General features: G+C 30.5%; 48 protein-coding genes (1 of these 48 running past the window's edge). 7 read left to right on the top strand and 41 right to left on the bottom strand.

Going from position 1 to position 57,671, the window contains the following annotated elements:
• Positions 1–218 precede the first annotated feature (218 nt).
• The 12 genes from ACQ3F0_RS20060 to codY all read right to left on the bottom strand — a co-directional run bounded on the left by ACQ3F0_RS20060 (position 219) and on the right by codY (position 17,031).
• The gene (locus tag ACQ3F0_RS20060; RefSeq protein ID WP_428867500.1) at positions 219–1,397 is read right to left on the bottom strand and encodes a thiolase family protein; all 1,179 of its coding nucleotides are present in this window, start codon (positions 1,395–1,397) and stop codon (positions 219–221) included.
• Positions 1,398–1,417: 20 nt separating this feature from the next.
• Positions 1,418–3,754 (bottom strand): 3-hydroxyacyl-CoA dehydrogenase/enoyl-CoA hydratase family protein, encoded by a 2,337-nt coding sequence (locus ACQ3F0_RS20065; RefSeq protein ID WP_428867502.1) that lies wholly within the window; start codon positions 3,752–3,754, stop codon positions 1,418–1,420.
• A 76-nt stretch (positions 3,755–3,830) separates the two neighbouring features.
• Positions 3,831–5,138, bottom strand: coding sequence for an acetyl-CoA hydrolase/transferase family protein (locus tag ACQ3F0_RS20070; RefSeq protein WP_428867504.1), 1,308 nt, complete (start codon positions 5,136–5,138; stop codon positions 3,831–3,833).
• Positions 5,139–5,153: 15 nt separating this feature from the next.
• Positions 5,154–5,942 (bottom strand): enoyl-CoA hydratase/isomerase family protein, encoded by a 789-nt coding sequence (locus ACQ3F0_RS20075; protein WP_428867506.1) that lies wholly within the window; start codon positions 5,940–5,942, stop codon positions 5,154–5,156.
• 315 nt (positions 5,943–6,257) lie between these two features.
• Positions 6,258–6,353 carry a hypothetical protein gene (locus ACQ3F0_RS20080; protein ID WP_428867601.1) on the bottom strand — a complete coding sequence of 32 codons (96 nt, stop codon included), beginning with the start codon at positions 6,351–6,353 and terminating at the stop codon, positions 6,258–6,260.
• A gap of 1,029 nt (positions 6,354–7,382) precedes the next feature.
• On the bottom strand, positions 7,383–8,165 hold the full coding sequence (locus ACQ3F0_RS20085) for an enoyl-CoA hydratase/isomerase family protein (protein WP_428867507.1): 783 nt from the start codon (positions 8,163–8,165) through the stop codon (positions 7,383–7,385).
• Positions 8,166–8,464: 299 nt separating this feature from the next.
• Positions 8,465–10,456: an oxidoreductase gene (locus ACQ3F0_RS20090; protein WP_428867509.1), complete on the bottom strand. Its 1,992-nt coding sequence runs from the start codon at positions 10,454–10,456 to the stop codon at positions 8,465–8,467.
• Positions 10,457–11,368: 912 nt separating this feature from the next.
• Positions 11,369–12,715 carry a sigma-54-dependent transcriptional regulator gene (locus ACQ3F0_RS20095; RefSeq protein ID WP_428867511.1) on the bottom strand — a complete coding sequence of 449 codons (1,347 nt, stop codon included), beginning with the start codon at positions 12,713–12,715 and terminating at the stop codon, positions 11,369–11,371.
• Positions 12,716–12,719: 4 nt separating this feature from the next.
• A complete protein-coding gene (locus ACQ3F0_RS20100; protein ID WP_428867513.1) occupies positions 12,720–14,186 on the bottom strand; it encodes a two-component system sensor histidine kinase NtrB in 1,467 nt (488 codons plus the stop codon).
• Positions 14,187–14,526: 340 nt separating this feature from the next.
• Positions 14,527–14,709 (bottom strand): aspartyl-phosphate phosphatase Spo0E family protein, encoded by a 183-nt coding sequence (locus tag ACQ3F0_RS20105; protein ID WP_428867515.1) that lies wholly within the window; start codon positions 14,707–14,709, stop codon positions 14,527–14,529.
• Between the two features lie 639 nt (positions 14,710–15,348).
• A complete protein-coding gene (locus tag ACQ3F0_RS20110) occupies positions 15,349–16,245 on the bottom strand; it encodes an MBL fold metallo-hydrolase (protein WP_428867517.1) in 897 nt (298 codons plus the stop codon).
• A 3-nt stretch (positions 16,246–16,248) separates the two neighbouring features.
• A complete protein-coding gene (gene codY, locus ACQ3F0_RS20115; protein WP_428867602.1) occupies positions 16,249–17,031 on the bottom strand; it encodes a GTP-sensing pleiotropic transcriptional regulator CodY in 783 nt (260 codons plus the stop codon).
• Between the two features lie 952 nt (positions 17,032–17,983).
• Here codY and ACQ3F0_RS20120 point away from each other — a divergent pair.
• Positions 17,984–18,169 carry a hypothetical protein gene (locus tag ACQ3F0_RS20120; protein WP_428867518.1) on the top strand — a complete coding sequence of 62 codons (186 nt, stop codon included), beginning with the start codon at positions 17,984–17,986 and terminating at the stop codon, positions 18,167–18,169.
• A 390-nt stretch (positions 18,170–18,559) separates the two neighbouring features.
• Here the strand turns inward: ACQ3F0_RS20120 and ACQ3F0_RS20125 are convergent, their stop codons facing one another.
• The 10 genes from ACQ3F0_RS20125 to ACQ3F0_RS20170 form a co-directional block, all read right to left on the bottom strand.
• Positions 18,560–19,603, bottom strand: a complete 1,044-nt coding sequence (locus ACQ3F0_RS20125) for a uroporphyrinogen decarboxylase family protein (RefSeq protein WP_428867519.1) — start codon at positions 19,601–19,603, stop codon at positions 18,560–18,562.
• Positions 19,604–19,766: 163 nt separating this feature from the next.
• The gene (locus ACQ3F0_RS20130) at positions 19,767–21,056 is read right to left on the bottom strand and encodes a TRAP transporter large permease (RefSeq protein WP_428867520.1); all 1,290 of its coding nucleotides are present in this window, start codon (positions 21,054–21,056) and stop codon (positions 19,767–19,769) included.
• Between the two features lie 3 nt (positions 21,057–21,059).
• A complete protein-coding gene (locus ACQ3F0_RS20135; protein WP_428867521.1) occupies positions 21,060–21,632 on the bottom strand; it encodes a TRAP transporter small permease in 573 nt (190 codons plus the stop codon).
• A gap of 101 nt (positions 21,633–21,733) precedes the next feature.
• The gene (locus ACQ3F0_RS20140; RefSeq protein ID WP_428867522.1) at positions 21,734–22,792 is read right to left on the bottom strand and encodes a TRAP transporter substrate-binding protein; all 1,059 of its coding nucleotides are present in this window, start codon (positions 22,790–22,792) and stop codon (positions 21,734–21,736) included.
• Between the two features lie 234 nt (positions 22,793–23,026).
• Positions 23,027–24,442 (bottom strand): four-carbon acid sugar kinase family protein, encoded by a 1,416-nt coding sequence (locus tag ACQ3F0_RS20145; RefSeq protein WP_428867523.1) that lies wholly within the window; start codon positions 24,440–24,442, stop codon positions 23,027–23,029.
• Positions 24,443–24,490: 48 nt separating this feature from the next.
• Positions 24,491–25,972: a rhamnulokinase gene (locus tag ACQ3F0_RS20150; protein ID WP_428867524.1), complete on the bottom strand. Its 1,482-nt coding sequence runs from the start codon at positions 25,970–25,972 to the stop codon at positions 24,491–24,493.
• Positions 25,973–26,185: 213 nt separating this feature from the next.
• Positions 26,186–26,788, bottom strand: a complete 603-nt coding sequence (locus ACQ3F0_RS20155) for a class II aldolase/adducin family protein (RefSeq protein WP_428867525.1) — start codon at positions 26,786–26,788, stop codon at positions 26,186–26,188.
• A gap of 127 nt (positions 26,789–26,915) precedes the next feature.
• Positions 26,916–27,758 (bottom strand): creatininase family protein, encoded by an 843-nt coding sequence (locus ACQ3F0_RS20160; protein WP_428867526.1) that lies wholly within the window; start codon positions 27,756–27,758, stop codon positions 26,916–26,918.
• Positions 27,759–28,468: 710 nt separating this feature from the next.
• Positions 28,469–29,524, bottom strand: a complete 1,056-nt coding sequence (locus tag ACQ3F0_RS20165) for a LacI family DNA-binding transcriptional regulator (protein WP_428867527.1) — start codon at positions 29,522–29,524, stop codon at positions 28,469–28,471.
• Between the two features lie 124 nt (positions 29,525–29,648).
• Positions 29,649–30,758 (bottom strand): YibE/F family protein, encoded by a 1,110-nt coding sequence (locus ACQ3F0_RS20170; RefSeq protein ID WP_428867528.1) that lies wholly within the window; start codon positions 30,756–30,758, stop codon positions 29,649–29,651.
• A 475-nt stretch (positions 30,759–31,233) separates the two neighbouring features.
• Between ACQ3F0_RS20170 and ACQ3F0_RS20175 the strand changes: the two genes are divergently transcribed.
• From ACQ3F0_RS20175 to ACQ3F0_RS20190, 4 genes are read left to right on the top strand one after another with little or no spacing between them, the layout of a single operon-like run.
• Positions 31,234–32,118 carry a CPBP family intramembrane glutamic endopeptidase gene (locus ACQ3F0_RS20175; RefSeq protein ID WP_428867529.1) on the top strand — a complete coding sequence of 295 codons (885 nt, stop codon included), beginning with the start codon at positions 31,234–31,236 and terminating at the stop codon, positions 32,116–32,118.
• A gap of 53 nt (positions 32,119–32,171) precedes the next feature.
• The gene (locus ACQ3F0_RS20180) at positions 32,172–32,720 is read left to right on the top strand and encodes a TlpA family protein disulfide reductase (protein WP_428867530.1); all 549 of its coding nucleotides are present in this window, start codon (positions 32,172–32,174) and stop codon (positions 32,718–32,720) included.
• Positions 32,710–32,868 carry a CD1871A family CXXC motif-containing protein gene (locus ACQ3F0_RS20185; protein ID WP_428867531.1) on the top strand — a complete coding sequence of 53 codons (159 nt, stop codon included), beginning with the start codon at positions 32,710–32,712 and terminating at the stop codon, positions 32,866–32,868. The genes ACQ3F0_RS20180 and ACQ3F0_RS20185 overlap by 11 nt, the downstream gene beginning before the upstream one ends.
• Complete coding sequence (locus tag ACQ3F0_RS20190; RefSeq protein WP_428867532.1) at positions 32,861–33,691, top strand: 4Fe-4S binding protein; 831 nt, start codon at positions 32,861–32,863, stop codon at positions 33,689–33,691. The genes ACQ3F0_RS20185 and ACQ3F0_RS20190 overlap by 8 nt, the downstream gene beginning before the upstream one ends.
• 37 nt (positions 33,692–33,728) lie before the next feature.
• Here the strand turns inward: ACQ3F0_RS20190 and ACQ3F0_RS20195 are convergent, their stop codons facing one another.
• The 5 genes from ACQ3F0_RS20195 to nhaC form a co-directional block, all read right to left on the bottom strand.
• On the bottom strand, positions 33,729–35,099 hold the full coding sequence (locus ACQ3F0_RS20195; protein WP_428867533.1) for a sensor histidine kinase: 1,371 nt from the start codon (positions 35,097–35,099) through the stop codon (positions 33,729–33,731).
• On the bottom strand, positions 35,096–35,797 hold the full coding sequence (locus ACQ3F0_RS20200) for a response regulator transcription factor (protein WP_428867534.1): 702 nt from the start codon (positions 35,795–35,797) through the stop codon (positions 35,096–35,098). The genes ACQ3F0_RS20195 and ACQ3F0_RS20200 overlap by 4 nt, the downstream gene beginning before the upstream one ends.
• Before the next feature lie 176 nt (positions 35,798–35,973).
• A complete protein-coding gene (locus ACQ3F0_RS20205; protein ID WP_428867535.1) occupies positions 35,974–37,392 on the bottom strand; it encodes a sodium:solute symporter family protein in 1,419 nt (472 codons plus the stop codon).
• Between the two features lie 383 nt (positions 37,393–37,775).
• Positions 37,776–38,876: an NAD/NADP octopine/nopaline dehydrogenase family protein gene (locus ACQ3F0_RS20210; RefSeq protein ID WP_428867536.1), complete on the bottom strand. Its 1,101-nt coding sequence runs from the start codon at positions 38,874–38,876 to the stop codon at positions 37,776–37,778.
• Between the two features lie 82 nt (positions 38,877–38,958).
• Positions 38,959–40,359: a Na+/H+ antiporter NhaC gene (gene nhaC, locus ACQ3F0_RS20215; RefSeq protein ID WP_428867537.1), complete on the bottom strand. Its 1,401-nt coding sequence runs from the start codon at positions 40,357–40,359 to the stop codon at positions 38,959–38,961.
• Between the two features lie 190 nt (positions 40,360–40,549).
• Here nhaC and ACQ3F0_RS20220 point away from each other — a divergent pair, with 190 nt between their 5' ends.
• The gene (locus tag ACQ3F0_RS20220; protein WP_428867538.1) at positions 40,550–41,209 is read left to right on the top strand and encodes a GntR family transcriptional regulator; all 660 of its coding nucleotides are present in this window, start codon (positions 40,550–40,552) and stop codon (positions 41,207–41,209) included.
• Between the two features lie 108 nt (positions 41,210–41,317).
• On the opposite strand, the gene ACQ3F0_RS20225 is transcribed toward ACQ3F0_RS20220, so the two are convergent.
• The 10 genes from ACQ3F0_RS20225 to ACQ3F0_RS20270 all read right to left on the bottom strand — a co-directional run bounded on the left by ACQ3F0_RS20225 (position 41,318) and on the right by ACQ3F0_RS20270 (position 53,241).
• A complete protein-coding gene (locus ACQ3F0_RS20225) occupies positions 41,318–42,334 on the bottom strand; it encodes a uroporphyrinogen decarboxylase family protein (RefSeq protein WP_428867539.1) in 1,017 nt (338 codons plus the stop codon).
• Positions 42,335–42,408: 74 nt separating this feature from the next.
• Positions 42,409–43,494 (bottom strand): uroporphyrinogen decarboxylase family protein, encoded by a 1,086-nt coding sequence (locus ACQ3F0_RS20230; protein ID WP_428867540.1) that lies wholly within the window; start codon positions 43,492–43,494, stop codon positions 42,409–42,411.
• Between the two features lie 25 nt (positions 43,495–43,519).
• Positions 43,520–44,500 (bottom strand): ABC transporter permease, encoded by a 981-nt coding sequence (locus ACQ3F0_RS20235; RefSeq protein ID WP_428867541.1) that lies wholly within the window; start codon positions 44,498–44,500, stop codon positions 43,520–43,522.
• A 2-nt stretch (positions 44,501–44,502) separates the two neighbouring features.
• Positions 44,503–45,984, bottom strand: coding sequence for a sugar ABC transporter ATP-binding protein (locus tag ACQ3F0_RS20240; RefSeq protein ID WP_428867542.1), 1,482 nt, complete (start codon positions 45,982–45,984; stop codon positions 44,503–44,505).
• A 131-nt stretch (positions 45,985–46,115) separates the two neighbouring features.
• Entirely contained in the window at positions 46,116–47,162 is a 1,047-nt protein-coding gene (locus ACQ3F0_RS20245; RefSeq protein WP_428867543.1) for a substrate-binding domain-containing protein, read from the bottom strand.
• Positions 47,163–47,509: 347 nt separating this feature from the next.
• The gene (locus tag ACQ3F0_RS20250) at positions 47,510–48,523 is read right to left on the bottom strand and encodes a LacI family DNA-binding transcriptional regulator (RefSeq protein ID WP_428867544.1); all 1,014 of its coding nucleotides are present in this window, start codon (positions 48,521–48,523) and stop codon (positions 47,510–47,512) included.
• An 81-nt stretch (positions 48,524–48,604) separates the two neighbouring features.
• Positions 48,605–49,843: a uroporphyrinogen decarboxylase family protein gene (locus ACQ3F0_RS20255; protein WP_428867545.1), complete on the bottom strand. Its 1,239-nt coding sequence runs from the start codon at positions 49,841–49,843 to the stop codon at positions 48,605–48,607.
• Between the two features lie 83 nt (positions 49,844–49,926).
• Positions 49,927–51,147 (bottom strand): ROK family transcriptional regulator, encoded by a 1,221-nt coding sequence (locus tag ACQ3F0_RS20260; RefSeq protein ID WP_428867546.1) that lies wholly within the window; start codon positions 51,145–51,147, stop codon positions 49,927–49,929.
• 102 nt (positions 51,148–51,249) lie between these two features.
• A complete protein-coding gene (locus tag ACQ3F0_RS20265; protein ID WP_428867547.1) occupies positions 51,250–52,296 on the bottom strand; it encodes a uroporphyrinogen decarboxylase family protein in 1,047 nt (348 codons plus the stop codon).
• A gap of 72 nt (positions 52,297–52,368) precedes the next feature.
• The gene (locus ACQ3F0_RS20270) at positions 52,369–53,241 is read right to left on the bottom strand and encodes an AraC family transcriptional regulator (protein ID WP_428867548.1); all 873 of its coding nucleotides are present in this window, start codon (positions 53,239–53,241) and stop codon (positions 52,369–52,371) included.
• A gap of 204 nt (positions 53,242–53,445) precedes the next feature.
• On the opposite strand from ACQ3F0_RS20270, the gene ACQ3F0_RS20275 reads away from it, so the two are divergent.
• Positions 53,446–54,414 (top strand): response regulator, encoded by a 969-nt coding sequence (locus ACQ3F0_RS20275; RefSeq protein ID WP_428867549.1) that lies wholly within the window; start codon positions 53,446–53,448, stop codon positions 54,412–54,414.
• 66 nt (positions 54,415–54,480) lie between these two features.
• Here ACQ3F0_RS20275 and deoD read toward each other — a convergent pair whose 3' ends face one another.
• The 4 genes from deoD to ACQ3F0_RS20295 form a co-directional block, all read right to left on the bottom strand.
• On the bottom strand, positions 54,481–55,194 hold the full coding sequence (gene deoD / locus ACQ3F0_RS20280) for a purine-nucleoside phosphorylase (protein ID WP_487250447.1): 714 nt from the start codon (positions 55,192–55,194) through the stop codon (positions 54,481–54,483).
• A gap of 21 nt (positions 55,195–55,215) precedes the next feature.
• Entirely contained in the window at positions 55,216–56,394 is a 1,179-nt protein-coding gene (locus tag ACQ3F0_RS20285; RefSeq protein ID WP_428867550.1) for a phosphopentomutase, read from the bottom strand.
• Positions 56,395–56,425: 31 nt separating this feature from the next.
• Complete coding sequence (locus tag ACQ3F0_RS20290; protein ID WP_428867551.1) at positions 56,426–57,115, bottom strand: Crp/Fnr family transcriptional regulator; 690 nt, start codon at positions 57,113–57,115, stop codon at positions 56,426–56,428.
• Between the two features lie 114 nt (positions 57,116–57,229).
• On the bottom strand, positions 57,230–57,671 hold the 3' portion of the coding sequence (locus ACQ3F0_RS20295) for a flavodoxin domain-containing protein (RefSeq protein ID WP_428867552.1). Its footprint extends 62 nt past the window's final position; the window shows 442 of its 504 coding nt (coding positions 63–504); its start codon lies off the right edge, out of view; its stop codon occupies positions 57,230–57,232.

The following is a 57,671-nucleotide window of genomic DNA, read 5'->3' on the forward strand; positions in this document are numbered from 1 at the left end:
GGTCTATAACTCTAAATTTTACTTAATCATAGTTATCTACATTTAATCCTTTTGAAACTTAAATGTAGAATAGATCCCGTGCATCTCTATAGATGTCTCAGGTCTATAACTCTAAATTTTACTTAATCATAGTTATCTACATTTAATCCTTTTGAAACTTAAATGTAGAATAGATCCCGTGCATCTCTATAGATGTCTCAGGTCTATAACTCTAAATTTTACTTAATAAGTTCAAATACTCCTGCAGCACCCATACCTCCACCGATACACATGCTGACAATACCGTACTTACTATTTCTACGTCTCATTTCTGAAAGAAGTTTACATGTTAAGTATGCCCCTGTGCATCCTAATGGGTGTCCTGAAGAGATAGCACCACCATTGACATTTACTTTTTCCATATCAAGTTCTAATTCATTGACGCAAGCTATAGCTTGTGATGCAAATGCTTCATTTAATTCATATAAGTCAATATCATCTTTATTTAAACCTACCCTTTTCAATACCTTAGGAATAGCCTTCATAGGTCCAATCCCCATCACTTCAGGACCTACACCCGCAACAGCAAAGGTTTTAAATATTGCTAAAGGTTTGATTCCTAATTCTTCTGCTTTTTCTCTTGACATAAGAAGTACTACCGCTGCACCATCACTCATTTGAGATGCATTTCCTGCTGTTACAGTACCATTCTTCTTAAAAACTGTTCTTAGCTTACCTAAAGCTTCCACAGTTACAGTTGGTCTAACACCCTCATCTTTATTAAATACAAATGTTTCATTTTTCATCATACCTGTTTCATCAACAACAGTTCTAACTGCTTCTACAGGAATAATTTCATCATCAAATTTACCCTCTGCTTGAGCTTTCGTTGCTCTTTTATGACTTTCTACTGCCATTTCATCCTGCTTCTCACGTGTTACATTATACATCTCGGCAACATTTTCTGCTGTTACTCCCATATTTACTGCTGTTTCTGGATAATTTTCCATAAGATATGGATTTGGTGTTAGAATATTCCCAAACATTGGAACCATAGTCATAGACTCTACTCCACCTGCCAATATAACATCCCCTTGACCAGCTATAATACTATTTGCTGCTATAGAAATTGCTTGAAGCCCCGATGAACAATATCTATTTACAGTTTGTCCACACACACTAACTGGCAATCCTGCCCTTAAACCTACACATCTGGCCACATTCAATCCTTGCTCTCCCTCTGGAAACGCACATCCTAAAATTAAATCTTCTATTTCCTCAGGATTTAATTGTGGTACTTTAGCTAGAACTCCCTTAACAACTTGCGCTGCTAAATCATCTGGTCGAGTATATTTTAAGGCACCTCTTGCCTTTCCTATTCCAGAACGTCCATATGCTACTATTACTACTTCTTTCATATGACTACCTCCACTAATAATTAATTTCTTAAAGCTCTTCCTGTTTTAAGCATATTCTCTATTCTTTGAAGAGTCTTTTCCTCTCCGCATAAACTTACAAATGCTTCCTTCTCTAATTCAAGTATTTGTTGTTCAGTAACTTTCACTCCAACTGGTACATCTCCACCTGAAAGAACCCAAGCAATTTTATTAGCAATATGTGCATCATATTCAGACATAAATCCACCTTCAACCATAGAAATTGCTGCATATTGCAACAACGCTTTACCATTTGTTCCAAGTACTGGAATAAGTTTTTTCTGTAGAGGTCTGAAACCAGCATCAGCAAGCGCTAAAACTTCCTTTTTAGCTTCAGATATAAGATAATCTTTGTTCATCACGACTCTATCAGATTTTCTTATATATCCTTTCTTAATTGCATCATGAGCACTGCTTGATACTTTACCACCCATTACAATAGTTTCCCAAGCTTTTTTAACATGAGAAATCATTTCTCCATTAGATACTTTGCCTAAATCTTCAATGCTTCGCATTAGTAATTCCTTTGTACCCCCACCTGCTGGAATTAACCCAACGCCAACTTCCACAAGTCCCATATATGTTTCAGCATGAGCTGTTACTCTATGGGCATGCATAGCTACCTCGGCTCCTCCACCTAATGTCATTCCATAAGGAGCAGCAACTACTGGTTTTTTACAATATTTAAGCAGCATATTTGCCTTTTGTAATTTATCAGCAAATGTCATTATCTCATTCCACTTTTTATCACCAGCTAATCCAGCTACCTTCATTAAGTTAGCACCTACTGAGAAGTTTTTACTTTGGTTACCAATAACCAATCCTTTGTAGTTTCTTTCCACTTCTTCTACAGCTGCATACATCATATCTATAAGTTCATCTGTTATGGCATTGCTCTTAGATTTAAATTGAAGACAAAGAACTCCATCTCCTATATCAACTAATGCTCCACCTTCATTTTCTTTTATAACATTATTTTTAGGTGCTGAAATAGTTATATAAGGAGTTTCCAAACTTGATTCATTGTAGAATTTAGTTTGACCATTAGCAAGTCTTTCTTCTATCCATGCCGGAATAGTCTCTCCTTCTTGCTTCATTTTTTTAACTGATTCTTCAAAACCTATTTCATCCCAAACTGCAAAAGGACCCTTTGTCCAATTATATCCCCACATCATAGCATTATCGACATCTTTGTAATCATCTGCTATTTCAGGAATATTTCTTGCACTATATAATAAAATATTTTTAATAACATTCCAAACAAATTTGTTTTCTTCTGCTTCTCCGAAAACTAATGCCTTAAGCTTATTGGCTTCCTTCTTAACATTATCTATAGCTTCAATCTTTTCTTTAACTAATGGTACATATTCTTCCTTGTTATAATCCCAAACAAGTGTTTGATTTCCCTTCTCCGTCTTAACTTTCTTATAGAATCCTTGTCTTGTTTTATCTCCAAAATGACCCATGTCGACTAATTTAACAAAGAATTCAGGATATGTGTATTCTTCCTTTTCATTTTTAACTTTTTCTATAAAGTTACGAGCAGCCATACTCATAAGATCTAATCCAACCAAATCAATAAGTCTAAATGTACCAGTCTTAGGTCTATGAATTATTGTTCCTGTTAATTGATCTACTTTACCTACGCTATATCCATATTTTTCTGCAAGCTGTACTACATTAATCATTGCAAATATTCCAATACGGTTAGCAATAAAGCTAGGTGTATCCTTTGCCATTACAATACCTTTACCTAATCTCTTTGTTCCAAAGTCGTCTATGAATTCAACTAGCTCAGGCAAAGTATCGTTTCCTTCTATAAGCTCAAGTAGCTTCATATAACGAGGTGGATTGAAGAAATGTGTTCCCATAAAACGTTGTCTGAATTCTAATGGTAAATCTTTTATGATTTCATTGATAGGTACACCAGAAGTATTAGAGCTCACAATAGCATCAGGTTTGATATATTCACTAATTTGTTTCATAAAATTCTTTTTAATTTCTAGGTTTTCAACAATTACCTCAATAACCCAGTCACAATCCTTCAGCATATCCATGTTATCAGTAAAATTACCTACTTGAATCATATCTCCCATATCCTTGTCATAAATTGCTTTATTTTTAGGATTGGTCACTCTATCTTTACCTGCTTGTACTATACGATTTCTAACCTTTGGACTTTCTAAAGTTAATCCTTTAGCTTTTTCTTTTTCAGTTAATTCTCTTGGCGCAATATCTAAAAGACATACTGGAATTCCAGCTCCTGCTATGTGAGCTGCAATACCTGCACCCATAACACCAGAACCAAGTACTGCTACTTTATTTATATTAAAGTTCATTAAATGTCCCTCTCCTTCTTTGAAAATCTTAGATAAAGATAAGAATATATTCTTATCTTTATCTAAACATTTTAACTTACTCTTTAATTAAACCTGCTTCAATAGCTTGCTGAGTCAATTCTTCTCTAAAATCAGGATGAGCTATATTTATTATTGCTTTTGCACGTTCTGAAATACTTTTACAATATACATAAGCTACTCCATATTCAGTAACTAGGTATTGTGTATCTGATCTAGGTGTTGTAATTGGTGTTCCTTGTGGTAATGCAAGATTAATTCTAGATTTTATTCCATCCTTAGTTTTAACTGTTGAATGTAAACAAAGGAATGATTTTCCACCTTTAGACATAGCCGCTCCTCTAACAAAGTCTAATTGTCCACCTGTAGCACTATATTGATTATATCCAATTCCTTCAGATCCAACTTGACCCGTTAAATCTACCATTAAACCACTATTAATTGATATAAAATTATCGTTTTTAGCAATTTCATTAGCATCATTTATAGTTTTTATATAATCCATGTGTATTAATGGGTTATCATCCATAAAGTCATATAATTCTTGACTACCTACACCAAAACTAATTACCATTTTCCCTGGCATATAGTTCTTTTTACTATTATTAATTACTCCTTTTTTAGCTAAATAAACCATTGAATCAGTAAGCATCTCAGTATGAACACCTAAATCTTTTTTATCTTCTAATCCATAAGCAACTGCATTTGCAGTACCTCCAATGCCTATTTGAATTGTTGCTCCATCTGGTATAAGAGGTAGTATATAGGAAGCAATTTTCTCATCTGTTTCTGTTGTAGGAGCATTAGGTAATATTGACAATGGATGGTCTTTTTCACAAATATAATCCACTTTACTAACATGTATTTTATTATTCACTCCATGAACATATGGAGTGTTTTTATTAACTTGAACTATAATTTTTTCTGCTTTTTTAGCAACTCCATCATTACCCATAGCTCCTAGTGGACCGTAGCTCATGTATCCGTCTTCATCCGGCTGGGAAACTTCAGCCATTAATACATTGCAATTTTTATTTTCAGCATATATATGTAGCTTAGAAAGATTTACTGATGCAGCATCAAGATTTCCTGACTTAAGACCTTTCCTTTCATATCCCCCTACAAACCATGTGTGACCATTAATATGGCCTTTAAGTTCATCAGTTAAGTACCTAAATGGATTTGTTACAAGCCCACTAATAAGGTCGACATTTTCTAATTCTTTGTAACGGTTTTCTAATGCATTGGCAAGATCTACAGGAGCACTACTTGCTGAAGGCATCCATATTGTATCTCCCGATTCAATTTTAGATGCAGCTTCTTCCACTGACACAAGTTTACTTTCATACATTTTTTTCCATTTCATGATATATCCTCCTTTTTATTTTCCTTGAAAATTTGGTTTTCTTTTTTCAGTAAATGCTCTGATACCTTCTTTAAAGTCTTCAGTATTTGTACATTGAATCTGATATTCTGTTTCATTATCGAGATCGTTTTCAAATCCAAAGAATGCAGCTCTATTTACAAGAGCTTTCATTTTTCCTAATGCTATACTTGGTAAATTACTAAGTTTTTGGGCAAATTTCAAAGTAGTCTCTTCTAAATTTTCTAAAGGTACTACTTGATTAACCAATCCTAATGATAGTGCTTCTTCTGCACTTACAGGTCTTCCTGTCATGATTAATTCAGTAGCTCTAGCCGCTCCTAACATACGAGTAAGTAAGAAAGTCCCCCCCATATCAGGAACTAACCCAATATTTACAAAAGCTTGTATGAATTTTGAATTTTCTGCAGCAATACGGAAATCACAAAGTAAAGCAAAATTAAATCCTGCCCCAGCTACTGGTCCATGTACAGAAGCGATAACAGGTTTTCTTAGATTACGGATTTTCAAAGCAGCGATACCAACTTTACGTACACTCGCGCCAAGCTTTTGTTCCCCACTTTCTAAACCCTTTAACATCATTCCAATATCTCCACCTGCACTAAAACTTTTTCCTTCACCAGAAATAACTACCACTTTTACAGCTTCATCCTCTGCACACATATCTAATGCAACCATTAAATCATCTAATATTGGTTCATCTAGTGCATTTAAGTTTTTGGGACTATTCAATTTAATAGATGCAATCCCATTGCTTTGAGAATATTTAATTTTTTGAAATTCCATGAACATGCCTCCTTTTTTTCTTATTAGTTAAATCGAATAATCATATTGCTTTATAACACTCACACTATTATAAAGCAAAAGTTATGCCAACTATAATCCCGCTAAAAAACTAGCATTTCGATAAATTCCACGTGCAAATATTTCACATAATGTGCAATACTTGTGCATATTAATTGCACATTATTTTACTAAGAACCCTCACTAGGTTCTGGTATAGCTTAAAAACAAAGAAAAAACAGGAGAATTTAATTCATTCCTGCTTTTTCTTTATTGACTTCATCATCTGCTACTAGTATTCTCTTCTTGCCTATATACTCATTCCTTCCTAATAGGTAAATAGACTTCAAATGTAGTTCCTTCATTCAATTTAGAATTGACTTTAATCTCCCCTCCATGCTTATCTATTGCCATTTTAGCAATAGATAAGCCAAATCCAATCCCTTTTTCCTTTAAATAATAACTATCAATACTAATATTTCCTTTATTTTCTATGACTTGAATTGTATTGATTAAAATATTAATAAATGCTTGCTGTAATTGTACATTGTTTCCCGTGATAAGAGGCCGCTCTTTAGATAGATTTTTTTCTATATTAATATATTTTGATTCCTTATGTAAACGAACCACTTTAATGCATTTATCTAAAACTTCATTTAATCATTATTTTATTTCTATTGGATATAGTTACAATTCCCATCCAGTCAACAGATAAAAACTTCTTATTTTAACCCTTCAATTTTCGTGAGTGTATTCTCTACATTACAACTTACATCTGAATAATAAATTTTAATCCTTCTTTATAAATACAAGTATTGATGATGGAAACCTTATATTTTTACTTAAGCAGAAATTAATTCTATAATTTTACTATATATATTATCTTTTAAGTTATGTTTATATATACAAAAGTACTTAAAATTCTTTTCGCAAAAAATATAAGAGGCTGTTGATAGAATAGTTTGTCAACAGCCTAGTTTTTGTAGAAATATATATACATCTTCCTATATAATGTTTACTCTCCTTTTATTATAAATTTGCTTTTAATCTATAAATAATTGGATAATAAATATAAAATAAATAATAAAAATAAATACTTATATTTAGCCCAAAGCAAAGATATATATAATAGTTATTCCACAGAAAGTAATTTAGTTGAACTTCGACCACAATATGAATTATCAGAATTTTTTAATCTGCAATATATAGCGTCAGAAGGCATCAATCTTCGGTAGATATTGTGGTCGATTTTAGTTAAACTTACCTTTTGCGGTTTAACCATATAATAAGCTATTCGCAGTAAATAAAAGCGAATAGCTTATTAGTGTTACAAAAAATATAAGTATTTAGCTATATATTTTAATTTAAGAGGTGAACTAACATGAAAATAAACAGATTCCACTCTTTTCTTAATACCTTTACGATTCTCTTGTATGCTTAAATTTACTTTCCTATAAAATTTGGTTTTCTTTTTTCTATAAATGCAGCAGTAGATTCTTTAATATCTTGGGTATCACAGCAATAAATAGATTGTGCTTGTTCAAATAGGAGACTTGCTGCCACACTGCTTTCTTGCGCAACATTAATGCCTTTCTTTGCGAAACGCATACCCGAAGAAGGATAAGATGCCATTTTTTTAGCAAAGCCAATTGTATATTCTCTTAATTCGTCTACTGAAACAACTTTTTCTACCAACCCAATATTCAATGCTTCTTGTGCTGCTACCTCCTCACAAGACAGTATAATTCTTTTAGCTTGTCCTATGCCTACTAATTTTGTTAGTCTTGTTGTTCCACCCATATCAGGAGACAAACCAAATTTTACTTCAGGCAAACATAATTTTGCATTATCAGCAGCAATCCTTATATCACAGCCAAGTATCAGTTCTACTCCTGAACCATAACAAACACCTTGTATTCCAGCAACTATAGGTATAGCCAATTCTTGCCAAAAACTATATAAGTTTTGTAATCTTGTTAATCCTTTTTTCATAAATTCCGCACTTACTGAATTTAAAAATTTCATGTCAATTCCTGCTGAGAAATTTTTTCCATTGGCAACCATAGCTAATGCCCCTAACTCATTATCAACAGATATTTCATTTTGAATTTCTTCAAGTTCATCAAAAAACTCATCCCCGGTTATATTTAACCTTTTAGCGTTGTCAAGTATGATAACTCCCACTTTTCCTTGTTTTTCAAATTTAATTAATTTTCCATAACTCATAGTAATTAATTCCTCCTCGTATAATGTAGCTATAACATTTGATAGAAAATATCTTCAATATCTAACGAACATTAACAACTCATAGTTTAAAATTATTTTTAATTCTTAAATAAGCCTATCAAGTAAAAATCACTTTTTTATATTTTCTATCATTTTACTTAACAGGAAACTTAACATTATAATCAAATCATTATATAATATCTCCTGAATAGATGTTTGATGCAACAATACTTATAATAAACTAATTAAAGTAGCTTTTAATGCTAGTATTATTGGTATACCGTTTCGTAGATTAGCTTCTAAATATGCATAACTGCTTCATAAGCTTCTCTCAAATCTTCCATTACATCTTTAGGTTTCTTAGCATCCCCAACAACTGTATAAGGGTAACAATTAGTGTCAAGATAATTAATAAGTTCTTCTCCAATAGGCTTATAACCGATTGCAAGCACTATATTATCAGCTGGAATGTTTTTTTCACCATCATCGTCAGCAATACTCATCATCTTTTGCTTAATAGCAAAAACCTTTGTATTTGTCATTATTTTTACTCCTAGTTGCTTTAATTCATTAAGAAGTATCCATTTTGCACTACCAAGAGTTTTACCTACTTTCTTTTCCATTTCAATAATTGTTATATCAAGAGGAGTGAACAAATTTTTCTTAATTCCTTTTGGAACAAATCTATTCAAAAAATCCAAACTTTCAGTGGTTAAAAATGCTTGTTCTGCTAGAAAGTGTGCAGTTTCTAACCCCACAGAACCACCTCCAATGATAACTGTTTTGCCTTTTCTCAACTTAACAAGCAAGTCTTTATTTCCTCTCAAAACATCTTCTGCAAAACAAACATTATTCACATCTAGCCCTTCAATATGTGGGATAATCGGAGTACTACCCACAGCTAAAATTACGTGTTCAGGCTTTAATGAATTAATTAATTCAATGTCCACTTTTGTGTTATATCTAATGTCTATGTTTAACTTTTCAAACTCCTTATTCATATACTCAACATATTCCGATATATCCTGTTTGTGTGGAGGTTTTGTGGCTACAGCTAAAAGCCCGCCAAGCTTGTCTTCTTTGGTAAAAAGGATTACATCATAGCCTTTTATAGCAGCACTTCTTGCTGCTTCCATACCAGTAGGACCACCACCAACAACAATTATTTTTTTCTTCTTATCAGATTTTTCATCTTTAATATATTCTAATCCTACTCTACAATTATATGCACATCTAACATCTTTACCTCTGAGTACTCTTTCAATACAACCTTTATTACATGCTTGGCACTTATTAATAGACTTACCTTCCCTAATTTTATTTACAAACTCTGCATCAGCCAAGAAAGATCTACCACAAGAAACAAAGTCAGCCAAACCTTTTTGTAATATTTGTTCAGCTACTTCCCCATTATTTATTCTGTTACATGCGATAACAGGTATATTAACAACCCTCTTTATTGCTTCCGCCAAAAATGCATATCCACCTTCAGGTAAATGAGCCGTAATCTGTGGAACAGGTGCTTCATGCCACCCCCCAGTAACACTTATTGCATCAATAAGACCAGAATCTAGCCTTGCACAAAATTTTTTCATGAAATCTATTCCATACCCCCCTGGTATCATATCGCTACCTGAAATCCTTAAAATCATAGGATAATCTGATCCTACATATTCTCTTACTCTTTTGATGACTTCACGAGGAAATCTCATTCTATTTTCTAGTGAACCACCATATTCATCTGTTCTCTTATTTACCAAAGGTGACAAAAACTGTGTCAATAAATATCCAGCACTACAACTTATTTCAACTGCATCAACACCGGCTTTTTTACATCTTTCTGCAGCTTTACCAAAATCTTCTACAGTAGATTTAATTTCTTCTAACGTCATTGCTTTGGGAACTGTCTTATAAATCGGAGAAGGTACTTCCGATGGAGAAATAGGCTCTTTTCCTCCCAGCATAGCAGGATACGCATTTCTTCCGCAATGAAAAAGCTGAACAATTAACTTACTGCTATATTCGTGCATAACATCCGATAAGCCTCTCAAATTTTCAACATACTTATCATCACCAACACTATGCATATCTAGCGGACCAGACACATCATTAACCCCTGCTACTAAAACAATTGCAGCAGCTCCTCCTTTTGCTCTAGCTTTGTAAAATTCAACATCTCTTTTCGATACATCTTTGTTTTGTGCATAACCTAAATGCATTGCTGACATTATTATTCTATTTTTTAATTCCATTTTGTTAATTTTTGATGAAGTAAATAAAATATTACTCAAAATCAACTTGCCCCCGTATTTTCAGATTCAGATTGTTGTAAATTATTCACAACTATTTAATACTTTAGCAATAACTATGCCAAAACATTAGTTCTAAATACTAAACTCTAAATCAACTTCAAAATATCAATAAATAAAACATTAATATCCATGTGTCTTTAGCATATAGTAGCATTCCTACACAAAATCACAACAAAAATGTTTATCACAAATATATTTAATTTATTTATAAGTTAATTTAATATTTATTCCTATCATTGTGCAAATACTGATCACTTTGTGCACTATTAGTGCACTTATTGCACAACACTTTAACTGCTTGATGTAGGAACAAAAACTTATATAGCTCGAAAGTCACTCCTCTTCATCTCAATATATTGATATAACTACGATTGCTAAGTATGGAATTTTAAAGAATATTTCCGTAAAGAATTCTATTTACCTAAAAAAGACTAAAAATAAAGTGGTTAATAACTGTCAATTTGACTTGTTATTAACCACTTACACTTCTTCAACCAATGAACATAATGTATTAAAATAATGCCTTCAATATCTTTTTTAAATAAATTTTCTACTTTCATTCTATAATATAATCTGCATAAAACATTCTGTTCCAACATGCTATATAGTTTCCTACTTAACAGTTTTAAAAATACCATCTAAATTATTTATTATACTAAGGATTTATTTACTCATCATAAGATATTTGATAAAACTTTTCACTATAAAAACGCTTTTACTACAGATTTTCTAGTATACGTTTTTCAATATTTATGGCTTATATACAATTTAGAAGTTCTATATGGTATATTTTTCACATTCTAGTTCCTATAGCTTTATAAAGTTTGGCTTTATTACTTTCATTACTATTAAAATTCCTTATACTATTGTTATTATTTTATCTTTAAAAACTTATTTATTTATTAATCCAAATTTTTTCAACTTATATTGAAGTGTTCGCCTTGATATTCCTAATTCTTTAGCAGTTTTTTCACGGTGTCCACCATGTTTTTCTAAAGCTTTTTTTATCATCTTACTTTCCTGAACTTTAAAAACATTCATTTCATCATTAGTATCCAAATCTTTATGCCGCTCTACCTTCTGGATAATCCTTAAAGGTAAATCGTCTTCATATAATGTTGTATTATTTGCTAAAGCAACAGCACTTTCAAGGGCATTTTCCAATTCTCTTACATTTCCTGGCCAATCATAATTTTTAAGTATATGCCATACTTCTGAGGATATTTCCATTACATTTTTATTAAACTTTCTATTAATATTATTTAAGAAATACAACGTTAATACTTCTATATCTTTTCTCCTATGACGCAAAGGTGCACATTCAATAGTAATTACATTTAGTCTATAAAAAAGATCTTCTCTAAATTCTTTTCGTCTAACAGCTTCTTCTAAATTTTCATTTGTAGCAGCAATAATTCTTGCTTCAACAAGTATTGTTTTGGCACCACCTATCTTCTCCATTCTTTTTTCTTGCAATACAGTTAAAAGCTTTGCTTGGAGATTAGGCGACAGTGTATTTATTTCATCAAGAAAAATAGTTCCTTTACCAGCTAACTCAAATTTTCCTTTTTTACTTTCAAAAGCTCCTGTAAAAGCTCCTTTTTCATGACCAAAAAGTTCACTTTCAATTAGATTTTCAGGAAGTACTGCGCAGTTAACATGAATAAATGGTAAATTATTTCGGTTACTTGCAAAATGTATTGCTTGGGCCACCACACCCTTACCAGTACCACTTTCTCCTGTTAAAAGTATAGTAGTTTGTAAATCTTTTATCTTCTCAATTTTCGATTTTATACGTTCAATTTCTTTGCTTTTCCCTATAAGCACTACTTTCTTCTCTTCAGAAGTGTCAACATTGTAAGATCTTTTCTCCTTAATTTTTAATGCCTGTTGAATTTTATTTATTAATTCATTACTATCAAATGGTTTTGTTAAATAATCGTAGGCACCTATTTTTATAGCTTCTACTGCATTTTCAATGGTGCCAAAAGCTGTCATGATAATCACTATGGTCTCTGGTGAAATACTCCTCATCTCTTTTAAAACTTGTATACCATCTTTTTTAGGCATTCTAATATCCAAGATAGCTACATCATATTTATTTTTTCTAATTTTTTTATTGGCATCCTCCCCATCATAAGCTAAATCTACCTCATATCCCTCACTTTTCAGTTCCTCACGAATAACTTTTAATATATTGACTTCATCATCTGCTACTAATATCTTCTTCTTGTGCATATACTCATTCCTCCCTAATAGGTAAATAGACTTCAAATGTAGTTCCTTTATTCAATTCAGAATTGACTTTAATTTCTCCTCCCTGCTTATCTATTGCCCTTTTAGCAATAGATAATCCAAATCCAATCCCTTTTTCCTTTGTAGAATAAAATGGTGTTAAGATTTTTTCTATTTTTTTCGAACTGATTCCTATACCATCATCAGAAATTGCAACCACTATTTGTTCTTTTTTCTTTAAATAATAACTATTAATATTAATATTCCCTTCATTTTCTATAGCTTGAATTGCATTCATTAAAATATTAATAAATGCTTGCTGTAATTGAATATTGCTTCCCTTTATGAGAGGCAGATCTTTAGATAGATTTTTTTCTATATTAATATATTTTATCCCCTTATGTAAACGTATTACATTAAGACATTTCTCTAAAATTTCATTAATATTTAGCAAAGTATTGCTACTTTCTTTTGTCATAGTTGCATATGAAAGCATTTGTTCTACAACTTCATTAATTCTGTCTACTTCTACTATAATTGGTTCTAAGAACTCCATATATTTGGGCTCTTTAAATAAAGACTTTTTTAAAATATTTGTGCAGCCTCTAATACTCATCAAAGGATTTCTAATATCGTGGGCAATTCCAGTTGCCACTTCCCCTAAAATAGCAAATTGCTTAAGCTGCTCTAATTGTCTTTCGTAAATTTTTAATTTTGTAACATCTCTAGCAATTTGCGTAATACCTACAACTTGGCCTTTGTTATCATTTAGAGGACAATAAACTAAATCTACATATTTTTCTCCATATATATGTTTTGTAAATATCCGATTTTTAGCATTACATACTTTGTTATATTTTACAACAGAGCGTATTCTATCTACTACAACCTTTTCTTCTTCTTCTGTTAACATTATATTATATTTTTGTCCTATTAAAACATTTGGAATAAATCCAAAAACATCAAATGTGGATTTATTTGCTGCAGTAATTATTCCTTTAAGATCTATACTAATAATAGATGATTCTATACTATTGAAAATATTATAAAGATAATTTCTTTCTTCAATCTTTTCATCATTTAATAATACATTCTCATATAAAACCTTCATAATAAAATCCAATATCGTTACGTCTTTTTCATTATATTTTTTTTCTATACTACAACATACATAAAATACTTTATAATTATCTTGTACACGTATAGGTGATACTAATAAATTTTCATTTTGTGAAATCTCATATTTTTTTCCTTCCTGTAACTGTAACATATCTTTTTTTATTTTTGTTAATAACTTAATAATTGTGGATGAACCAATATTATTAAAGTCCATACTTCCATCAATTATTATTCTATTTCGATTGGATACTGTTACAATCCCCATCCAATCAATAGATAAAAAACTCCTTATTTTTAGCTGTTCAATTTTCATGAGTGTATTCTCTACATTGCAACTTACATCTGAATAATACATTTTAGTCCTCCTATTTATAAATACAAATATTGATAGTGGGATCCGTATATTTTTCACTTAACCGCAATTAATACTATTTTTTACTATATATACCTATTATTTTAACATTGTTCCAGCTAAGATTCCAGTTTTTAAATATTTAGAGATTTAGAACTTAAAATTTATTTTAACCGTTTCTATTATATCTTTTAATTTGGCTAATATATACACAAGTACTTAAAATTATTGTTGCAAAAAATGTAAGAAGCTGTTGACAAAATATGTTTGTCAACAGCTGAGCTGAAGACTATCGTCTATAACGATAGTCTGGTAAGTTAGTAATTATAGTAACCTATAATTACTAACTTGCCTTTGTTTTCTTATAAGTATTTTGATAAAAAAGATAAGTACTTATAAGGTTGTCCAATTCTTGACTAACTCTAAGTATATCATCTGACAATAAATTTGAAGAAGATACTTCAATTAACTTATTTAATTCATTTCTTTTTTCGTTTATCTTAGATTTATCTGTTTTATATTCCATCCCTTTACATACCCTCATTTCACGTTTACTTTCCTTACTATTCTACAAATTATTTATAAATTCATATTTCAAAGTTTGATTATTTTAATAAACATTACGTAAACTTAATTTATACATGTCTAAAACTCAGCATTAATGAGTTTTGAACTTGTACAGATTTATAGTTAAATTTGTTTATCTATAAAAAATACTATACTTAACTTTTGCTTCACTTGTTAAGTGAAATGATATTTGTAAGCCTATCTGGTGGTTTCTAAATTTTGTAAAGGTACTACTTGATTAACCATTCCTAATGATAGTGCCATTTCTTCACTCACAGGTCTTCCTGTCATGATTTAATCTTTTCAAATTTCATAAACACTCCTCATTTATAACTTTCACACTGTTATAATGAAAAAATTATGCCAACAATAATATTGCTAAAAAACTAGCATTTTTTCAATTAATCTGCATAAGCATTTCACATATTGTGCAATGCTTATGCAGATTAATTACACATTTTATTGATAAACCGACAAACATTAAAATAAAATATTTCTTTATAAAATAATATTTTAGATTCTTCATTTTAAACTATTATAATTGTAAAAGTCATACCGATTATGAATCTACTAAAAAACGAACGATAAAGATGCGTATTTAACAGCTGGGAGTATATTTAAGAAATCCATCCTTCAAAATTAATTCAATCATTCCTGTTTCTTCTAAATATTCAACATAGGACCTTAACATTCTTTCTACTACAGCATATATATCTATGCTTTTTACACGAATATCCCAATTTTCAACAACAACTTTCATAATCTCTTCCATTGTCATAGCACCATCTATAACATCATATACGCTTGAGGCTCTATTCTTATAGAACTCTATATTGTCAGTTATAAGTTCTGTAATATCATTATACATACCTTTGTGAGCAACTATATATTTGCTACATTTTAAGTGATAAAGCTTATTTTTACTTTTCAGATCCTCTTTAAGTATAAAAGCATAGGGGATTTTTGCCTTCTCCATGACTTCATAACTTATGAGGGCATCTCCTACATATACAACATCATCAGGAGTGCTAATACATATATGCGCAGGACTATGTCCCGGTGTATGAAGAATTTTAAATTTAATACCACAAACATTTATACTATCTTGGTTATCCAAAATCATAATATCTGTTTCGCAAACCATATGTCCAAAATAATCTGTTACCTCGGATAATGTCTGGATACTATAATAAACCTTGAGATTGACCGTTGAACTGCAAATAAAAGCCTCATAGGCTGCCATAGCAATAATGCAATTATATTTATTCTTAAAATATGCAATATTTCCTATATGGTCTATATGAGCATGACTACATAGTATACCAACTACCTTAAAGTTGTTTTTTTCCAGAAGCTCATCTATTCCCTCTCTCTCTCCTTCTGCCCATCCTGAATCCAACATAATAATTTCTTCATCATTGATCTTATAGAAAGGTATGTATGTCATTCCAGTATCAATACAAAATGTATTTCCCTTCACTTTTTTTATTTCCATATACTACCTCCATTTTATCCTTTTTAATTCATCTAACAATTTATCATTCAATATCTTGATGTATGTCCCCTTTACCCCTAAAGACTTTACCTCTATTGCTCTAGCACTTTCAATTTTCCTTAGGGCAGTAGCAATTGCAGACCTTGCTATTCCTACTTTATCAGCAATTTTTGCAGCTACGAATAGTCCCCCAGTACCGTTTAATTCATTAAATACGTGTTCAACTGCTTTAAGTTCACAATATGATAATGTACCTAGTGCTAATTGAACTTCTGCTTTCTTTCTAGCTTCTTTTTTTAATTTATCATTTTCAGCTTTTAGAATTTCAATACCAATTATAGTTGCAGTATACTCAGCTATTATTAAATCAGAGTCATCAAATTCTTTTTCAAATCTTGTTAGATATAGTGTTCCTAATCTTTTTCTATTCCCTATTATAGGAATAATAGTCGACAACTCACCTTCTATTTCACTTGGTTTAATTTTATTAAAGTATGATTTTCCCTGGTTTTCAATATTAAATAAAGTTTCTTTTATAGACAGTAATATATTATTGAAATATTCCGGCAATTTCTTATACTTTAGATCCTTTTGTTTTACACTTTCACATTCTATCTTATTAAAAGTATACTCAAGTATTTTAGCTTTTTTGCTTATAATATAAACATTACTATCTAATACATGACTTAAAGCATCACAAATCTCTTCAAATACTACAGGTTCAGGTCCTGCTTTGTGTAGTATTTTATTTAACACTCTCATCTTATTCAGTAATTTTTTATTCATCAATTTTGAAGACATGGTATCGTTCCTTTTTTACAATTTTTTCTTATACAGTACAATATAGTAGCTAACTTTTACTAATAAGTAACACTAATATTTACTTAAACTAACCGAAATTAAATTAGATTTCCATTAAACTTTCTAACCCATGATAAATTAATTTATGTTTAGTAAGTCTTTTGAGAAATAAAATAAGTACTTATAAGGCTGTCCAACTCTTTACAAATCTAAGTATATTCATCTCTTTTTTCATCTATTTTCATATCTAGCCCCCTTAATATATAAAACATACACTGTCAAGAATATTGCAGTATTCTAATATTCTTTCCCAATCATTTATAAATTCATATTTCATATTCTAACCCAAAATATACACATTATATATTCTAATATTTACGTGAATATGTATTTATATCTACAGCAAATTTCATACCAACTTTTACTTTTGTTCCTAATAAATCCAGGACACTAAAAAATAGTCTTTTTTTTATCTTCCTAAATGTTTAAGTTTGACTAAACATAATTTTAATATGTTCAATATAAATAATCTGCACAATTTTTGCACGTTTTTTGTGCAATTTTACATATTTTTGCACATTAGAATAAATTACTTATTAATTCTTATAAAATTTAAAAGAGAGTGTATAACGATTCCTAATGAATTTTTTTCAGTAGATTTAAAATAACATTTAAAATCTACTGCGATGCTATGTAACCCATCATGAAGTCAATCCTATAGTCATTAAAATAAGATTCTTGAACAATTATATATAGATAAAAGGTAGTACTAAACATAGTTATAAAACTATACTCTTTTAATAATACTTCGTCTCCATCTAAATTTTTAGAGTAAAGTTTCATACTTTTTAGTAAAATAAAAATATTACTATTATTAAAATAAATTGTTATGGTTTGAAATGATACTATTCCTTTATGATTAAAGGAGTTTGATAACTTGAATACTATAATCGAAAATTTCACTAAAGAATATACAAATACCAAAGACATTAACACTACTTTTATTAATGTTTCTAATTTAGTCATTATAGAAGATTTAAGGAAAAATTGCGAACAAAATTATTGTGGCAAATACGGCACTAACTGGATATATCCTCATGGAGTAGGCCCAATTAAAAATTGACTAAAAGATTAAAAAAATTCCTTAAAGATCTCTTAATTCAAACAATATACCAATTGGAAGATTCATTTGATTTTGAAGGTATGATGATTACAAAAGAAAAACACACTTCGTACTTATTCATGTGCTTAATCAAATGAGTGAAAGCTCCGAATTATTAATTACTCCCTTTAAATGCTAGTGCTTTCAGTATTTGTGATGAATGTACTTAAATAACGGTAGATAATTGTCTTTTCCCATATAAAGTGATTTCATATTTGGAATCCTATGATATTGAAGTAAACTTTTTAGTTAAAAATAAACTCGTCATATAATCATTTGCAAAACAAGGGGTGAAAGCAAATAATCATAGACGAGTTTATATGAACATTATGAAAAAACTTTTATTGACTATTAAATTTTGTAATCATCAGCTGCTTTAAACATAGCTTTTAAATTTTCTATAGGAACTTGGTTTATTGAACCACCGGCAGCAAGTACACATTTGTTATTACCTTGGAATGATTTAAGTACTTCAATACACTTATCATAAGTTTCGTGAGCAGTCCACTTTTGTAAATCAAGTGGACTTAAGCCACCTAGAAGAGATACTTTACCTTTAGTCAATTCTAAAGCATCGTGCGGAAAAATATCAGGATGATATTGCCATGCAACCATTCCCGAATCTCCTATTGCTGGTGCTACGTGACGAGCAGTTGAATCATTGTGTAACCATCTTTGAGTATTAGGAAACTCTTTAAACATTTGTTCATATCTTGGTAAAATGTACCCTCTATAACTAGGTTCACCAAGGAATGCAGAAAGGTCATCTCCCACCAATATATGGTGTAATGATCCTAAGATTTTTTCTTGAGCTTTTAAAAATCTTATTTGAGTTTCTACAACTACATCTAATATTTTATTAACTAAATCAGGTTCTACAAGTGTATCAGCACACAAGTCACTAATTCCTCTAATGTTTGCTGCTATTGTAAAAGATCCCTGAACAGGATGTGGGTTAACTCTGTAACCTTTAGGACAGTGATCTACCATATATTGTATTTGTTCAAGTGCTTGCCTCATATAGTTATCTCCATATGGATCTCCAGGTTCTAGCCAATCTAAATCTTCTGCATCTTCTACCTCTGCTAAACGAGGATTAGGGTGAACTGAAATAAATCCATTGTCATCAAATTTAACTATTCCACCAAGTCCACTTGCTACAGCAACTGACCCCATATCCGGAGATGGATTACCAACTCCATCTAATTTTTCAAATGCTTCTATTTGACATTGCAGTGCAATATCAGGTTTATGGAAAAAATCATCCAATTTGACTCCCGTAACTGCTTGGAAGAACGGATATGTATAATAGTTAAATACTGCATGTCCGTCAGCTTTTTCTCCTACAATACTTTGTTTTAAACGTCTAAAATTTCTCTCTCTTAAAGTTGTCATATATATCCCTTCCTTAATATAATATAATTTTTTATTGTAAATTTTAAATTGTAGATATAAGTTGTTGATACCTTTCACTATTGGAAAAGCTTTTGTTTAAATTAGATATTCTGAAGAATGAAGAATATCTCCCTTAACTTATAACTTATCACTTGGCACTAATTTAAACCGGTATTCCAAGTAATTTTGGAAGTGTTAATGATATTGCTGGTATATAAGTAACCATCAATAATACTATTATCATAACTGCAATCCATGGCAATATTGCTTTTGCAAGTACATCAAATTTGATATCACTAATTTGACATGCCATAAATAAATTTGCTCCTAGTGGAGGGGTAATAAATCCTATTGCCAAGTTTAAAACCATTATAAGACCAAAATGTACTGGGTTTACTCCTAAAGCTACAACTACTGGTAATAAAATTGGAACTAGAATAATTATTGCTGCATTTGTTTCCATAAATGTTCCAACTACAAGTAATAAGGCATTTATTAGAAGTAATATTACTATTTTATTTGAAGTAACTGCTAATATTGCATTTGCAATTTGTACTGGTACTTGAGTTATTGTTAAAATACGTCCAAAACCAGAAGATATACCTATAATAACTATAACTGCTGCACATAATAGACAAGAATTAAAGCCTATAAATGGTAAATCTTTAATCTTAACTTCTTTATACCAAAATACACTAACTATAATTCCATAAACACAAGCAACTGCCGCTGCTTCAGTTGGAGTAAATACTCCCCCATAAATACCGCCTAAGATTATAACTGGAACCATAAGTGCCGGTATAGCATCAATAAATATTTTAACTACTTCTTTTCCAGTATACTTATGGTCATCACCTTTCCAACCATTTTTAACTGCCATATAAACTGTATAAAGTATTAAACCCAGACCAACTAATAATCCAGGACCAATACCTGCTGTAAACATTCCAGTAACAGATACATTAGCTGAAATAGCATAAACAACCATACAAATACTTGGTGGAATAAGAGTTCCTACTGTTCCAGCTGTTGCACATAACGCTCCTGCAAAAGGCTTATCATAACCTTTAGCTACCATAGCCGGAATCATTATAACTCCAATAGCTGCAACTGTAGCTGATCCTGTTCCTGATATAGCTGCAAAGAACAAACATGTTACTATAGAAACTATTCCTAGTCCACCTGTCATTCGTCCAAAGAATAATCCTGCTACACCAAGTAATCTTTTAGATATTCCACCTCTACCCATTATATCTCCTGCAAAGGTGAATAGAGGAACTGCCATTAATGGGAAAGAGTTAAGTCCTTGTATCATTGTTTGTGTAAAAGCTTCTACACTTATAGGATTTACCCCATAAATTGTTACCACAGATGCTAACCCTAAAGACACAGCTATAGGCACTGATAAAATCAAGAACAATATAAAACTTCCAAATAGTAATGCAATAGTCATTATTTACTCCTCCTCTTTCTTTTCAGAGTCTTTAATTGCAAAACATATGTCATTTGCTCCAGTATAAACTCCAGTATGATTTTCAAAGTATTCTAGTGATTCTGAAAAGTTTTTGAACTTCCACACTATTCCTTGGATTAGTCGAACTAGCATTAAAATAAATCCTACTGCTGCCGCACCATACATAACATTCATTGAAATATCCAAAGTTGTTGCTCTATCATTGTACTCAGCAACAGATTGACATATTTTCACTGCTGACACAAATATAAAACCTGCAAAAGCTAAGAATAAAAAATCAACGATTATCATTATTATCTTTTGTACTTTTTCATTAAATCTACCTACTATAAAAGTAACTTTAATATGTCTATGATTTCTTGTAGTATAAGAAATACTAAAATACATTAACCAAACAAACATAAATCTTGAAACTTCTTCTGCCCATGAAAATCCGGCACTGAACCCGAATCTTAATATTACTTGTAAAGTAATTAGAACTGTCATGATATAAAATAATGTAGCCATTATAATTGGTTCAAAATTTATATCGAGCCAAGAAAAAACTTTTCTCATTTGAATGTCAACTCCTTAAAATATTCTTTCCAGCAAATTATTAAAAATTGTTTGGTAACACCAAAACTAAATATTTTGATGCTACCAAACTAATTAATTTATTATTTTCTTTCAGCTTCTATTTCTGCATTTACCATATCATATAATTCTTGACCACATTTACTTATAATTTCATCTTTTATTGCATTATTCATTAATTCACCCATTTTATTTCTTGTTTCTAGTGAAACCTCATTAACCTCTACTCCTAATCCTGGAAGTTTTTCTAGCGTCTCTTTTTCTGCTGCAGCTACCATTTCTCTATTTAATTTAATAGCTTCTTTTGATGCATCTTCAATTATCTTTCTATCTTCAGAAGATAAACTATTCATAAAGTCTTTGTTTGCAAACCATAACCAGTTTGTATAGATATGTTTTGTTAATGACCAATATTTTTGTGCTTCATAGAATTTTGCATTATAGAAACTTGCAGATGCACATTCTTGTCCATCAATTAAGTTTTGTTGTAATGATGTGAATACTTCAGACCAACTTAAGCTTGTTAAATTAGTACCAAGTGCTTCCCAAGCTTTTATTTGTATAGGGTTATAACCTCTTAATTTCAAACCTTTAAGATCTTCAAAATTTACAATAGCATTCTTACTGTTAGAAAAGTTTCTAAAACCTATTTCCATATATCCTAAACCAGTAAGTCCCATAGCATCAAGTGGTTTCATTAACTCTTGTCCTGCTTTTCCATCTAATACTTTATGAGCATGTTCTTCATCATCAAACATATAGAAACTATCCCAAACTGCAAACTCTGGAATTGTTTGTGTGAAGAGTGTAGTTGCACTAACGCTCATTTCAATATCTCCACGACGTGTCTGTTCAAACATTTCTTGATAATTTCCTAATTGTGCACCAGGGAAAATAGTTACATCAATTCTTCCACCAGATTTTTCTTCAACCAACTTTTCGAATTCTAAGAATGCTTTGTGTCCTGGTGTTTCAACACTGTTATCATGAGCTAACCGTATTTGGACTTTTTCAGGTTTTTTTTCACCATCGGCGTTTGCTGCCTTATTTCCGTTACTTGCATTACTTCCACCACATGCTGTTATAGTTGTCATTACACCTACTAATAATGCTGTTACTAACAATTTAATAGATTTTTTCATAATAAAAACCCTCCTAAAATTATTTTATTTATATAAAGTTTATTTAAACGTTATGAAATTCTATATTGCTTATAACTCGTGTACTTTAAAAATGTCAGTGTAAATGTTTACCTAAACGATTTCAAGAATAATTGCTTTTTCTCTAGGAAGAACTTTGTAATAAGTTTCTCAATTAAGCTAAGATTTTATTTTGCTCCAAATAACCTTATTTTATAGAAACCTATAAACTGATAATTATTTACTTAAGATTTTCACTGCATCTGCTAATGCATGTTCGTCACCAACATTGCCTGGGAAAACTATATATGATGAATCAGGGTAACGTCCTTCTTTTCCAACTTTCCAAACAGGTATACCTTCTAATATCTGACCCATAACAACTGCTCTTTTTATACCAATACCTTTTGTTGCAATATCACTGGATGTTATTCCTCCCTTAGCGATTACATACCTCGGTATGCTTTCTATTGAATGAAGTATTTCTATAAGTCCATCTGAAATAAAATTTCCTTTTGCTAAACTACTCTTAGCTTCATCACCTTTTATTACTTTTCTTGAAGTGTAGATAGCTACATCTTTTTCTTTTTCCAATATAGAATCTACTTTTTTAGCTATACTTTTTATTTCATTTCCTCTAGTTTCCTCATCAATTAATAAAGATACATCTATTTCTATACTCTCAATATCTGTTTCATTAATTAATGTTTGAACCTGTTTAGTTGTTTTTGGAACATAAGAACCAACAATAAGTAGGCCTCCACCGCCTTTATTTACATTAAGTTCTTCTTTACTGAGAAGATTTCTTGAAATATTGCCTGCTCTTGTTTTTACAAAAGATGAAGATGTTCTATATAAGAATTTTTTACCTGACCCTTCTGCTTCTAACAATCCCTTTACGAAAACTTCTACATCCTTATAAGTGAAAGCATTGACTATACAAATTTGTGAATTAGACAAATTCATAAGCTTTTCCTTTACTTTATCTGGTCCAGCTTTTCTAATATCATCTAATGTTATAGATACCACATCTTCCTTTTTCACATTTCCATTAGTCTTTTCCTCTACCCACTCTTTTAGATTTGATGATTTATATCCAAAGGTATGATCATCTGCAAAAGGAGTTAACCCTGCAGGTACAAAGTCATCGCCTTCTCTTACATAATGAATATCGTTAGCAGTATATCTACCACCTTCTAAGAAGTAAGGGAATAAAATCCATCCATCAAATTTTTCTTGTAAAGCTTCTTGAAGAGCATCAACCTCTTTTAAAAAGTGACCTCTAAGAGTTGAATCTCCTCTACTAACTAAAGCAAATGAAGAATCAGTATTTTTAGCAGCTTCTTTAAGATTTTCTGCAATTTCATTATTTAAAGCTAAAGCTTTTTCTTCTGCCATTGCTCTAGAATTAGTTAATATATAGAAAGCATTATACTCATCATTATTAAATTCTTCTTCCAATATATTTGTAGACCACTCAGTAAGTATAGGTAAATCATGTACTGTCTGGGTTCCTGTTGGATCATCATCTAAAACTACTAATTTACTTTTTGTCTTCTTCAATAATCCATCAATTTCTGGAACAAGATTCTCAGACCATTCCATAGGTAAAGATTCTTCTATAACACTCTTTTTAATAATTTTTTCGTTCATAATCAATCCCTCCAGATATATAATTTACTACTACGTTGCACATTTGAATTATATATCTATCACTCTGCGATACCTCTGATATTTTTCTTCCCAAACATTCTTTAAGGCAGGTAAATATGTTTTACATGGAAACGACTTACGGATTAGTTCCTTACCTTCCTCATAACTAGAAATATCTCCAACTGCAATCATTTGCATTATAATATTACCTACTGCAGTTGCATCATAAGGACCAGTGATTACAGGAACATTTATAGCATTAGCTGTAAACCGACTAAGCATCTTATTTCTTCCTCCACCACCAACGATATGAAGAACCTCTGGTTTTCTTCCAATAATCTCTGTTAAATTATCAAATGTATATCGATATTTTAATGCTAAACTCTCTATAATCACTCGAACTATTTCCCCTTTAGTTTCAGGTATATTTTGTCCAGTATTAGAACACATTTTTTGAATAGTCTTTGGCATATTCTCTGGAACTAAAAATTCTGACCACTGAGGATCTATAAATGCCAAGAACGGTTTTGATTCCTCAGCCATATTAATAAGTTCATCCCAAGTGTATTTTCTTCCTTCAAGTTCCCATATACGTTTACACTCTTTCAGTATCCATAGATTAACAGAATTATATATAAATCTTGTATTTCCAAGTACTGATCCTTCATTAGCAAAGTTGTATTTCATTGCTTTTTCAGTTAATATTGGTTCTGAAGTCTCACATCCCAACATTCCCCAAGTTCCTGAGCTAAGATAAGCATAGTTTTCTATCTCTGCTGGAACACAAGCTAGTGCTGCAGCTGTATCATGAGAAGCTGTTGCAGCAACTGATATTCTATGAATACCAATATCTTCTGCAACCTTAGGATGAAGTTTTCCAATGGTATTACCAGGTTTAATAATTTCAGGGAAGATATGTGTAGGTATCCCCATATCTTTAATCATATCCAATGCCCATTCTTTTTTACTGGCATCTAATAGATGAGATGTTGAAGCTATTGTATACTCACTAACTGTTTTTCCTGTTAACCAATAATTAATTAAATCTGGAAGCATAAGAAAAGTTTTTGCATTTTTTAATGCTGGAGAATTAGTTCCAACCATTTCAGCAAGGTGATACAAAGAATTAAGCTTTGTTAATTGAAGTCCAGTAGTACCGTAAATTTCTTTTCTTGGCACTCTATTAAAAGTTTTATTAAGTATTTCTTTTTTCTGTGGGACACGTGTATAAAAAGGATTACCTATGAGTTCACCATTGCTATCTAGAAGTGCGAAGTTAACACCCATGGTGTCAACTCCTAAACTTACAAGCTCTTTGCCATAAAGTTTATTTACTTTTTTCAGGCTATCTTTTATTCCACTAAATAACTTTAGAACATCCCAATAATAATGATTCAGAACCCTAACATGGGAATTTTCAAATTCTCCAACTTTCTCTAAAGTTAACTTGTTACCATCATAACTTCCTACTACACAACGACCCCCAGACCCTCCAATATCTAATGTTATATATTTACGAGCATGTGCCATCACCATCATCCCTTTGTTAGTATTTTATTAAAAGTCTTAGTTTAAGCTTTTATTAATTTGAAAGGTTAATCGTAATTTTTAGTTGACATTTGACGGTGTACAGTTGACAGTAAAGGATGATTTTCTTTAGGAAAATATTTAAACTAAAAGCTTTCACTTTAGTGAAAGGCGTCATTTACTGTCAACTGAGCACTGTCAACCGTCAACTAGTAATTACTCTATCAATGATGGTGTTCCAAGAAGAGATGCTTGGAAATAAAGTTGGCTGGTATCTTCTAAAGCAACAGCACGTTCCAATGCTAATTGTACCGTTTCCCCAACAGTAAATGGACCGTGATTTCTGATAGCTACCGCAACACTTGACTCTAAACTTGGTGCTACCTTATCAGCCATTTCTTGAGTTCCATTATTAATAAAATCTATGACATCAATAGGTTTTAATAGAAGTCTTATACCTGTTGGAGTAGTTGCACAAGGTATTTCATCCATAACACTACTTAATGTATTTACAAATTTGGAATGTGTATGAATAACTCCATTAACATTTGGATAACGTCTATAGATTTCAAGATGTGTAGGTGTTTCAAAGCTAGATTTTCTATTTCCCTTTTTCTCGACAATGTCTCCAGATAAAGTCAACACTACAATATCATCTAACTCCATTTCCTCATAAGGTACCCCACTTGGTTTAATAGCAACGAGTCCTGTTTCTGGATCTCTAGCACTTACATTACCAGCTGTTCCAGTTACCAATCCGCATTGTGGAAGTTTTCTACATATATTAAGCACTTCTGTTTTTAACTCAATTATATTCATAGTTAAGCGACCTCCCTCAAATTTCATATATTTATATAAATCCCAAACCCTATGTAATCTGCGCCGAGAACTAATAAAGAAAATCTACTAGCTCTCGGCACTTAAAAACAAATCTTTAAAATAAGTATTATTTTTTCCAAGCAGTAGTTTTAATTTCTACACCAACAGGATATTTTTTCTTTACGTCTTCAACCATTTCAACCATACGATCAACAATAATATTACAGTACTTTTCACCTTTTTCTCTAGTAGCCAAAGAAGGTTTACCCATAACTCCATGCTTAAGTGTATCAAGTTCTGGAGCACCAACAGTTCCCTCATCAAAACGCATAGGTTTTGATGAACAATACTCTGATGGAGAAGTCACATATTTAGGATCCATAACAGGAGTAGCAGATTCATCTACAGCTAGACTCATATCCATATAGTCTGGGAATGTATGAAGTCCAATTGAAGATTCAGCTTCATCTGCATGCCAGAACGGAGTTTCAAAAATTTCATTATGAACATCTCTAACGATATTCTGGAACATAACTGAAAGAACAAAGTATCCTTCAAGTCCTAAATCTTGTACCGTATAATTTGTAACAAATGCTTGTCCGTGTCCGTAGAAGAATATAAATTTCTTATAACCAGCAACCTCAGCACCACGTACGATATCTTTTAAAACCGCTTTTAATGTATCATTTGACAAAGGAATAGTTCCTGGAAATCCCCAGTGATGATGTGGATGAGCTCCATACCAACAAACTGGTAAAAGCATAGCTCCTGTTCTCTCTGCTATATCCTCAAGCATAGGGAATAATTGCAATGTATCATGCCCTGTTGGACAGTGAGGCCCATGTTGTTCTACTGATCCTATTGGTAAAATTGCAATATCACATTTCTTTGCATGCTCAACTATTTCTTGCCAACTTTTATGTTGCCACCAGTATGATGGCTTTCTTCCTTGATTATTTGCATTTGTCATTTTTGTTACCACCCTTCAGAATTAATTATGCTTTATACTTTTTTTATATTTTATAGTGTTTAAAACACCATGAATTAACAATCATTTTAAATAGCATACTTCAAAAGACGAATCTTCATTTGATAAATCATAAAACTGATACACTCAAGTTCCAGAATACGTATTCTGTATTGATAAATTTTAAGATGCTATTGATATCGCTACCGCATCATTCAGAATACGTATTCTAAAACAATGAGTAATATCTTTATCTTCTTTAATATCTTAGGATACCGTGTGAAATTTCTTTTTACTACCTTAAAGCTTTGTACAACTTGCCTTAACCTTTACATTTTTCACTCTTGCTTGCAACAATTCAATAGACATGTCTGCATCTGTTCAATTGATATTCTCAATTTTCTCTTTCAAATGTTTCTTATGTAACTCTTTAGTATACAAATCATAGATTGAGAATACGTATTCTCAATCTATGATTTTATTTTATAGTGTTTTATTATGTTTGTCAATAGCATATCTAAATTTATTTTATTATTTTTGTGATTATTCCAACAATTCACTCAATTGCTTAACAAGAAGTTTCTTTTCCATGTAGCACTCTGTGATAAATAAACAAATAGTAACTATTATTAACTTAGAAATTTTGTAATGTTTGATGAAAATTGTTATGTATTCTAAACCAAAAGTATACACTTCTAAATGTATACTTCTTATCATTTATTATTTGAAATCAAACGTGTAGAACTTCGCTCAATTAATTTTCCCTCAAAAAGTTGTAAAACTGGCTCAACATTTCGATTTTCCACTCTTTCTTGCAATAATTTAATAGTTGCATCCACCATTTGCTCAATAGGCTGGTAAATAGTAGTTAATGAATATACTGCACGTGAAGCTTCAGGAATATCATCAAACCCAATAACTGAAAGATCCTTAGGAATAGAAATTCCCAATTCAAAACGAGCTACATCCATTACCCCCAGTGCCATTATATCATTAACACAAAAAATCGCATCTGGTTGATTCTTTCGCATTAGTAAGCGTTTTGCAGCTTCAACTCCACTTTCATATGAATATCCACCATATTCCACTAAACATTCATAATTTCCTAACTCGTTTAAACGTTCAATAAATCCCTTATATCTATTAATACTTGTTGATGCATTTTTCTTTCCAGAAATATACGCTAACCGCTTATGTCCTGCATTTACTAAGAAATCAGCAACCTTACGTCCACCCTCAACATCATTACAACACACTGCACTTATATTCGCTCCTGGTATATAACGATTAAACAAAATAACAGGAGTTCCATTTTTTACACATTCATCAGCCATCTCTGATGTTATAGTTGCTCCTGTAATAATTAATCCATCAACCTGGTACTGAAGTACTCTGTCAAGTATATCATCAATATCCTTTCCTGGGGCAGCATTAAATAGTAAAGTCTGTAAACCTGCCTGTTGCAATTTATCTGTGAAACTACTCAAAACTTGATGATAAAATGGACTGGTAGGGTCACTCATAACTAGTCCAATAATGTTTGTTCTTCGTGAAGTTAAACTTCGTGCGATTGCATTTGGCTTATATCCCAATTCCCTAGCAGCAACTAAAACTTTTTGACGTAAATCTTCTGCCAACTTACTATTAGGATTAAGAGCACGAGAAACTGTTGATTGTGATACACCTGCTCTATGTGCCACATCAATAGATGTAATCCTCTTAGTTGTTGATCTATCAGTTTTCTTTTGTAAATTCTTTATAGTGGCCATCTCCTTTTATTAAGAATACGTATTCTTAAAATATATTTACATTTTACTTCTTTTTAATTTCCTTGTCAATAATGTTTTTACATATATGTATTTACTTTCCATCTTTTTTTAAACTTCTTTCATTTCATTCTCTTTTCATTAAAATACTAGCTACCAAAGCCGTTAACGGAATTGTTAAAACCAATCCAATGCTTCCTGCTAGTGAACGTACTATTTCTGTAGCAATAATATCTAAATTTAAGATCTTTTTCATAGGTGTATCGTAAGCTAGAAACAAAAGAAGTAATGGTATCGAACTTCCAGTATAGGCCAAAATCAAGGTGTTTGTCATAGTACCCATAACATCTCTACCAACATTCATACCTGAAGAAAATAATTCTTTTCTGGTTATTCTATTATTAGCGTTATATATTTCTTCCATAGCAGACGCAATGGACATAGCAATATCCATTACCGCCCCAAGAGCTCCCATAATTATTCCTGCAAATAATAAACTTTTAAAATCTAAAGTTACCTTTTGTGGAATGTATAAAAGCATTGAAGCTTCTTCACTACTAAGTCCTGTTAATTGTATCTGACTTCCAATTATAAAAGCAATTATACCTGCAAATAAGACTCCTCCACTAGTTCCTATAATAGCTGAAAAACTCTTATTATTTAAACCACTAATAAGTACCATAGTTATCACTATTATAGATATAGATACAATTATTGTAACGGGTATTGGATTAATTCCTTTTAGAATCAAAGGTAATAAAATTTTTGCTATTGCGAATAATGTAAGCGAAAGTGTAATTATTGCTTTGAGTCCCTTTGATCTACCTATTAAAATAAGGAGTACAATAAATACTATACATAAATACAATATGTAATTTTGCCTTTGATAATCTGATACATGTACATTAATACTTCCATCATTCACTTCTTCAATTGAAACAACAATTTTGTCCCCATCATGAACAGGTATATCGAAAGCATAGTTTCCTAAAATAATATTTTCTGTATTAAAAATCTCATTTTTATATTTTCCACTTGTTATTTTAAGTTTTACATACTGGGTCTGCTGAAAGACTTCTTCTGTATGTTTAAATTCTTCCACTTCACTAGCTTCTATAACAACTGCAGTTTCAATAGCTGGTTCAGTTGGCGGTTCATAACCTTCATTTTCTTCTCCAAAGACATTTGATGTGCATAATAAAAGTATACTTATAAGAGTTATTATTATTTTCTTCATATGTTCCCTCCAGTTTTGATGCTCTTTTTAGTATATCATAATGATAAATTTTTAGAAATTGTTAATCATCATGATTACACAGAATAATTATAAATTGTGAAGAAAAGCATTTCGCAATTTATAGTGACAAGTTACAAGTGATAAGTGACAAGTTGTGGATACCTTTCGCAAGCGAAAGCTTTTAATTATACAAAAGATAAAATGACTTCCTTTTGCGTAGCAAAAGTTCCTTATTCCAGTTAGCGAAGCTAACAAAGGCTTAGTTAAAGATTTTCTGAAAGAAAATCATCCTTAACTCTTCACTCTTAACTTTTAACTCTTAACTAATTTGGTTCGCCTTTTATTTCAACTACGAACTATAAGCTTGCTATGAACCTTATTTTAATCTTATAAATACACTTAAGGTTAAATTAAGGTTATCTTTAATCCTATTTAAGTTATTTAGTTTAATATAATTATCAAAGGAGGTTTTACAATGTTTAAAAGGAATATATTTTTTCTAATTATAACTATTTTAGGAATTGTAGCACCATTACTAATTCCAATTCCATATGAAATCATGGATATTTGGGGCCAGTATATAATATTATTGTTACCCTCAATTTTATTTGTAATATTAACCAAAGAATCTTTTAAAGAAATTTTTAAGCTGAGGAAAATTAATTTAAAAACTCTAGTAATAACCCTTGTTATGTCAATAGCAATGCAACCATTAACTATCCTTGCTGCATCCTTTGGAAATATGATAGCTAGTGACCAAGCTCAAATGCTTGAGAATTGGATGCCGCAATATTCACCTTTAATGGGTTTATTCGTTATTGCCCTTACCCCTGCTATCTGTGAAGAAGCTGTTATAAGAGGTGTAATGCTACCAACTAACTCAAAAATGAGTATTCATAAATTAGCTCTACTAAATGGATTCTTATTTGGAATCTTTCATATGAATCTTTACCAATTTACTTATACTTTTGTGATGGCTGTAATAGTTACATATTTAGTTATTGCTACAAAATCAATATTACCATCAGTGATAATTCATTTTATCAATAATGGTTTAAGTGTTCTATCAGAAAGCAATACCGGAATAAACTCATTTTTTACTGTTCTTGAAGAAGGGCCTAAATTTATTCAAAATAATGAAATTGCATCTTTTGTATATCTAATATTGATGGCCATTATTTCCTTTGTTGTTGTAAGATGTTTAATTAAAAAGACAATGAAAATAAATTCTTATGAACCTAAAAGTATTACAGCTAGGAGTACTGAAGATGAAACAATTAAATCAAAATTTAAATTTAAAGATTATCTACCTCTTGGATTATCTACAGTTTTGTTTGTATTTATAAGTTCCATGTATTAATTAGAGTAAGAGTTATGTATCTTATTTTATAAAAAATCAAAAAGGAGAGAATTATGAAAAAATTTTTAATGTTATGTTTAACAATTGTATTAGGATTAAGTATCGTAGCTTGTGGAAATAGTGGCACTGAGGGTAGTTCAAATGATTCATTAGATAAGAACCCTGTTGCAAATGTAGTAATTTCAGATTTTAAAGCTAAAGATATTGACGGTAATGATGTTACTAAAGAAATATTCAAAGATAATAAAGTAACTGTGGTTAATTTGTGGGGAACTTTTTGCGGCCCATGCATTGATGAAATGCCTGATCTTCAAAAATTCTATGAACAATATAAAAATAAAGGCATCAATGTTGTAGGTATTGTTGGTGATGTAAAAGCCGGTGAAGATACTACCACTGCTAAAGAAGTCATTAATCAAACAGGTGTTAAGTATACCAATATTTTACCAGATACAACACTATATAAAGACTTAGTATCCAAATTCGATTATGTACCTGCAACAATTTTAATTGATTCAGATGGAAAAATCTTAGAATCATTTATACCTGGTAGTACAAACGAAAAAGGGTTTGAAAACCTAGTAAAAGAATATGTTAAATAAATCGAAGATTAATTTACTTGTGTATGGTAAATATATACTACTTACATTATCAACAGCCCTAATTATTTATGGTTGCAAATTAGGTGAAATAAAAGTAGTCTTAACGAAGGCAATTAATATATGCTTGGAGTGTATTGGAATTGGTTAAATATAGTAGAAAAATAGTACAATTAATATTTGCGATCCTTACAAACTCAAACTTAAAAGGATTTATTGAGGGAAAAATATTTAGAGGTAATTCAAAATCTTTATGTGTTCCGGGACTGAACTGTTATTCCTGTCCTGGTGCACTTGGTTCATGCCCTATAGGCTCTTTACAGGCTGTATTTAATAGCATGAAATTTAATATATCCTTTTATGTTAGTGGAATGATTCTTCTTTTTGCTACTATCCTAGGAAGATTTACTTGTGGATGGCTTTGCCCTTTTGGATTATTTCAAGAATTAATTTATAAAATACCTTCTCCCAAAAAAATTATTAACAAACATTTTAAATATATCAAATATGGAGTTTTGTTAATATTTGTTATTATTCTACCTATATTTTTACACAATTCCGTAGGTATAGGAAATCCAACCTTTTGTAAGTATATTTGCCCTGCAGGCACTTTAGAAGGTGGAATACCATTATTAATATTAAATAAAGCTTTAAGGTCCAGTATTGGCATTTTATTCTTTTCAAAATTCACTATATTAATGATTGTAATTATACTATCTATAATATATCATAGATTTTTCTGTAAAGTTCTATGTCCATTAGGAGCAATTTATTCACTTTTTAATAAATATAGCTTTTATCAGTTAACGATAGATGAAAATAAATGTATACATTGTAATAAGTGTATTAATATTTGTAAAATGGAAGTTAATATTGTGCAAAATCCATGTGATAAAGAATGTATTAGATGTGGAGATTGTATAACAATTTGCCCAACTAATGCTATAGGTAGTGGTTTTAAATTTTATAAATAAGATAAAAGGGTAGTATAAGAATAAGTAGAAATCCTTCTTATACTCCCCCTTTAATTTTAACCTGAAACCCTTCATCTATATCAGATATTATTTCTAACGTACACTCATGCAATTCAATAATCTTTTTTGCTAATGGTAACCCAAGCCCCGCACCTTTGACAGATGTAGATCTAGCTTCATCTAATCTAACAAAAGGTTCAAGTATATACTTTATCTTATCTTTTGGTATACCCTGCCCATTATCTTTAATATCTATAACAATTGAACCATTTTCCTTATAAGTTTTAAACAAAATTTTTAAATTATCTCCACCATATTTCATACTATTATTTATGAAGTTTGATAAAGCTCTTTTAAATTTAACTCTATCAATGTTCATGTAAAGTTTATCATCTACTAAGTTGATTTCATAATCAATTTTTTTAGTCTCAAACTCTGGTAGATATTCTATTATTATTTCTCTCATATATTCATTAATCTCAGTTTCTTCCAAATTCAACTCAATTGAGTTATCTTCAATCTTTGATATTTCAAATAAGTTTTCAATTATAGCATTTGAAGTTTTACTGTTAGAAATGATAACATCTATGTATTTTTTATTCTCACAAGATACATTTTCTCTCAACAATTCACTATATCCAGCTATATTTGTTAATGGAGTCCTTAAATCATGAGATATGTCCATAATCATTCTTCTTTTATCTTTTTCTAATAATTCTCTATTTTCAATTTCCTTTTGAAGTTTAGTACTCATTGTATTTATACCCTTAACTAAAGTCATTAATTCATTATGTGGTTGAATTTCTAATTTGTTGTTGTACTCACCATCAGCAATTTCATCAACTCTTTTAATAATAACTTGAATAGGTTGAATTATTCTAGAAATAGATATATCTGAAAAAATAAGAAATACAACTATTATTGAAATCAGAGTAATCAAATTAGCTCTTAATTTAATTTTATTTGATAGAACTAAAAATTCATCAAATGATGCTGGTAAACTAGTATCATAAATAACAATCATAGACTCTGTTAATATCGGTTCCGTAACCATAATACTTTGAAATTGAAAAGGATTTTCAATAGTTTTATTAACAAACTCATTATATTTATACAAATTTCCAACATCTAGTGGACTATTATATTCTTCAATTACTTTAAGTTCATCATCTAAAAGTTGAACAAAACTTCCTTCTCTTAATTCTAGCGCTTTATAAATATCTTCTGCTTTATCATTTTCTTCAATTGCTGTTATTGTTTTTGAATTAAATCCTGAAATTTCATCAAGCTCAGTATTTATCATATACTGATTGATATAAATTACAATAACCAAAAAAATAAACATTAAGCTATAATTAATAAACATATATGTAGATAGATTCTTAAATTTACTCTTCACCCATTTCATTCTGATTTCACCATCTTATATCCAAGCCCCTTTATTGTAATCAGATATAATGGTTGCTTTGGGTTAGCTTCAATTTTATTTCTTAGGTTACTTATATGTACCATAACTGTGTTATCATCACCAAAAAAATCTTCTCTCCATATTTTTTCATAAATTTGTTTTTTTGTGAATACAAATTCTAAATTATGGAGGAATAATTCTAGTATTTTATACTCTTTAACTGATAAGTCAACAAGTCTATCCTTTACAAAAACTTCACAAGTCTTTTTGTTGAGTTTAAGACTACCGTTTGTAAGTAAGTAATTCTCGGGTTCTATAAAAGTTTCTTTCGAGTAATCCAAAAATCTTCTCAAATGAGACTGAATTCTAAATGATATCTCCCCCATTCCAAAGGGCTTTGTCACATAATCATCAGCACCTAATGATAGTCCCTTGATTTTGTGAATTTCTTCAGATTTTGCTGATAAAAATATAACTGGTATTTTACTAAATTTTCGTAACTTTTGAATGAGCTCATACCCATTCAATTTTGGTAACATGATATCCAGTATTGCAAGTTTAATATCTTCTGTTTTTAATATTTCTAGTGCATCAAACCCATTATCAGCTGTAAAAACTTTATAACCATCCTTTTCACAATTAATTTTTAGCAACTCTCTAATATCATCATCATCTTCAACTATAAGAATGTTTATCATCTGATTCACCTCTTCTTAATATATTTTACCAGTAAATCCAACGTCTTTTCAATAATTTATTATAAATCAAATATAGAGTTTCCACTAAAAATCTTTATTATATATATAATTTCAAGTACAAGTAAATTATATATAAATTGGCGAACTGGAAACTCTATGGCAAATATTCTATATTGCTAAACCTTCGGAAAGGCATTGGAATGATTTTTATCATATGTACTATAACTTACTGTAAGTAATGTTAATCCACATAATATTGAACCTGGGATTGAAGGACTTAATCCCCATGGCGAACCGATAATCTTCCAGACTACGCTTACAATAAAGCCAACTAGAATACTAGATACTATACCTTGTGAAGTTGCTTTTTTCCAGTATAGCGCTGCTAGTGCTGGTAATCCAATAGATGATGCATAAAAAGTCCAAGCAAACATTAAAGCTTTATAAGCTTGTCTTATATATAAAGAAATTATGAGTGCTCCTAAACCTAAGAGAACAGTAAATACTCTTGAACATAAAAGCTCTTTTTCATCTTCAAGATTAGGAATTAATGGTTTTATTATATCCCTTAGTATAGATTGTACAGACACCAATAAATAAGTATCAGCTGAGGACATCATAACAGCTAATAATGCCGCAGTTGTTAATCCTATTATCCCCTTAGGTAACAGATTAATAACCAGAGCTGGTATTGCAGCATCTGCAGTGCCATAATCATTTACTACATTTGGTAATAAAACATAAGCACTTAGTCCAATTAGTAAAGTAATAATAATAGTATATGCATAAACAGTAGTACCTAATAACATTCCTTTACGCGCCTCTTTTGAATTCTTAGCAGCAAAGGCTCTTTGCCACATTTCAGCTCCTGCTAATGTAAAAACCAAGCTTGTAAATATCCAACCAACTATCTGGATTGATGGTTTTAGAGATAGCATCTCTTTAGGTATAGTTCTAGTTAATGTTACAATTCCCCCTACTTTAGATAAAGAAACTATTGGGAGCAGGATATACATAAAAACTATTAAAATAAGGAATTGAGCCACATCAGTATACACAACCCCAAATAAACCTGAGAAAACCGTATAAGAAACAAAAATAGCTACTGCAATCCACGCACCTAATTCATAAGAAAAACCACCTATAGTTTTTATTATTGTAGCTGTTGCAGTTATTTGAGTACCCACAGTAGCCATCATTGTAAATGCGATTAATGTAGCTGTAATATATTTTGAGACTTTACCAAATCGATACTCCATAAGGTCAGGAATTGATGATATATTATATAAAAGACCAATAGCTTGAATTCTTCCAGATATAATTGAGAAAAAGTACATTCCAACTAAATACGGTAATGCTAACATTACAGCTACAGCACCTTGGCTATAAGTAATACCTCCACGACCAATCATTGCTCCGCCACCTATAATAGAAGCGCAGACAGTTGCCATAATAACAAAAAAACCTAAGCTTCTGCCTGCTAAATAATAATCACTAGTCTTTTTTACTTTTCTTTTGAAAAATATTCCTATTGATACCATTCCAATAAAATATAAAACTATGATGATTGAATCCAAAGTAGAAATTCCATTCATGTAAATAGATTCCCCCCTTTTTTATTTAACTCAATTATAAAATATTGTTGAATAAAATAACTTAATGCACATTATTTATAAATTGCGAAGAAAAGCGCTTCGCAATTTATAGTGACAAGTTACAAGTGATAAGTTACAAGTTGTGGATACCTTTCGTAAACGAAAGCTTTTAATTTAACAAAATATAAAAAGAATCCTTTTGCGATAGGAAAAGTACATTATCTCATCATCAAAGATGATAAAGGCTTAGTTAAAGATTTTCTGCAAGAAAATCAACCTTAACTTGTAACTTGTATCTTATCACTTGTCACTATTTTTATTCGTAATCTGTTTCAATTGCGAAATAAATTTTTCCTATCACCATTATTCTAAATAAAGACTAATTATTCATATCCATTTTGTAAGAAATCTTTAATTTCATCTATATTCATGCCTTTTAAACCTAAAGTATCAATAGTATTTCCTGTTTCCCAATAATTTTCATCTTTTAATGCAGATGCTAAAGTTATTACAGAATCCATAACTGGTGTTTCAATATTAACTGTACTTGCAATACTTGATAATGCTACTAATGAACATGGTGTATCCTCAGTTAAATACCTATCATTTAAATCTTTAGGTCCTTTCAAAGGATTAAAAGCCTTACTATCTCGATAAGATTCATATAGTGTATCTCTTTTTGGTACATATCCCATCAAGAATAATCTTTCTTTAGCATCAATGATTTTATATCCAAATTTTTCACAGATATTTTGTCTTTCAATATCAATCTTCTCGTTTACACGAGCAACTGAAGGGGTTATTCCCTCTCTATAATGGTAATGTTCTCCTTTAAAATACTCAATCTTACCAGCATTTAATACAACTGGCGCTGGATGTGAAATTGGGTTTCCATTATTCAAAGAACTTTCAAGAACGCTACTTACTAATTCTACTGCTGGATAAAATTCTTTAACAATGCTATACATTTCTTCATTATATATAGAAGGGAAAGCTGCAAAATATAATTTTCCAACTTCTAGTAATATATTAACACTGGTTGGACCAGTTTTTCTACAAGCATATGGTAATGTATGCATTTCCGAAATTTTCACACCATCTAGTTTCCCTTTTTCATGAAGTATCTTAGCTAATATAAGGGCTCCACCAGTACTACCTGGGGCTAAAATGATTCTATCACCTTTTTTTAAAAATGGTGAAATTTTATTGGCAAATGTTTTTAATGCATAAGCTGGTACTACAGGCATAATTAAGTCTACATCTTTAATTGCATCTTCAATATCAGTAGTAACTTTACATATATCCGCGATTCCCGTTTTACCAACACCTGTTAGTGTTAGTTGTTTTGTTTTCATCAGTTCTTGTATGTTTGACTTGAATTTTTCATCTTCGTATAAAGTTATATCATAACCTGCTAGTGATAGATCAGCCGCAGCTGCAAAAGCTCCATTTCCTCCGCCGATGATTGCAATTCTTTTAACCACACATTTCCCTCCTTAAATTCAACATAATATTAAACGTTTTCAAAGCTACTATATTTTATAATTAAATACCTTCAGGGATACTTTATAGATTTTTCCCATCTGTTGCCTTTTCCATAAACTTACCTGAGAAAGCAAATATTATAACTAAAATAATACTAATCCAATGATTGAATAAAAATGGGGCAAATTCATACCATTTTACTCCTAGAGTACCAAGTACCAGTAATGCCCCTCCACTCCATGGTACATATGCTCCTGAATATGAAGCTCCTTCAACTATTGTTCTAGATAGATTTATCTTATGAGAACCAATTCTATCATAAGCTGGAATATACATTCTTCCGTTTAAAATAAGTGATACATAAACACTGCTTGATAAGTAAACAGTTAAAACAGATGTAATGAGTGAAGTTAAGACTAATGATCCTTCAGATTTTATTATGTTTGTTAACTTACCTAAGATAGAATCCAATACACCAATGACTTCTACAGAACCAGCAAAGATGAAAGCACAGAAAATAATTAAGATTAGACCCATCATGGATTTTAATCCACCGCCACTCAATAATTTATCTATTCCTTCAAGACCTGTACCTGATTCAAAACCACTATAAAGAATGGTTAACATTTTATTAACAGGTATGTTTTGTATAAAAATTGCTAAGATTGCTCCTGCAGCTACCCCTATTACCAATACAGGTAAAATTGGCTTTTTTAATATAGCTAAAACGATAACTATTAAAGGAGGTAAAATCAACAGAATATTGAAGTTATAAGCCCCAGCTAGTCCATCAACAATTACCTTGATTTCAGAAGTATCAGCTACATTGTTACTTCCAAGTACAAAGCCTATAACACCATAAATTATTATTGCAATAATTGCTGCAATTCCAGATGTAGAGAACATGCTTTTAAATAAATGAAAAACATCTTGACCAGCAACACCAGCAGCTAAGTTTGCTGAATCTGATAGTGGACTCCACTTGTCTCCTATATAAGAACCAGCTATAATTGCTCCAGCAGTTACTCCAATTGGCATACCAAGACCTGTACCAATTCCCATCAAAGCAACACCAAAAGTACCTATTATTGCCCATGCAGAACCTGTAGCAATGGATGCAATACCTGTTATTATGAATGCAGCAACTAAAAATATTGAAGGACTTAAAATTTTCAAACCTCCATAAATCAACATAGGAGTTGTTCCAGAAGCAAGCCATGAAGCAGTTATTAATCCAACCATTAATAAAATAAGGACAGCAGGCATTCCAATACCAAAAACTTTTAAAATTCCATTTAAGATGTCGTCCCATTGAAATTTTAAGATTATCATACCATAAATAGAAGCTACAATAGCACATAACAAAATTGACATACCAGTAGGAATTTTAGCTTTTAATGCTCCCCACATTAATATTGCAATAAAAGCTATCAATAGACCCATTGCTTCACTGAAAGAAATTTTTCTTTTTTCTTTTTGCATATCATTACCCCCTTTATTGGAAAGATTTATAAATCTTTTAGAAGCATTTTGTAAATTTTTTCTAAAAGTTATATACTAATAGTATACAATCTGTGCACTATCAATATGCTAATAATATACAATATTTTAAGTATTTAGAAATATAAATTTCATAGTAAAATAGATTTCAGTCAATAGAGGAGGTTTTCAATTGAATAAACGAGGAAAAGATGCAGAAAAAAGTGTGTATAAAAAAATTAAACAAGCTATAATTACAAAGAAATATACATCCAACTCCCAGTTGGTAGAGTCTACTTTAGCTGAAGAGTTAAAAGTTAGTAGAACGCCTATTAGGAGTGCACTGAAAAAACTGTCATATGAAGGTTTAGTTAATATTATTCCAAACAAAGGAGCTTTTGTAGCACAAACTACAATAGAAGAGTATATAGATTTATATTCAAGCAGGGAGCTTTTAGAGAAAGAAAGTGCAAGAATTGCCGCAAAAAATATTTCATTAAATGAATTAGAAAATCTAAAGCAATTATTAGAAGAGGAAAAAGAAAGTTATAATGAAAGAAATCTAGAAAGATTTATAGAAGTGAATAATGAAATTCATATGACAATTGCTAAATCCTGCAGAAACCAATATTTTATTAAATTTATTGAAGAACTTGTAACAAAAAGCACTATTTATTTAATATTATATGATGAATTCCATACTAGACCACTTGAAGAATTAAATTCAGTTATTGAACATAAGGAAATTTACGAAGCGTTAAAGAATAGAAATCCTGATAAAAGTGCTGAAGTAATGAGTCTACATATTAAAAGTATCTTTGAAAATTTAGGGATAACAAAAATACGATTATAAAGAGTATATGCACAGATTTAAAAAATTCAATTCTTATGATACAAAATTATTAAAAATTAGCATAGGTGATTTGCCCATGCTAATTTTGATTTGGATATAGAACAAAGATCATAAAACTCTATTCCAAGTTTCAAAAACTTTATAAACATTTTCTGGTTTTGCTCCTAGTCCAAACTCACATTGTGCTATACAGCCGCCATTTGACCATAGCTTTTCATTAACATGTTTTACTGCATTTTCTATTTCTTCCTGTGTTCCGTTTGGAAGTAAGTGTTGTCTATCTATTTCACCCCAAAATGTGATTTTACCCTTAAAGGTTTGTAAATTTTCAAGTCCCATACAAAACACTTGAGAGTTCAAAGCGTCTAATCCTAATTCTATTAAATGAGGTATTATTTCTAATATATAGCCATCTGAATGCATAAAAATCTTTTTGTTATTTCTATGAGCTATATCAATAAAATCTTTATAAATAGGCTTAAATATTTTTATCCATATTTTTGGATTAATCAATAAACTCAGCTGAGATCCCCAATCATCCATCCACATTAACCCATCAACATCTGTTTTTGCCCAAGTCTCTAATAGTTTACAATAATAGTCATGAACCTTGTCTATCACCTCAAAAAGTCCTTCGGGTTCAAGCATAAGATCCACATATAGCTGCTCAGTACCTCTAATAAATTGCAGCCTTTCGAAAGGCCTTGGAAATACACTTGGAATGACAAACTTATCAGTCTTCCTACAAAATTCATTTACTTTTTCTATGTCTATTGTTAAATTTTCTTCTGGTATTCTTAAATTATCCCTATCTTCCCAATCTTCTTCTTTTATTAATGGTTCTTTTATTTCTCCGATAATACCCTTTTGATAATTAGTAAACTTACATCCCCAATGATCAATATATGTTCCTACTTCATAAGGATCGCCGTCTGTTTTTGGAATTACTTTATTAAAGCCTGGTGAACCAACAATATCATCTGGAAATACCTTTTGAATTTTCTTTAACTCTTCCGAATGATTATTAACAGCCCACGGTAGTACCCATAACTGTCTTGGTACTCTTTCAGGACATTGAAAGTTTAAAGTTTTATAAACCAACTCTCTTCCACTAATCAAAATCATTTTCCTCCCCTGCAAATATTTTAATCAAAAAATATTCTCAATAATACTCATTTCTATATATAAACAGTTAACTGTCAACTTATAACTTGCAATGGATATGTTCCATATTTTTTAATAGTTTCAAACATTTTAAATATGTTTTCCATAGGTATTCCATCATGTAAAGAATGGTCTGACCCGATAATATACCCTCCACCCTCTGCTGCATCTTTTAAACATTCAATAGTCTCTTTTTCAACTTCTTCTAATGTACCAAAAGGAAGAGTTTTTGATGAATCTACATTTCCAAATAAACATATCTTATTCCCAAAATTCTCTTTTGCCCATTTCAGACTCATATTTGCTTTTCGTTCCGAAGGATGATATCCATTTATTCCAAACTGAACAATATCTTCAAATACATCGTGTAATTTACCATCACTATGCATAATCACTGGAATACCCATACTTGTAAAAGTAGTTACTAGCTCTTTTATATAAGGGAATAAATGTTTTCGCAAATGCTTTGGCGATGCAAATAGATTCGTTGCATATCCTAAATCTTCTCCAAATATTATTGCATCTGCTCCTTCTTTTACCATCAACTTACCTGCTTCAATCCAAAATTTATTACTCATAGCAAAAATTTCTTCTACCAATAATGGATCATCATATAAATTTATACATACATTTTCTAAACCCATTAAAAAGGTAGCAGTAGTTAGAGGACCATTTAAACCTGCCAACAAGGCAATTTCATTATTATTTATTTTTACCGCTTTTCTAAACTCCTCTAATCTTTTTGAATCAAAGGGTTCTGGTGGAATATAATTAATCAAATCCTTTCTCGTAATTATTGGATATTCTATTGGAGAATCAATGGGCCAGGATGATTTATCCTTCTTATATTTAGTTCCCCATTCATCAATGTATATATCTTTTGATATTCTATTCGCGTAATTATCTACTAATCCACCAAATGGTATCCATAAACCATCAAGGCCAAGTATTTTAGCACATTTCAAAGCATCTTCAGCATTATAAGAATAGTCTTCATCTACATTTCCAATTAAAGTATTGAATAATTCAACACTAAATAAAAAATCATAACATGGAACTCTATCAGGTTGTCCTCCGTGTAAGGCTGTTAAAAATCTTTCCTTAGGACTCATATTTAACATTTTGATCGCTCCCTTTTAACTATACTTAATTTTTTTTCTGAGTCTGCACAGTATTGAATAGAACAGCTATTAAAATTAAAAGCCCACGTACAACATATTGTATATATTGATTTATATTCAAAAGTGTCATAGCATTAATTATTACTCCCAAGAAAATAAGACCTATAAATGTACCCCAAACCTTACCTGTACCACCCGATAAACTTGCACCTCCGATTATAACAGATGATATAGCTGTCATTTCCCATCCTTTACCAAACGAAAAGGATCCTGACATAACTTGTGAAGAAACTAATATTCCTCCCAGAGCTGAACAAAGCTGTACAACAACCATAACAGTCATTTTTACACGTTTAACATTTATACCAGAAAGACGAGCTGATTCAGGATTACCTCCTACCGCATATACTGATCGTCCAAATTTTGTGTAGTTCATCAAAATTAATGTAATTGCAAATACGATTAGTAAAATAATTGCAGGAATAGGCACCACGCCAAATAACTGACCCGCTCCAAGTACATTGTACCAACTCGGTAATGTTGTAACTGGAAATCCTTTAGATATAACTGCTGCAACTCCATATATTACATTCAACATTGCCAATGTTATAATAAAAGAAGGCATTTTAAATTTTGTAAGAAGCCAACCGTGGAATAAACCAATCAACCCAGAAACTACAAAAGACAATACAATACCTACAATTACAGCTTGCTCTATGGGCATAATCCCAGCTGAACTAAGTTTTCCAGTAGTCATTCCTACTATTACACCTGTAAGTGCTACTGTTGATCCAATAGAAAGATCTATCTCACCTGATATAATAACCATAGTCATACCAAATGCAATAACTCCTTGTAGAGACATATTTCTAAGTATATTAAGCAAATTATTTGTAGTAAAGAATCCTGATGATATAAATGACATAACAATAATAATTAGCAAAAGAATAATTTCAAGCATATACTTACTTGTGATTTTTTTTATTTTAGATTTATTTATACGCATACCTATTCTCCTCCCATACATATGGAATAAAGTTCATCAATCTTCAGTTCATCTGGATTATATTCACCTATAAATCGCCCATCGCTCATGATTATAATACGGTGACAAACCTCTAAAAGCTCCTCTAATTCTGATGAAACCATAATACTTGAAATCCCTTTACGTGCTTGTTCCCAAATGATTTGGAATATTTGTTGTTTAGCATTCACATCAATTCCACGAGAAGGTTCATCAAAAATCATAACTTTCGGATCAGTATTTAGCCAATTACCAACAACAACTTTTTGCTGGTTTCCACCTGATAATGATGATACTAAATGATTCACATCTGAAACTTTAATTTCTAAATTTTTCACCTGCCGTTGTACAAATTTATTCTCAATATTTTTATCAATAAACTGTCCATTTGAAATTTGATTAAGGCTTGCAACACATAAGTTTTCCTTGATAGAATGAATCTGAATAAGCCCTTCTCGTTTCCGATCTTCTGGAGTTAATGCAATTCCTGAATTTTTCATTTTTTCAGGTGTTGGGTTTGCTATACGCTTTCCATTACAATAAATTTCTCCACTTTCAAAAGGATCTGCTCCAAAAATAGATTTTAGCAACTCAGTTCGTCCAGATCCAAGCATTCCTGCAATACCAAGAATTTCTCCTTTTCTTAGCTTAAATGAAATATCTTCAAACTTATTTTTTCGAGTAAGATCTTTTACTTCTAGAACAACCTCATCTGATATATTAATATCTTCTGGACGTGTAAGTATTTCTATATCACCAAACATCATATTTATTACTTCCTTATGAGTAGTTCCCTCCATTGGAACGGTACCTACAAGATTTCCATCACGTAAAACACTGCAAGTATCTGCAATCTGCCATAATTCATGAAGACGATGGGATACATAGATAATGATAACATCCTTCTTCTTAAGTTCTCTAACAATATTGAACAAGGATTCTATTTCGCTCCTAGCTAATGAAGATGTTGGTTCATCAAGTTGTAATACTTTAGGTTTATAACTCATTGCTTTTGCAATTTCAATCATCTGACACTGTCCTACACTAAGATTTTGCACCATTTCATCAGCTGGAAAATCTATATTTAACTCTTCAAGAAGTTCCTCTGTCATAGAGTATGTTTTTTTCCAATCAACAAGTTTTCCTTTCATAGGCATACGACCCAAAAAAATATTTTCAGCTATTGATAGACTTGGAATAAGACTCAGTTCCTGATATACCGTTGCTATACCTTTTGCAAAAGCAACTCTTGGATCATTAAAATTCATACATTCACCATCAATAAGTATTTCTCCATGTGTAGGCTGAATAGCACCAGAAAAAATTTTTAGTAATGTTGATTTTCCTGAACCATTTTTACCAATCAATGCATGGACCTTACCACTTTCAAAAGAAACTGATACCTTATTTAACGCAACAGTACCTGGGTAATTTTTAGTAACATTACGTGTTTCTAATATACTCATTTTAATTACCTCACAATTTTATTTTGAATTATTTGTAAGGGTCACTACAATGCATTCTCCTTGTAGCAACCCTAATGATTAAAATATACATGTATAGATAAAACCTAAGGGAGTTTATCTATAGAAACTATTTATTTACCTGTTTTAGCTTTTAAGTCTTCTTCGAATTTTGCAATACCTTCTGGATTATCACGGCTTACTAGTATACCATCTACTATTACAGCTTTACCCTCGCTTGCACTTGTATCTTCACCTTTTAAGTTTTTGATAAGTAATTCCATTGCTCTGTATCCTATAGCGTATGGGTCCTGTCCTGTTACAGCTTGAAGAATGTTTGATTCATCCTTTAACATTGCTAACTGTTGGTCTCCTACATCTATACCAAATACAAAACATTCGCCAGCTTTTCCAGCATTTTTAACTGCCATAGTAGCACCAATAGTACCACCATCATTTGCAGCATAGAATATGTTTACATCGGGATGAGCTGTCAAAATATCACCAGCTGAAGCAACAGCTGTATCTTGAAGCCAAGCATCTTGATCTGCAACAACTTCTACATCTGGATTTACTTTCTTAACTTCATCAAGGAATCCGTTTACACGGTCTGCGCTTTGTTCTGGAAGTTGAGATTTAAACTGAAGTATAGCTATTTTTGCTTTTCCACCAAGTTCATTTTTGATAAACTCAGCAGCAGCTTTACCTGAAGTTGCGCCAAGATTAACGTTATCTGACGTAAAACCGCCTACAACGAATTCTGCATTTGTTAAAGGTAAGTTAGTAATGGCTATCTTCATACCTTTATCATTAGCAATTTTAAGAGTTGCAAATGATGAATCTTTGTTCAAAGGTGAAATAGCAAGTCCATCTACTTTTTGAGCTACATATGTATTTATGAGCTCAGCTTCCTTTGCTTGATCATTAGCTGTATTACCTGTTAAGCACTTAACATTAGCATCTTTAGCAGCATCTTGATACCCTAGAGATAACAACTTCATGAACTGATCTTCTTGAAAAACAACGCCGGCAACTGTAATTTCTTTTTCAGGTTTTTCTTGTTCTTCTGTAGTTTCACTTCCCTTTTCATTTGTGGTTCCAGTGTTTACAGTCTTCTCACCACATGCAGATAAAGATAGAATCATGCTTAATGATAGTAAAAAAGTAACTAGTTTTTTCATAATACATCCTCCTAAAATAAATAATATTTATTGGTAGGACCTTTCGGCCTTCTGCCCTTATATAGTGCTTTGCACAGTTAACTGTTAACAGTTGACAGTTAATGTTGATTTTCTTTCAGAAAATCTTTAATTAAGCTTTTATCATCTTCGATGATGTAATAATGTGCTTTTGCTTATGCAAAAGGAGAATTATTTTATCTTTTCGTTAAATTAAGAGCTTTCGATCTATCGGAAGGTGTCCATTACTGTGCACTGTAAACTGTAAACTGTAAACTGACAACTGATATAGATAAATCTACGCAGTAATTTATTTATATTTGAAAGCCCTTTCAAAAACCTATAAAAAATTATTTAATTTTTCTTACTGAATCTCTAATTATTAACTTTGTTGGCAAAACCACATTTTTTTCAATGCCTTGTCCTTCTTTTTGTATTTTATTTAAGACCATTTCACCTGCTGTTTCTCCAAGATAGTAAATTGGTTGTGCAACAGTGGTTAATTTTGGGGATACTAATCTTGCTGTACTAATATTATCAAATCCTATTAATGAAACATCTTGGGGAATTCTTATTCCAAGCTGTTCAAAAGCTAACATTATACCAATAGCTGTATTATCATTAATAGCAAATATTGCAGTTGGGTAATTTCCTCCTTCTATAAACTTTAGAGCTGCAAAATAGACTTCTTCTTGAGTAAAACCACAATCTATAACATATTTTTCATCAAAAGGTATATTATACTTAAGCAGTGCTCTTTTATAACCTCTTAACCTTTCACTTAAAGCTAAAATATTATATTTCCATCCAAAAAAAGCAATACTTTTATGTCCATTTTTAATAAGATACTCAGTAGCCTCAAAGGAGCCCTTTTCATTTGTAGTATCAATACAATCAATACCTTCAGCATTAGTTTGAATAGAAACTATATTGGTCTTATTATTGACGCTATTCATCAAGTTTTTATTTAGCTCTATGCTAACTAAAATAAGTCCCGCTACTCTTCTTTCAATTATATGCTGTATGTAATCATTTACATTGCGTTTATTATAATTAGTATTATAAAGTAATATTGAGTATCCTCTAGCACTTATAATGTCATCAATTCCCTTAAATACATTAGCAAAAAATGGATTACATATATCTGGTATAATAACTCCAATTTCTTTTGATCTACAGCTAGCTAAATTACTAGCTAAACTATTAATATTGTAATCTAATTCTTTAACAACTTTTAGAACTTTTTCTCTTTTTCCTTTTGATACTTTTACACTATTATTTAAAACACGAGATACTGTGCTCAATGAAACTCCAGCTGTTTCTGCTACATCTAACATCGTATATTTCTTTATCATCTTAAACATTTACACCCCTATCTTGAAAGTGCTTTCAGAATCATTCTTATGATAAATATAGCATTTATTACCATATATGTCAATTAATTATCATTTTCTTTTGTTTAGTATATCATATTTTCTGTATTGTTTTGCTGTTTCATAAATAGCCATAATTTTCTGTGGCGATGTATTTGCTTGAATGTTATGAATCTGAGAAAATATAAATCCACCACCTGGTGCAAATATTTCCATCATCTCTTTAGCTTCTCTTTTTATATCTTCAATAGAACCTGATGCTAAAGTAGTTTGAGTACTCACTCCTGCTCCCCAGAAAGTTAGTTCCTTACCAAACTCTCTTTTCAATGTAGCTGCATCCATATTATTAGCGGATAGCTGAACTGGATTTAAAATTTGAACTCCTGCATCTATTAAATCAGGAATTATAGTATATATTGCTCCACAAGAATGAAGAAAAACTTTTATAGTTGGATAATTGTTTCTTACATATTCATATTGTATTGCATGATAAGGTTTAATAATATCCCTGTACATCTGTAAAGACACTTGTAAACTTTCTTGCGTACCAAGATCATCTCCAAATTGTATTACATCAATATATTCACCAACAGCCGCAAGGTATTTTTCTAAATCTCTTAAATACGCTGCTGTCTTTTTTTCTAAGTAATAATGTATTAAATCAGGGTTTAAAGCCATTTCCATATAGAATTTTTCATATCCCCAGTCCAATTGTCCAGCTTCTAAAATATTCCCACCAAAACTGCCTAATATTGAGTAACTTGTTCTTTCATATAATCTTTTGGCTTCCGACTTTAGAAATTCTATTTCTGTAGCATTAATTTCAGGAATTGGTATTTTATCGATATCATCCTTTGTTTGGCAATTTTCATAAGGATGATGCACTACATCAAAATATAGTCCTCCATTAGGCATCTTTGCTATAACTTTATCATTATTTATAATTTCTGAATCATTATTTTTATTACGTATTGGATTGTAATCGTAGGGCACAATACAATCAGACCCATCCATAAGCTTTCCATTCTTCCATTTACCTATGTTTATTCCAAAAGCCGGCTCATACCTGTGTAATTGAACTACATCTCCATTCATAATTCTTAACACTTCTATTTCTGGTTCAGCTAATTGCTGAAATACATCATATAACTTTGTAACTCCCCCTTCAATATTTAAATACTTTTTAAGTTTGTTATAAGCCATTGCATTTATTCCAGTAGACCTCATACCGCCAAAATCAATAGGTACCATATCTGCTTCTCTATGATTCAGTCCAATACGAACCCTTTCTCTTGATGTAATATTCATCATGAATATGCCTCCTAAATAAATATTATTAATTACTTTTTTCATTGCATTAATTAAGTTGTCAATTGAATTAATTCAATTGACAATTAAATTGAATCAATTGAATTAAAAAATTTTTGAAATACTATACTAATTGCTCCCATGGCACATAACTCATCACCAAAAGATGTTTTTTCTATTAAAATGTCTTTATTATATTGTGGATATACTCTTGATTTAGCATTCCTTATAGCACTATCACTATATTGGTCACATCCCAAAGTTAAATCCCCACCCAAAATTATTATTTCTGGGCTAAAAAGATTTATTATATTAGAAATTCCTATACCTAAGTTCTTTGCCGCTTCGTCTATAACTTTTGTATATCGATTATCGCCTTCTTTTGCACATTTAATTATATCTTTCACATCTAAATCATCAATATTTTCTATATGAAAATCATTCTGTGACATTCTTTTTTCTTTCATTTCATTAATTACTTTATTTTTAATATAAATTCCTGATGCCATTGATTCAAGACAACCTCTATCTCCACAACTACACTTTGGTCCATCAGAATTTATAATCATATGTCCTATATCACCTGCCCCATCACAAAAACCATGATAGATACTTCCATTAATAATAGATCCTCCTCCTATTCCTATAGAACAAGCATAAATAACAAATATATTTTTGTAATTCTTTCCAAGTCCAAACATAAATTCAGCAAGTGCAGCAGCAGTTGTTTCTTTTTCAAGATAAACTGGAATTTCAAAAGCTTGTTCGATAATATCACATATAGGAACATTTACCCACCCTGGAAAATTAGGAGGATTTAGTAATATCCCTTTATTGTGATCATATGGTCCTGGTGCTGCTATACCAATCCCTAATATTTTATCTTTTGATATATTTGCATCTCTCATCAAATCATTAATTAGTTCAACCATCCTGCTAATTACTTTTTCCTTACCTTCATTCAAATTTGTAGGTATTACCTTCTTCTTTATTTTTTGAGCTCTAAAATTTGTAACTAAGCCAATCATATTTCCAGCATTTAGTTCTATACCAATTATAAATTTTACTGTGGGATTCATAACTAAATTAATAGGTTTTCTACCACCTGAAGAATTTCCAAGGCTAGATTCCTTAACATATTCATCTTTTTTAAATCTATTCACAATATTAGTAATTGACGAAGAAGTCAACCCAGTTATTTTAGCAATCTCAGTTCTCGAAATAGGCTCTTCTTCAAAAATTAATTTTAGTACATTTCTTGCGTTAAATTTTTTCATCATTTCGTTATTAATATTTTTTAATCTCATTATGTCTCTCATCCTAACTTACTTATTTCATTGGATTAATTAAGTTAATTGTATAATAATTCTGACTATTTTACAATACTAAACTAACATTTTTATTTTAAATTATTTCCTTTGTTCTCTAACTGCTTCTATCATTGCCAGATATCCTTCAACTGGTATATAATTAGGAATTGAATTTCCTGACCCTATGGCTATTCCTCCTCGACCTTTCGAATAGTTCATTACATTTTTAACATATTCTTTTATCTCTATTTCCTTATTTAAGCACAAAACATTTAACTCTATACCACCAAAATTACCGATTCTATCACCATATTTATCAATCCATTCAGAAAATGGAGCAATTTGATCTTCGTTAGAATGCTTAGCATCTATTTTCGCTACTTTAATAAGATCATCCATGATATTGAATATATTCCCACAGGAATGAAGTAAGAATGGTTTGTTATAAGAATGAACTAATTCTACTATTTTCTTATATTGAGTTATTATATTTTTTCTTATGTCATTAGGATTAATCAATGTAGTAGATTTGAAACCTAAATCATCACCAAATCTTAAAACGCAGTAGGTATCATTAAATCTTTGCATAAACTCACCCCAAATTTCACTCATCATATTACCTACTGTACTAAACAAATCATTATACAATTCGCGATCATCAATAGACATATAACATAACTCAGTGTAACCTACTACATCTTGTACACATTCAAACACCCCATTTCCTGGCCCTCCTATTGCCTTCATTCCCTTTGGCATTTCTTCTTGGAGAAGCTGAAAATCCTGTGCATAAGCATCAAAGTACATTTTAGGAATTTCTTTCCAAGGATAATTATTAAAATCTTCTCTAGTTTTTATAACTCCAGGTTTATGTCCACCCAATGAACCACTACCAGGCATTATGGCTCCAATACACCTTTCAAAAGAAATTGTATCATATCCCATTGTTCTAAAAAAATTGTTATAATTTCTAAAATACTCTCTTTTATCCCTTTCATTACCTTCACATAAATGGAAAAACTTTTTATTTAGTATCTTTTCCATTATTTCTTCAGATATATTATGTTCATATATAGGCATTCTTTTCGCTTCAATATTTCTCGCCGCTTTTTCAATATTCCTATAATCAGGTTGAAAATTTTTCATAAGAACTCCTCCTAATCTATTCTTAATACTAATATATATCAAATATTCAGACAAATATATGCTGATTATTGCCTACTTCTTTGCAGTTTTTATCTTTTTTATATTACTAGGAGGATAATTTCTTACTCTTTTAAAAACTCTGTTAAAACTAGATACATTAGAAAATCCCACCTCATATGCAGCCTGAGAAATATTAATATCTTTTGATAAAATTAGTTTTTCTGCTTCGCAAATTCTAACGAAATCTAAATACTCTTTAAAAGTTCTACCAGTTATCTTCTTAAAGTATCTTGAAAAATAAAAATAGCTTAGATTTAGAACATCTGCTGCCATTTTTAAATCTATATTTTCTTTATAATTAGTCTCAATGTATTTAAATAATTTATCTAGTTTTTGAAATTCACTATCTTTAAAACTACTTTTACTGTTAATTATATTACTTCGAGTAAGTATTGCTATTAATTGATATAAATAGCCTTTTATAAATATTTCATATCCATTTTCTTTATCACTAAATTCTTCATAAAGCCCTTTTATGATATTTTGAATTTTTAAATAATTATTATCTTCTCTCATTATATGAGAAACACCACTTTTACCATTATTAATGAAAGTACCAATATATTTCGATTCAAATAATGTTGTATAACAATTTTTAATTACCTCAGGAAGAAATTTAATCACAAGTATCCGAGTTTTTGCAGATAACTCAGTCTGAGTACTATGAATATCTCCTTCTTTTAAAATCACAATATCATCTTTCACAACCTTAAATGTTTCACTATTTACCTGTTGAATTGCTTCACCTTCAAGCATATATAGAATTTCTAAGCATTCATGCCAATGAGAGTATACAACAATATTTTTTTTAGAATTATCTTGTATAAAGATGTCAACTGGAAAAGCTAAACCATTATGTATAAGATTTTCTTTATAAGGTTTCATAATTCTCCTCCTCAAACAAATTAATTTTTCTACTCTCTTATATAATTATATTATATTTAGGAAAATCTTACGAGCTCGTTGATAAAAATTTAATCTAAAATACCAAGATTTAAATTTAATTATTTGTTATAATTAGATTATTATATTGTAATGATTTTACACAATAAATATAGAAAATAGTAAATAAAATTGGTGGTAAAAATTATGAATAAGAATAAAAAGGAAATCCTAATTATTGATGATTCAGAATTGGTAATAATGACCTTAATAAAGCTATTAACTCCTAAATATAAAACGTTTTTTTCAAAAAAAGCGCATGAAGGCATAGAGATAGCTTCAGAAAAACAACCTGATTTAATTCTTCTTGATATACTGTTACCAGAATTAGATGGGTATGAGATTTGTCGTCGTCTAAAATCTAACCCTTTAACAACAAATATTCCTATAATATTTGTTACTGCTATGTCACAAGCAACTGACTTAGCTAAAGCTTTTGAAGTGGGAGGCGCTGATTATATTACTAAGCCTTTTGTCCCAATAATTCTCGAAGCTAGGATAAACAATCAGCTTAAATTATCAGAATCAGTTTCTGAATTAAAACGTTTATATAAAATGGCATTGGATTCCAATCCCATTACAGGTTTACCAGGCAATAATAGCATAAAAAGAAGAGTTGAAGAAGCAATCCATTTTAAAGAAAATGTTTTTGTTTTCTATGCAGACTTGGATAATTTTAAATCCTTTAACGATAAATATGGATTTGCTCACGGAGATAAGGTTATTTTCTTTACTGCCAAATTATTTAGTAAAATCGCCAATAAAGTTGGTTGTATAGACCCATTTATCGGCCATATAGGTGGAGATGATTTTGTAATAGTAATTGAAGAAAGTAAAGGGATTACTTTTGTAGAAAATTATATCAAAATATTTGATGAAACAATAAAAACTTTCTATACAGAAGAAGATTTAAAACTAGGATACATTTCTGCAGAAAATCGCCAAAATGAAGTCAAAAAATTTCCTATTATGTCATTTAGTATAGCCGGTGTAAATTTGAGCAAAGGTCTTTATTCAAACTATCTGTACGTAAATGACATATGTGTTGAATTAAAAAGTAAAGCAAAGTCTCATACTGGTAGTTTTTATTGCATAGATAGAAGAATTAATTATTAAGAAAAACATAAAAATAAGCATTAGTTCTTATACCAATGCTTATTTTTATTTAATCTAATATTTTATTTACTCCGCCATTCCTAACGCAATTTCCATCATCTTTGTAAATGCTTCTTGTCTTTCTTCAGATGTTGTAGCTTCATTAGTCACTAAATTATCTGAAACTGTTAATAAACAAGCTGCTTTTTTTCCTAATATATTTGCATTATGAAATAAAGCAAATGATTCCATTTCCACTGCAACACAGCCTTTATTTTTGTAAATATCTTTGTACTCTTCAAAATTCTCACGATAAAATACATCACTAGAATGAATTCTAGATTTATGAATTTCAATTCCTAAATTTTCTGCAATTTCTTCTAATTTACTATTCAACTCTGGAGATGCAGCAATTATATCTTTGTCATACCCACTTTGTGTTTTTGCAAAACTTGACTCACTCCACGATTCATTAGCCAATATTACATCATATAAATTTAACTCTGAAGTATAAGCCCCACATGAACCTATTCGAATAATGTTTTCTACTCCATAAAATTTAAATAACTCATATGAATAAATTCCAATACTTGGCATACCCATACCACTTGCCATTACAGAAATCTTTCGCCCTTTATAAGTTCCTGTGTAACCAAACATATTCCTTACATTATTGAATTTCACTACATCTTCTAAAAATGTGTCAGCTATATATTTGGCACGAAGTGGGTCTCCTGGCATTAATACCGTATTCCCGATAATTCCTTTTTCTTTTACTTCAATATGTGCTGTTGGTATCATATTGAATCCTCCTTTTTTTGTTTATTCTGATATTAAATTCAAAAAGCTAACTCCGTTTTTGATATTATTTTTGACATTAAGTAAATCTAAAATAGTAGCACCTATATCAGAAAATGATTCTCTAACTCCTAATTCTACATTTTCTTTGATTTTGTTACCATATATCATTATAGGTATATATTCTCTTGAATGATCTGTCCCTTCAGTTGTAGGATCGCAACCATGATCTGCTGTTAAGATTAGAACATCTTCATCATTTAATCTACTAATTATTTCTGGTAGCCTTGCATCAAAATTTTCAAGAGCTTTTCCATAACCTTCCGGATCTTTTCTATGACCGTATTTCATATCAAAATCTACTAGGTTTGTAAAAATAAAACCTTCTTTGTGTTTATCCATCATTTCAAGTGTTTTATCAACACCATCCATATTGCTTACTGTGTATACACTATCAGTTAATCCTTTATTAGCATAAATATCCTTTATTTTTCCTACTCCTACCACTGGTAATCCTGCACCTTTTATTTTATCTAAAGTTGTTTCAGATGTAGGCACTATAGAATAATCATGTCTATTAGATGTACGTGTAAACTTACCTGGTTGTCCAATAAAAGGTCTTGCTATTACTCTTCCTACTGCATGTTCACCTTGAAGTAATTTTCGAGCAATTTCACAATATTCATAAAGTGTTTTTAATGGAATAACTTCTTCATGGGCTGCAATTTGAAATACACTATCTGCTGAAGTATAAATAATTGGTTTACCTGTTTCCATGTGTTTTTTTCCAAACTCATCAATAATTGCAGTACCAGATGCCGGTTTATTTGCTAGTATTTCTCTTCCTATTGCTTCTTCAAATTTTTCTGTTACATCTTTTGGAAATCCATTTGGATACGTTGGAAACGGTTTGTCTAAAATAATTTGTGCTATCTCCCAGTGACCTGTTGTTGTGTCTTTACCTAAAGATTTTTCATTTGATTTTCCAAAAGCTCCTATAGCACGTAAATCACTATTTATTCCCGGTACATCTATAATTTTACCAAGCCCAAGCTTCTCCATATTAGGAACTTTAAGTCCCCCTATTGATTCATTAACATGTAGCAATGTATTAGCTTTTTGGTCTCCATATTTTGCTGCATCAGGAAGAGCTCCTACTCCAAAACTATCTAGAACAAATAAAATAACTCTTTTGCTATCCATAATTTTCACTCCTTGTTTATAAATATTCATATTAAACTAATTCATCTAATTTATTTACTAATGCCTTGTACTGTTCATTATTAACATAAACCTTACCAGTATTAATTGTTATTAACTCTTCTTGTTTCAGTTTTTTTATATTTCTTTGAACTGTTCTTAAACTAATTCCTAACTCATCAGCTATTTGCTGACGCTTTTTATTAATTAATGATACTTTTCCTTCCTCAATATCTTCCTTTGTCCATTCAATAATCGATGACACCAAGGTATACATAGTTGAATTTAGTAATAATTCTCCATTAGAATATGCAATATTATAAAAGTCTTTAGCCATTTTTCTAGCCACTATCATAGCTAAATAATGATCATTTTCTAGCCACTTTAAAAAATCATTTTTTGAAATTTTTAATGCAACACAATCAGTTACTGTTTCAACTGTAGCTGCTATTTTATCTTTTGATGCTAATATTTCAATTAATCCAACAAAATCTTGATCGTTTACAATTGCAGTTTCAAGTATTTTTCCATTTTGAAATTCATTAAAAATTTTCAATGTACCAGAATAAATAATATAAACGTACTTAGGCTCTTCATCTTTTTTTATCATTATTGTCTTTGCATCAAAATTCTGCACTTTACATTTCATTCTTATTTCAGCAGGCATACCTATAAATAAATTAGCTAAATAAGGTTTATTATTTATAAAATCTTCAATTGACATATTAATCCCTCATTTGTATGTTAAGTTTATCTATTTATTATTTTACCTTATAAAAAAATTATAACAAAATAATAACTATCAAAAAATGACATGCGTCACTTTTTGATAGTTATTTTAATTTTTTTCTATATATTGTACAAATTTATTAATATTTTCTTCTACTATTTTAGAAATATCTTTCTTTGTGTCTATTGGAGGCATATTTTCATCTTTCTTAGAAATTGTTTTAATTATAAACTTTTCAAAGAAATTCATTTTAGAAAACCTGAATTCTCCTCCAAAAGTTTCTTTGGCTACTGCACTAATCAACAATTCTTTTGGAAAAGAATTATTTAACTGCTCTTGTCCACTTTTTTCATTCATACAACAAATGAATAATCCAACTCTCTTTTTCTTCAACTTATTTAGATTTTCTGAGCAAAACTTCTTTACTTCTTTTTGAATTTGCCCTACATATATTGACCCACCAATAATTACTTTATCATAATTAAATATCTCAACTTCATCTGTCTTTTTTAAATTACATAAATCAATGTCTCCATTAAGTTTTTCTTTT

It is taken from the genome of Clostridium sediminicola (assembly GCF_050402865.1).
Taxonomy (GTDB): Bacteria; Bacillota; Clostridia; order Clostridiales; family Clostridiaceae; genus Clostridium_AF; species Clostridium_AF sediminicola.

Excerpts from the sequence above, each read along its gene's own strand:
- ACQ3F0_RS20060 (WP_428867500.1), bottom strand. The coding sequence starts at position 1,397 with ATGAAAGAAGTAGTAATAGTAGCATATGGACGTTCTGGAATAGGAAAG.
- ACQ3F0_RS20065 (WP_428867502.1), bottom strand. The coding sequence starts at position 3,754 with ATGAACTTTAATATAAATAAAGTAGCAGTACTTGGTTCTGGTGTTATG.
- ACQ3F0_RS20070 (WP_428867504.1), bottom strand. The coding sequence starts at position 5,138 with ATGAAATGGAAAAAAATGTATGAAAGTAAACTTGTGTCAGTGGAAGAA.
- ACQ3F0_RS20075 (WP_428867506.1), bottom strand. The coding sequence starts at position 5,942 with ATGGAATTTCAAAAAATTAAATATTCTCAAAGCAATGGGATTGCATCT.
- ACQ3F0_RS20080 (WP_428867601.1), bottom strand. The coding sequence starts at position 6,353 with ATGGCAATAGATAAGCATGGAGGGGAGATTAAAGTCAATTCTAAATTG.
- ACQ3F0_RS20085 (WP_428867507.1), bottom strand. The coding sequence starts at position 8,165 with ATGAGTTATGGAAAATTAATTAAATTTGAAAAACAAGGAAAAGTGGGA.
- ACQ3F0_RS20095 (WP_428867511.1), bottom strand. The coding sequence starts at position 12,715 with ATGCACAAGAAGAAGATATTAGTAGCAGATGATGAAGTCAATATATTA.
- ACQ3F0_RS20100 (WP_428867513.1), bottom strand. The coding sequence starts at position 14,186 with ATGTATTATTCAGATGTAAGTTGCAATGTAGAGAATACACTCATGAAA.
- ACQ3F0_RS20105 (WP_428867515.1), bottom strand. The coding sequence starts at position 14,709 with ATGGAATATAAAACAGATAAATCTAAGATAAACGAAAAAAGAAATGAA.
- ACQ3F0_RS20110 (WP_428867517.1), bottom strand. The coding sequence starts at position 16,245 with ATGGAAATAAAAAAAGTGAAGGGAAATACATTTTGTATTGATACTGGA.
- codY (WP_428867602.1), bottom strand. The coding sequence starts at position 17,031 with ATGAATAAAAAATTACTGAATAAGATGAGAGTGTTAAATAAAATACTA.
- ACQ3F0_RS20125 (WP_428867519.1), bottom strand. The coding sequence starts at position 19,603 with ATGACAACTTTAAGAGAGAGAAATTTTAGACGTTTAAAACAAAGTATT.
- ACQ3F0_RS20130 (WP_428867520.1), bottom strand. The coding sequence starts at position 21,056 with ATGACTATTGCATTACTATTTGGAAGTTTTATATTGTTCTTGATTTTA.
- ACQ3F0_RS20135 (WP_428867521.1), bottom strand. The coding sequence starts at position 21,632 with ATGAGAAAAGTTTTTTCTTGGCTCGATATAAATTTTGAACCAATTATA.
- ACQ3F0_RS20140 (WP_428867522.1), bottom strand. The coding sequence starts at position 22,792 with ATGAAAAAATCTATTAAATTGTTAGTAACAGCATTATTAGTAGGTGTA.
- ACQ3F0_RS20145 (WP_428867523.1), bottom strand. The coding sequence starts at position 24,442 with ATGAACGAAAAAATTATTAAAAAGAGTGTTATAGAAGAATCTTTACCT.
- ACQ3F0_RS20150 (WP_428867524.1), bottom strand. The coding sequence starts at position 25,972 with ATGGCACATGCTCGTAAATATATAACATTAGATATTGGAGGGTCTGGG.
- ACQ3F0_RS20155 (WP_428867525.1), bottom strand. The coding sequence starts at position 26,788 with ATGAATATAATTGAGTTAAAAACAGAAGTGCTTAATATATGTAGAAAA.
- ACQ3F0_RS20160 (WP_428867526.1), bottom strand. The coding sequence starts at position 27,758 with ATGACAAATGCAAATAATCAAGGAAGAAAGCCATCATACTGGTGGCAA.
- ACQ3F0_RS20165 (WP_428867527.1), bottom strand. The coding sequence starts at position 29,524 with ATGGCCACTATAAAGAATTTACAAAAGAAAACTGATAGATCAACAACT.
- ACQ3F0_RS20170 (WP_428867528.1), bottom strand. The coding sequence starts at position 30,758 with ATGAAGAAAATAATAATAACTCTTATAAGTATACTTTTATTATGCACA.
- ACQ3F0_RS20175 (WP_428867529.1), top strand. The coding sequence starts at position 31,234 with ATGTTTAAAAGGAATATATTTTTTCTAATTATAACTATTTTAGGAATT.
- ACQ3F0_RS20180 (WP_428867530.1), top strand. The coding sequence starts at position 32,172 with ATGAAAAAATTTTTAATGTTATGTTTAACAATTGTATTAGGATTAAGT.
- ACQ3F0_RS20185 (WP_428867531.1), top strand. The coding sequence starts at position 32,710 with ATGTTAAATAAATCGAAGATTAATTTACTTGTGTATGGTAAATATATA.
- ACQ3F0_RS20195 (WP_428867533.1), bottom strand. The coding sequence starts at position 35,099 with ATGAAATGGGTGAAGAGTAAATTTAAGAATCTATCTACATATATGTTT.
- ACQ3F0_RS20200 (WP_428867534.1), bottom strand. The coding sequence starts at position 35,797 with ATGATAAACATTCTTATAGTTGAAGATGATGATGATATTAGAGAGTTG.
- ACQ3F0_RS20205 (WP_428867535.1), bottom strand. The coding sequence starts at position 37,392 with ATGAATGGAATTTCTACTTTGGATTCAATCATCATAGTTTTATATTTT.
- nhaC (WP_428867537.1), bottom strand. The coding sequence starts at position 40,359 with ATGCAAAAAGAAAAAAGAAAAATTTCTTTCAGTGAAGCAATGGGTCTA.
- ACQ3F0_RS20225 (WP_428867539.1), bottom strand. The coding sequence starts at position 42,334 with ATGATTTTGATTAGTGGAAGAGAGTTGGTTTATAAAACTTTAAACTTT.
- ACQ3F0_RS20230 (WP_428867540.1), bottom strand. The coding sequence starts at position 43,494 with ATGTTAAATATGAGTCCTAAGGAAAGATTTTTAACAGCCTTACACGGA.
- ACQ3F0_RS20235 (WP_428867541.1), bottom strand. The coding sequence starts at position 44,500 with ATGCGTATAAATAAATCTAAAATAAAAAAAATCACAAGTAAGTATATG.
- ACQ3F0_RS20240 (WP_428867542.1), bottom strand. The coding sequence starts at position 45,984 with ATGAGTATATTAGAAACACGTAATGTTACTAAAAATTACCCAGGTACT.
- ACQ3F0_RS20245 (WP_428867543.1), bottom strand. The coding sequence starts at position 47,162 with ATGAAAAAACTAGTTACTTTTTTACTATCATTAAGCATGATTCTATCT.
- ACQ3F0_RS20250 (WP_428867544.1), bottom strand. The coding sequence starts at position 48,523 with ATGTTTAAGATGATAAAGAAATATACGATGTTAGATGTAGCAGAAACA.
- ACQ3F0_RS20255 (WP_428867545.1), bottom strand. The coding sequence starts at position 49,843 with ATGATGAATATTACATCAAGAGAAAGGGTTCGTATTGGACTGAATCAT.
- ACQ3F0_RS20260 (WP_428867546.1), bottom strand. The coding sequence starts at position 51,147 with ATGAGATTAAAAAATATTAATAACGAAATGATGAAAAAATTTAACGCA.
- ACQ3F0_RS20265 (WP_428867547.1), bottom strand. The coding sequence starts at position 52,296 with ATGAAAAATTTTCAACCTGATTATAGGAATATTGAAAAAGCGGCGAGA.
- ACQ3F0_RS20270 (WP_428867548.1), bottom strand. The coding sequence starts at position 53,241 with ATGAAACCTTATAAAGAAAATCTTATACATAATGGTTTAGCTTTTCCA.
- ACQ3F0_RS20275 (WP_428867549.1), top strand. The coding sequence starts at position 53,446 with ATGAATAAGAATAAAAAGGAAATCCTAATTATTGATGATTCAGAATTG.
- deoD (WP_487250447.1), bottom strand. The coding sequence starts at position 55,194 with ATGATACCAACAGCACATATTGAAGTAAAAGAAAAAGGAATTATCGGG.
- ACQ3F0_RS20285 (WP_428867550.1), bottom strand. The coding sequence starts at position 56,394 with ATGGATAGCAAAAGAGTTATTTTATTTGTTCTAGATAGTTTTGGAGTA.
- ACQ3F0_RS20290 (WP_428867551.1), bottom strand. The coding sequence starts at position 57,115 with ATGTCAATTGAAGATTTTATAAATAATAAACCTTATTTAGCTAATTTA.